The sequence below is a fragment of the Streptomyces sp. NPDC104202 genome (assembly GCF_055584185.1).
In genome coordinates this window covers 1-51,808 of the sequence record NZ_JBVJMN010000064.1, presented here as the reverse complement: position 1 = coordinate 51,808, position 51,808 = coordinate 1, and the positions used below count along the sequence as shown (strand labels likewise).

The following is a 51,808-nucleotide window of genomic DNA, read 5'->3' as shown; positions in this document are numbered from 1 at the left end:
TTTCTCAGAACAAAAAAAACGGAACCCCGTCGGGGGGGGGGGGGGGGGGGGGGGGGGGGGGGGGGGGGGCCCCCCCCCCCCCCCCCCCCCCACCCCTCCTTCGTGTCCTTCCTCCCGGTGAACACGCTCCCGAGCCCGCGTGCGCCCTGCCCGGCGACGTCCCGGAACGCACCCCCTAGGATGTCGACCGCGCTGCGATGGCGCACACAGCGGACGCCGTACGAGGTCGTCGGCGTCGCGCGGTCCCCGGGTCCGTGAGCCGCCCGGCCGGATGCGTCCGGGGTGGCTGTTCTACGGGGGCGGGGGAGTTCTACGGTGTTCGGAATCATCAGGCCGTGCCGGCATCGGCTGGGCGAGGGGCTGCGGACCGAGTGGATGGCCCACCTGTGCGGGCTGTGCCTCACGCTGCGCGGGGAGTACGGGCAGTTCGCCAGGGTGGCCACCAACTACGACGGCCTGATCGTGTCGGTCCTGACCGAGGCGCAGTCCGAGCGGACCGGCGACTGGCGGCGCGGCGCCGGGCCCTGCCCGCTGCGCGGCATGCGGTCGGCGGACGTGGCACAGGGCGAGGGCGCCCGCCTGGCGGCGACCGTGTCGCTGGTCCTGGCCGCGGCGAAGATCCGCGACCATGTGGCCGACGGCGACGGCCTGCTGGCGCGTCGCCCGGTGGCGCTCGCCGCGCGCAGGATCGCCCGGGGCTGGGACCGCGCGGGCGCCGTGGGCGGCGAGCGGCTCGGGTTCGACACCTCGGTGCTGATCGAGGCGGTCGAGCGTCAGCCGGAGATCGAGCGGGCCACCGGCCGGGGCGGCTCGCTGCTGACCGTCACGGAGCCCACGGAGACCGCGACCGCCGCCGCGTTCGCCTACACCGCCGTCCTCACGGACCGCCCGGGCAACGCGGAACCGCTGGCGGAGGCCGGCCGTCTCTTCGGCCGTCTGGCGCATCTGCTGGACGCGGTGGAGGACCTGGACGCGGACGATGCGTCGGGGGCGTGGAACCCGGTCGCCGTGACCGGCGCGGACCGCGCCGAGGTGCGCAGGCTCTGCGACGACGCCGTCCACGGCATCCGGCTCTCCCTGTCCGACGCCGAGTTCGTCGACGGACGGCTCGTGCAGGCCCTGCTGGGCGGCGAGTTGGAGCGCGCCGTCGACCGGGTCTTCGACGCTCGGCACCGCCACCACCGGCACGGCCGCCAGGCGCGCGGCCTGCAGACGCTGCCGTGGCTGGGCCGCCGTACGGCCACGGAAGAGCCCCCGGTGTCCGGCACGGGCGCGGCCTGTGGCGTCGGTGCGCTCACCGGCACGGTCCCGGCGGGCGCGGCGACGGCGTCGGGGCGGCCGCCGGAGGGGGAGTGCCGGCGGTGCCGGGCGGTGGGACGCCTGTGCGGCGACTGCCGGCTCTGCTACCACTGCTGCCGCTGTGACGACGACGCGGACCCGGGCGAGGGGGAGTGGCAGTTCGGCGACGGCAACGGCGGTGGCAACGGCGGCTCGGGCCGTGATTCCTCCGGGCGTGACGGTTCCGGCCGGGAGGGCTCCGGCCGGGACGGTTCCGGGGGCGACGGCTGGTTCGGCGGGCACGGCGGGGGCAACTCGGGCGGGTCGTTCGGTGGTTCGGGAGGAGGCCGCTCCGGTGGCGGCTCCGGCTCCGGTGGTTCCGGCGGGGGCTCATGCGACGGAGGTGGCGGGGGCTGCTGCAACCCCTGCAAGTGCTGCTGCGACTGCTGTGACTGACGGGCTGACGGGCTGACGGGCTGACGGGCTGACGGGCTGACGGACTGACGGGCTGAGGGGCTGACGGACTGACGGGCTGACGGACTGACGGGCTGAGGGGCTGACGGACTGGTGGGCCGACGGACGGACTGGCTGACGGGCTGACGGACGGACTGGGCCGCGGGTGTCCATGCCGCCGTTCGCGTCAACATGCGGCTGATTCCATTCGAAAACCTTGGTGGGGCACGGTCGTTGCGGAATGCTGTCCACTTGGGCGCATTACTCTTCTTTGACTCGCCCTTGGCCTTGCTTTGGCGAAGTCCGATCATGACGCGACCGGAGGGAGGGACGCCGAGATGTCGTCCGTCCGCGTGACCGCCGTACTGCGCGCGGCCTTCCTCCTCGCCCTCGCCCTCGTCTGCGCCGGCCTCCACCTCACCCCCGCCGGGGCCGCGACCCAGCTGCACCGCCCCTGCGCGCAGAGCGTCGTGGCGACGGCCGAGTCCGAGTCCGGGCAGACGCGCGGCGAAGCCGACGCCCCCGGCGGGAACGTCCTCCACCGCGACCGGAGGCGACCCCTCACCTCCACCTCGGTCCCTCCCCGCGCGCCCCTGGTCACGCACGCCGCCCCGCTCCCGGAGCCGCCGCTCGGCCGTCCCGGCGGCGCGGACGCCCGGCCGAGACCGCTCGCCTCCCACGACTCCTCCACACTGCAGGTGTTCCGCTGCTGACGGACGGTGCCCACCCGCGCCGACCTGTCAGTCCGACGCGCCCCCCACGGCGCGCCAGGAGGAATCATTCATGCAGCCCCTCATCGACCATGCCCGCCGTTTCGGACGGCACCCTGAGGAGTTCGCCGCGCACGCCGCGGGCCAGACCCCGGGCGTCCTGTTCGTCACCTGCTCCGACTCCAGGGTCGTACCGGCCCTGATCACCGGCGCCCGGCCCGGCCAGCTCTTCGAGCTGCGCACGGCGGGCGGCATCGTGCCCCCGTACGGCACGGGCAACCCCAGCGGCGAGGCCGCCACCGTCGAGTACGCCGTGGAGGTCCTCGGCGTCGAGGACGTCGTCGTCTGCGGCCACTCCCACTGCGGCGCCGTGGGCTCCCTCGTCCGCGGCGACGACCTCAGCGCCGTGCCGGCCGTCCGGGACTGGCTCGCCCACGCCGCCCCCGACGGCGCACCGGGCCGCGCCGACGACCCGGCCGTCACCGACGCCGTCCACGGACACGTCCTCGCCCAGCTGCTCCGCCTGCGCTCCTACCCGTGCGTGGAACGCCGGCTGGCGGACGGCCGGCTGCGGCTGCGCGGCTGGTTCTACGAGGTCCACACCGGTTCCGTCCTGGAGTACCGCTCCGGGACCGACTCCTTCGAGGCGCTGTGAGGAAGGACGTCCGGATGCCCCGCTCCTTCCCCTTCCTGCGCCAGGACGTCGCCGCCTCGCTCGTCGTCTTCCTCGTCGCCCTCCCGCTCTGCATCGGCGTCGCCGTCGCCTCGGGCGTGCCGGCCGAACTCGGCCTCGTCACCGGCATCGTCGGCGGCCTCGTCACCGGCCTGATGCGGGGCAGCAGCCTCCAGGTCTCGGGTCCCGCCGCCGGGCTCACCGTCCTGGTCCTGGAGGCGGTCCGGGCCTTCGGACTCGCCGCGCTCGGCGTCATCGTGCTGGCGGCCGGCGTGCTGCAGATCGCCATGGGTCTCCTCCGCTGGGGCCGTTGGTTCCGCGCGATCTCGCTGTCCGTCGTCGAGGGCATGCTCGCGGGCATCGGCCTGGTCATCATCGCCGGGCAGCTCTACTCCGCGGCGGGCGTTCCCGCCCCGGACTCCGGCCTCGACAAGCTCACCGGCCTGCCGGGAGCCCTCGTCGAGGCCCTGGGGAGCCGCACGGCCCTCGTGTCCCTCGCCGTGGGCGCCGGCACCGTCCTCGTCGTCGTCGGCTGGCGACGGATGCCGCGCCGTGCCCGGGCCGTGCCCGGCGCGCTGGTGGCGGTTCTCCTCGCCTCCCTCGCGACGGCCGCGTTCGGCCTCCCGGTGGAGACCGTGCGGGTCAGCGGCTTCCTGGAGGCCGTACACCTGCCCGGCTCGGAGGCACTCTCGTCGCTCGCGGACCCGGCCCTCCTCGGCACGGTCCTCGCCTTCGCGCTGATCGCCTCCGCCGAATCGCTCTTCAGCGCGGCAGCGGTCGACCGGCTCCACTCCGGTCCGCGCACCGACTACGACCGGGAACTGGTGGCCCAGGGCGCCGGCAACACGCTGTGCGGACTCCTCGGTGCCCTGCCGCTCACCGCGGTCATCGTCCGCAGCTCGGCCAACGTCGAGGCGGGCGCCCGCACGAAGGCGTCCCGCGTCCTGCACGGCGGCTGGCTGCTGCTCTTCGTCGCCCTGCTGCCCGCCGTCCTCGCGTACGTCCCGCTCGCCGCCCTGGCCGGGATCCTCGTGCACGCCGGCTGGAAGCTCATCCCCTTCAGGAACGTCCTGGCCCTCTGGCGGCGTCACCGCGGCGAGGCCCTCGTCCTCGTCGTCACCGCGGCCGCGATCGTCTCCGTCGGCATGTTCGAAGGCGTTCTGATCGGGCTGGTCCTGTCGGTGGCGAAGGCCGCCTGGGAGTCCTCGCAGCTGCGGATCGAGCACACCGACGACGGCCGCGACACCGTCCGCGTACGCCTCCAGGGAACCGTCACCTTCCTCCGTCTGCCCCAGATACTCGACAGCCTGGAAGCCCTCCCGCACGACCGCCGGGTCACCCTCGACCTCTCAGGCGTCCACCACCTGGACCATGCCTGCCGCGCCGCGCTGGAGACCTGGGCGGAACGGCACGGCGGTGCCGACGCCGCCGCCGTCCGCGCCGCCACGGCCCCGCAAGGCCGCGCGGACGCCACCGCGTCCTCGGCGCCAGGCCCGGCCTGACACCGGCCCCCAGACGGGGGCGACGCCGACCGAGTCGCCCCCGTCGGGGTGCCCCGTGCGCATCGTGGCGTCGGCCCAGCCGCCGGGGACCCGGGGGTCGGTCATGAACGGGCTGCCGGCCTGCGGGCCGAGTTCGTCGTCCGGCTCGTTCAGCGGGGCCGCCGCGTGCAGGACGTTTATGTACTTCTGGAGGGAGCGGGTGGCGCTGTCCACCTGGCCCATCCAGTCGTCGGCGCCCTTCCCGACGTACGGCCGGCCGCCACGGACGCGTGCGGTACGGGACCGGGGGCGGCGATGCCGAGGGTGAGCACGGCCGCGGCGAGCAGGGCGTCGCGGCCGGCGGGGAGCGTGCGGCGTCTCATCGCAGGTCCCACTTCATGTTCTCGCCACCCCAGCAGTCCCACAGGATGACGGGGGTCCCGTTGGCCGGGTTGCCGTCGACGACGTCGAGGCAGCGCTTGCTCTGGCGTCCGACGAGGGTGCGCGATCCGGAGGATCCGCCGTCGGCGGTGAAGGAGAAGTCGTCGACGGCGAGGCCGGCGCCGCCGACCCACGGCTCGAAGCCCGCCTGGACGCTGGTCATGTACCAGGAGGACTGGATCTGGCCGCGCGAGACCGCGTCGTCGATGAAGGAACGGAGGGCGAAGTCCAGGGAGCCGGTGCCGCTGGTGCGGACGTAGGAGATGACGTTCCAGCCGATGTTCCCGGTCCACACGTCCCAGGTGGCGCCCTCGACGGTGGCGGTGGCGACGCGGGAGCCGATGGGCTGCGGGCGGCCGCGGTGGTCGAGCCAGATCATCAGTTCGGCGCCGGTGTTCTGCCCGTCGGTGCGGGGCGTCGGGTCGAACCAGATGTCGTACGAGGCGTTCCACTCGCCGGAAGCGGGGCGGGTCATGGTCACGGAGCTCCGGGCGGCACCGGACTCGGAGACCCGGCGGGGCAGCCCGCTGCCGGTGGTGCAGTTGCCGTAGTGGCAGCCCGCGTAGAGGGAGGGGTATCCGGCCGGCACGTTGTTCGTGGGGTTGTCGTGCTCCGCGACCGTCACGGCGAAGCCCCGCTCACGGACGTCGACGCACTGGCGGGTGGCGGCACCCCACCGGTTGTTCTGGACGACGTACCGGCCTCCCTGGATCGTCGTGGAGGCGTACGGGTCGCAGAGGACGGGGGCGGCCCCGGCGGGCGGCGCGGCCGTCACGAGCGAGCCGAGGAGCGCGGCGAGGAGCGCGAACACGGCCGCCCACAGGGGCGTGCGGCGGTCGGAGGGTGTCGGTGTCCGGGGCATGGGTCGCCTTTCGTGGGGGTGGAGAGGAAGGGGAGGGGCGGGGGAGCGCGGGGGCGTGGGGCCCTTCGCGCCGGGGGAAGGGTCCGGAGGTGAGAGGTGCTGGAGGATCCAGAGCTGGGGCTGGAGGCCGTTGCAGGTCCACTGGCGCACGTCCGCGCCGGACTGCCGCGCGCCCTGGGCCACGTCGAGGCACTGGCCGCTCGCGCGCGACACGAGCCGGTAGGCGCCGCGCCCGGCGTTGACCAGCCGCCAGTCCTGGGACGCCTGGGCGTTGCAGTACCACGGGCGGACGTTCGCGCCCGGGACGGCGGAGCCGTTCTCCAGGTCGAGGCAGTGGCCGCTGTTGTGGGCCGTGAGGACGTACTGCCCGCCGCCTCGTGTGCGCAGGGTCCAAGCCTGCGGACCGAGGCCGTTGCAGGTCCACTGCCGGACGTCGACGCCCGCCTCGCGCCCGTCTCCCGCCACGTCGAGGCAGTGGCCGCTGTTGGCGTTGAGCAGGCGGTACGCGGCGCCGTCGGTCACCCCGGCCGCGTCGCCCGTCCCGGCGGCCGAGCCGGTGGCGACGTACGGTCGGCAGTCCGGGCCGGACCAGTCGGTCGCGATCTCCAGGAACCGGCGGCCGTCGGCGGAGGGAACCAGGGGCGAGCTGTAGTTCCGGCAGTGGTCGGCCTCGGGCGTGTCGACCCGGACCGGCGCCTCGACCTCGTACCAGGGGCCGGTGCCGTTCTCGGTGTTGGCCAGGACGGTACGGCCGCTGTCGGCGGCGGGGCTCCCGTCGCGGTTCAGCAGCCGCTGGGCGACGAGGAGCAGCCGGCCGTTCGGGGCGCCGTCGGGGGAGGGCGCCCGGGCGAGGGTGGGCGCGGCGCGGAGACGACGGCCGTCGACCGTCTCGGGGCGGGTGCCGAGGGCCGGGGCGTCGCCCCAGTTCCAGCCGTCGGCCGAGGCGCGCAGGTGCACGGCGCACTGGTACGGGCCGCCGGGGCCGCAGATCTCGTACGCCATGAGGAACGAGCCGTCGGGCAGCCGGCGCACCACCGGCATGCCGGGACGGTCCTCGAACCGGGCGGAGGCGACGGTGGGGTGGTGGTCCCGCCACGTCACGCCGTCGTGACTGCGGGCGGCGGACAGCCGCTGGCTGTGCGCGGGATCGGTCTCGTCGGCGTAGTGGCAGACCAGGGCGCCGTCCGCGGCGACCGAGAACTCCGGCTCCCACAGACCGCCCGTGCCGCCGGCGACGGCGCAGGAGGAGAGGTACGACCAGCTGCGGCCGGTGTCGCCGCTGCGCCAGATCCGCAGCGCCATGCGCCGGTCGGGCTCGCCCTGTCCCGCGGAGGCCGCCCAGAGCAGCGTACCCGCCGGCAACGCGCCGATCTGCCGCGGCAGTGAGAGGACGGCGACGGCGAGGGCGGAGCGGACGGCGGGGACGGGTCCCGTGAGCCGACCGGGACGAGTGGCGGGTGACGTCGGGGCGCTGGTGGGGACGGGGGAGAGCGGGCCGGGGACGGTGGCGGGGGAGTGGTGCGTCCGAGGCAAGGGGAGCTTCCTCTCCGGGAGTTGGGGGAAGGGAGGCATGCATCGCAGGATGCGGGTGAGACGGGAGGGAGGCCCGGGCGGCGGCCGTCGGCGGAGGGGAGCGGCCCCGCCCGGGCCCGGGGCGGAAGCGTCAGCTGCCGTAGACGCGGAGTTCGTACAGCGAGATCCCGTACGGGGTGGCCCGGCTCTGGCCCAGGACGCGGACGTAGCGCCCGCTGCCGTTCACGGTCAGCGTGTCGGTGCCCCCGTCACCGGTCGCGGTCGCGTACAGATCGGTCCAGGTGGCGAAGTCCGGGTCGTCGGAGACCTGCACGCGGTAGCCCCGGGCGTACGCCGCCTCCCAGTCGAGGACGACGCGGCTGACGTTCCGTCGCGCGCCGAGGTCGACGTTGATCCACTGGTTGTCCTGGAAGGCGCTCCCCCAGCGGGTGGAGGCGTTGCCGTCCACCGCCCTGTCGGGGTTGTTGCCCGCCTCGGTGGAGGACGCCCAGGCGTTCTTCCCCTGGGAGAGCGGCGTGCCGCCGCCGGTTTCGTCCGCGGTGGAGACCTGGAGCGGGACGGAGGGGGCGGAGGTGTTGCCCGCGGCGTCGCGCGCTCTGACGGTGTACGTGTAGGCCGTGGACGGGGTCAGGCCGGAGTCGGCGTGGCCGGTCCCGGTGACGGAGGCGACCTGGGCGCCGTTGCGGAACACCAGATAGGAGGTGACCCCGGTGTCGTCGGTGGAGGCGTCCCAGGCGAGGGTGATGCCGGTGGTGGTCCGGCCGCCGCCGCGGAGGTTGCCGGGCACGGACGGGGCGGTGGTGTCGCCGCCGCCGCTCGTCGAGGTGGTGACGGTCAGCGGGGCCGAGGCGGCCGAGGTGTTGCCCGCGGCGTCGCGGGCGCGCACGGTGTAGGTGTACGCCGTGCCTGCGGTGAGCCCCGAGTCGGTGTAGGACGCGCCGGTGGAGGTCCCGATCCTGGCGGTGCCCCGGTAGACGTCGTACCCGGTCACGCCGGTGTCGTCGGTCGAGGCGGTCCAGGACAGGCTCACGCTCGTGCTCGTCCTCGCCGGTGAGGTCAGGGCGGCGGGGACGCTGGGGGCCTGGGTGTCACCGCCCGGGGTGCCGCCGCCGTACAGGTCGGCGAGGCTGATGCCGGTCGTGCTGCCGGCACCGCCCAGCTTCACCTGGTGGTCGAGGCCCACGAACTTGCCGCCGCTCTGCCACAGCGCGGGCTTGAGCAGTGCGTACTTGGCCTCGTCCCAGGTGGCCCAGTCGTTGAGCAACAGGCCGCCGGTGTCACCGGAGTTGGGGTTGAGGCACCAGAACGTCTGGTGGATGCGGTGCTCGGTGACGAGATCGCGCAGGGCGACCATCCACTTCTGGTTGGGGCCGTTGTCGAGGAGGCCGCCCCACTCACCGATGAGCAGCGGAGCGGTGTTCTCCTTGTGCAGGTAGAGCCAGTTGGGGTCCCAGACGTCGCGCTCCAGCGTGGTGCGGTTCCAGTCGCCTTTGAACCACGGCTGCTGGAAGACCAGCGGCCCGTAGTCGTGCGGGGAGTAGACGAGCTGGGAGTTGCCCGCGCCGAGGTCGACCGGGTGGTCGCGGACCCCGCGCAGGTTTCCGCCCCACCAGTTGAAGTGGTAGTCGGTCTCCGCCTGGGAGGTCCAGGACTTTCCGGCGCGGGGGTAGATCTCGATGCCCTCGCACAGCACCAGGACCTTGGGGTTGACCGCCAGGATGCGCTTGCCGGCGGTCTCGCACGCGTACTTGAAGTTGTCCTGGTCGGTGGAGCCGTCCCACTTGGCGCGGGGACTCTCCGTCTGTTTGCCGTGCGGTTCGTTCTTGACGTCCATCGCGACGATGGTGTCGTTGTTCCGGTACCGGGCCGTCACCCATTCCCAGGCCGCGTAGAACTGCTCGGTCGTGACGGCGCCCTTCCACCACACCGGATGGATGTGGCCGGAGTTGTCGGCCTCCGCGCTGTGGACGTCCAGCAGGACCTTGATGCCGTACCGCTCGCACAGCGCCAGCCAGTAGTCGAAGACCTGGAGCGTGGTGAGGTCCTTGAGCTCCGGGTTGGCGTAGGTGTTGACGCCGCTGGGGACGGCGGCCTGCCCGTTCTTCCACTCCAGCAGCAGCTGGGTGGAGACGGGGACGCGGACGATGTTGATGCCGCGGTCGGCCATCGACTTGGTGATGCCGGTGATGTTCCCGGACCACAGGCCGTGGAAGACCCGCTCGGTGGCGTTGAAGCCGAACCAGTTGGTGCCGGTCAGCCAGACCTTGTCGCCGTTCTCGTCGACGATCTGGTTCCCCTGGGTGTGCAGCCAGTCCCCGCCGGCGGCGGCGGTCGCGACGGCCGGGGCGGGCACCTCCGCCGCGGCGGAAGCGCGTACGGGGGACGGTGGTCCGGCGGCGTGGGCGGCGAGCCCGCCGGAGGCGACGGCCACGGCCATCACGCTCGCCACGCCCGCGGCGCGGATCGCGAGGCTCCGGCGTCTGGTGAACAGGTTCACGCGTGTTCCCTTTCGTGCGGTGGTCGGGGGATGCGGGCGCGCGTCCGTCCAGGGAGGAGAAGGGGACGGAAGTCGAGATGGGAGCGCTCCCATGCGTGACAGTTGCATGCCAAGCAACGCACTGGGAAGCCGCGCGCACGGATGCGCGGGTTTTCGACGCTTCTACCGGTAGAGGGGCGCCGCGTTTTCGAGCCACGCACGCGGGGCGCCGAAGGCGGGGGCCGTCCCCGCGCCGTGGGGCCGGAGGGTCGACGGGGCGGGCGCGGCGGCGCCCACCGGCGGGAAGGTCCCGCCCGAGGCGACGGGCGACCGGGAGGGGCTGGTCGCGGCGGCACGGTGCCCTGGCCGCGCAACGGTGACCCGTACGGGCCGGTGCCTGTGCACGACGGAGCCCCGAACGCCCCGAAGCCCGTACGTTCCGGAGCCCCGTACGCCCCGGAGTCGTGGGTGGCCACGCGACCGGTGCGTGAGGTCCGGGCAGGCCGTCCTGTCCCGCCGTCCCGCTGTCCCGCTGTCCGGTCAGGCGGGTGGCGCGGTGGTGTCCCGGATGACGAGCCGGGTGGCGAGTTCCAGGCGGTGTGGGGCGACGGACTCGCCGTCGATGATCCGGAGCAGGGTGCGGGCCGCGAGGGCGGCCATGTCGAACAACGGCTGCCGCACGGTGGTGAGCGGCGGGTGGGTCCGGCGGGCGACGGGCAGGTCGTCGAAGCCGACGACGCTCACGTCCTCGGGGATCCGCCGGCCACGGGCCCGCAGGGCCTCGATGGCGCCGAACGCCTGGAGGTCACTGGCGGCGAAGACGGCGGTGGGCGGCTTCTCGCCCGCCGCCGCGAGGGCGTCGAACAACCGGGCCGTGTCACGCCGCCCCGAGGCGTCGTCGAACGCCCCGTGCGGCGCGAACCCCTCCGGGACGGGGAGCCCGGCCCGTTCCATGGCGGCCCGGTAGCCGTCGGCGCGCGCCCGGCTGCACGACAGCTGCCGGGGTCCGGCCAGATGGGCGATGCGGGTGTGCCCGAGCCCCGTCAGATGCTCGGTGGCGCCGACCGCGCCCTCCCAGTTCGTGGCGCCGAAGGTGGGGACGGGCGCGTCGACGCGCCCGACGTGCCCGACGCGTACGCACGGGATGTCCATCGCGGTCAGCATCCGGTGCTGCGTCGCGGTCAGCTCCGGCACGACGAGGACGGCCCCGCTGCTGCGGCGCGCGGCGAGCCGGTCGATCCACCCGTGGGGGCCGAGGTCGCGGCCGTGGACGGCGGACAGTGCCATCCGGACGCCTGCCTCGTGCAGGGTCGTCTCCACGCCCCGGATGATCTCGACGGACCACAGGCCGTCCAGATCGTCGAGCACGAGGTCCACGACACCACCCCCACGGCGGGCGGCCCGGCGCCGGTAGCCGAGGGAGTCCACGACGGCCTCGACCCGTCTCTTCGTCCCGGCCGCCACGTCGGCGCGCCCGTTGAGGACCTTGGACACCGTCGAGACGGAGACGCCGGCCCCCGAGGCGACCGTGTGCAGCGTGACCCTGCCGCCCGGACTGCCGGTGCGCTCCTCGGTCATGGGATGCCTTCCGCTCGCGGTGCCCGGCGATCGGATGCGGGTCCGCGGGGGCGGACCCGGCCGGTGTCCTTCCTGAGGCCCGGGACCGGTGCCGGCTTCCACGAGGGCCGGTGGCGGATCCCGGGTACGGCGGCAGGGCCCGGACGGTGCCTGGCCGTCCGGGCCCTGTCCCGTGGGTGCCGCCCTGGGGGCGGCGGTGCGTCAGCTGTCGGCGGCGTCGTCGCCCGCCGGCTCGGCGGCGCCGCCGGTGCCGTGCACCTTCTCGCGCATCTTGCGCACCAGGTCCGCCTTCTGGTCGGCCGCGCCCTTGCGGTCGAGGTTGCGGTGCGGGCCGTTGTTCTGCCGCTCGGCGCGGGACTGCCTCTTGCGCTGCCCGCCCCCCTGGCCCACGGGGTTGTTGATGTTCTTGCTGTCGGTCACGGGGTTCTCCCGGTGGTGAGGGGACGTGCTCTGCGGACGCGTCGGGTGGGGGACAGGCACGGCGACGTCGAGGGCCGTCAGCGGGAGTCCGTCACGCTCTCACTCGTCGGTCGGTGCCTGGAAGGACATGACGAAGACGGTACCCGGTCCCGTCGGCCCCGCGCGCCCGCGTCTTCGCCGCTCGGGGGCGCGGTCCGTGCCTCGGTGCGCTGCCTCCCCGTCGGGGTTCCGGAAGGCCCGGAGCCGGTCGTGTTGCGATTCCGCCAAGTCCGCCCGTCACTCAGGTGCTCTGTGTCACGGTGCATGCCTTCGGGACAGAAGGAGTGGTTTTGCCGGGTATCTCGTACGGAAAGAGGTCCGCCGCGGCACCGCGCGGACGGGGTGGGGCGACGGCGTCCCGCAGACTGCTGGCGCTCGGTCTGCTCATGGCCCTCGCGGCCTGCTCGTCCGGCAACGGCGCGGACGGCGGCACCAGGGCGTCGGACGGCAAGCACCCGTCCGCGTCCGCCTCGGCCCCGCCGTCCGCCGCGTCCGGGACCGTCACGGCGGAAGGGCTGACGCTGAAGGGGCCGCGCGGCCTCGGACTGCGCGTGGCGGGAGGGGCCCTGCCGGTCGGCATGCGCGTGGCCGTCGCCGAGCAAAAGGACGCGCCCGTCGAGCAGTTGGGCGCCCTCGCCCGCTCGGCGCCGGTGTGGGACGTGCACGCGGACGTGCCGCCGTCGGGGGAGGTGACGCTGACGATGCCGTACGACCCGGCGGCCGTGCCCGAGGGGGCGACGGCACGGATCGTCACCTACGACCCGGAGACGAAGAGGTGGTACCCGGTCGCGACCGAGGCCGACCCGGACGCCCGGGTCCTGACGGGGACGCTCGCGGGCTTCTCCCTGAAGACGTGGATCGTCGACCGCGCCGATGACGTGGCGGGCGCCGCCTCCTGGGCCGAGTACCAGGCGGGACGGCTGCTCGGCACCCGCGCCGCCCGGCCGGACTGCTCGGGCCGGCCGAAGGTCCCCGAGTGGGTCAAGGACGTCACGACCGTGGCCGACGACAACGCGCAGATCTTCGCCTGCGGTCACGGCGAGGGCGACCGGCTGGTCCTGGAGATCGTCAACAACCGCGGCTATCCGGTGTCGGTCGTCTTCGACCGGCCGTACGCCGCGGTCCGTTCCACGACGTGGCCGGACGGGGTCTCCGGCCTGGTCCAGCAGGTCGGCGCGGTACGGGCGAGCAACCGCGTCCCGCTGATCGGCGGCGGCTCGGCCACCGTCGTCTTCGACCGGCCCGCCCGGCAGGCCGGCGTCATCCAGGGATGGGCCCGGCGCGACACCGCGGCCCTCGCCCTGTGGCTGAGCGCCGAGGTCTTCCTCGCCGCGGGCGGCGACGTTCCGGTGGGCGGCGGCAGGAGCCTCGGCCTCGCCGGCGCGGACTGCCTCGGCCGGACCTCCTCGTCCGTGTGGGGGGCCGCCGACCGCACGGCGAACGCCGACGCGGCGGGCGTCGCGGCCGAACTCTCCGGACTGCGCGACTGCCTGGCGCAGTCGCTGGAGGCGGGCGTCAGGGCCTGGGGCGTGGACCCGGCACGGGCCGTCCACCAGTCCGCCGACAGCCTGCGGCTGCCCCGGGAGCAGCTGGGAGCGGTGAAGGCGCTCCGCTACCTGTACTTCATCGGCGTGGCCGAGTGGTCCCTCCAGGCCGGCGACCTCCTGGTGAACGACAGCACCCGCGAGGCCGATCTCGTCGACCTCTCCGTGCGGTGGCGCCACGACACCGTGGCCGACTCCCTGCCGCTCTTCGACCTCACGCCCACCGACCGGGAGGGCGGCTCCTCCGGGCAGCACGTCGACGCCGTCCTGGCGGGCGACGGCTTCCCGCGGTCCACCGGGGCCTGGGTCGGCTGCGAGGGCGAACCGGCGAGCGTGACCTACGCGTTGAACGGACGGTTCAAGGCGCTCGTCGCGAAGGCCGGACTCCAGCCGCACACACCGGACGACATCGTCGCCGAGATGGCGGTCGTGACGGACGGGAAGCCCCGGACCGCGGTCCGCGTCACCCGCGCGACCACGGCGGACATCGAGATCGACCTGACCGGCGTGGACACCCTGCGGCTGACCGCCGAGAAGGTGGAGGGCGCGTGCGGGATGTCGGGCACCCCGTACGGCGCCTGGGGCGACGCGGTGCTGCTCCGGGCCCGTTGAGCCCACCGACCGGGTCGGATGCCGCGCGGGAAAGGACTCCGCGCGGCACACCCGTCCGACGGGCGCGGGGCCGGCGGCGCGAGGTGCGTGGCCCCACTCACCCCGGGGGCGGAGGGTCGACCGCGAGCGCGGCGGCGACGGTGAAGAGGCGGGCGCAGCGCCGGGTCATGGCCTCCGGCGTCTCCTCGGGATGCTTGACCCACCAGCGGACGAGGGTGCCGACCAGGTCCGTCCAGACGTGGCGGAGCGCGTCGGCGTCCAGGGGGTCGGTGGACCCTGCGGCGCGCAGCAGCTCGGCGGTGCCGTCTGCCGCGAGGCCGTCGACGGCCGCCCGGTAGGCGGCCGCCGTCCGGGCGGCCTCGCCGCCGGGCGGCAGCGAACGGTCGTACAGGACGAACCACGCCTCCCGGCGTCCCTCCAGCGCCACGAAGATGCCGCGGAGCACCCGCAGGGGCGTGTGGGGGGTCGCCCCCTCCTCGCCGACGGCCGTGCGGATCGTGTCGAGCAGCCCGTCCCCGACGGGCACCAGGCAGGCGACGTACAGGTCTTCCTTGGTGCCGACGTACTGGTGCAGCAGCGTCTTGGTGACTCCGACGCGTTCCGCGACGGCGGCCAGGGAGGCGGCGGCGTAGCCCCGGCTGCCGAATTCCTCCGTGGCGGCCTCCAGCATCTGCCGGAGCCGTACGTGACGGGGGACGCCCTTGGTGCCGGCCTTCGAACGGGGGGTTGCCATGCGCGGATATTATCAGTAAGTAATTTACCTCTTGGTAAATTCCCTCGCGGCCTCTGGAGCGCTCATGCCCGGCACGACGACGCAGCCGATCCCGTCCGCCCCCCTCCGGTCCTGGTGGGGCTGGGGGTGGGAGAGCGCCCACCCCGACGACGCCGAGTGCGTGGCGATGGGCGCGCTGCTGCCCGGCACCCTGGCCCGCCCGCTCCCGGTACCCCGCATCGCCGACCTGGGCATCGGGGCGCCCGCCGTCCGGCCCCCCGCCGGCCTGGCGCGGCTGATCAGCGCCGAACCGGCCGACCGGGCGGCGCACGCGATGGGCAAGGCGTACCGGGACATCGCGCGCGCCCTGCGCGGTCGCCCCCGCCGGATACCCGACCTGGTCGCGTTCCCGACGCGGGAGCGTGAGGTCGCCGACCTCCTGGAGTGGGCCGGCGAACACCGCGTCGCCGTCGTGCCCTTCGGCGGCGGATCATCCGTCGTGGGCGGGGTCGAGTACCGGGGCGACCGCCATCGCGCGGTGCTCTCCCTCGACCTGACGAGGATGGACCGGGTGCTGGAGGTCGACCCGGAGGGCAGGGCCGCGCGCATCCAGGCCGGAACGCTCGGACCCGGCCTGGAGAACCAGCTGCGTCCGCACGGCCTGACCCTCCGGCACTTCCCGCAGAGCTTCGAGTTCTCCACCCTCGGCGGCTGGCTCGCGACCCGGGCGGGCGGCCACTACGCCACCGGCCGGACGCACATCGACGACTTCGTCCAGTCCCTGCGGGTGGTCACCCCCGCCGGCACCGCCGCGTCCTGGCGACTGCCCGCCTCGGGCGCCGGTCCCTCGCCGGACCGGATGTTCCTCGGCTCCGAAGGCGCGCTCGGCGTCATCACCGAGGCGTGGGTCCGGCTCCAGGCCCGCCCGGTCCACAAGGCGTCCGCCTCGCTCGCCTTCGACGCCTTCCCCGCCGCGCTCGCGGCGGTCCGCGCCCTCGCGCAGTCCGACCTCGCCCCCGCCAACTGCCGGCTGCTCGACTCCGGCGAGGCCGCGCTGGCCGGTGCCGCCCGGGACGGCTCCGCCGTCCTCGTCCTGGGGTTCGAGTCCGCCGACGCCCCGGTCGACGCCCGGCTCGCCCAGGCCGTCGACCTGGCCCGCTCCCACGGCGGCCGCTCCGCACCCTCCGAGGCCGGGGCCCCCGCCGACGAGGCGGTGACCGCGTGGCGCTCGGCGTTCCTGCGGATGCCCTACCTCCGGGACGGCCTCGCCCGGATGGGCGCCGTCGCGGAGACCTTCGAGACCGCGGCGACCTGGGACCGCGTCCCCGCCCTCGTCGAGGACGTCCGCAGGTCGGTCACCGAGGCCGCCCTCAAGATCTCGGGCCATCCGGCCACCGTCAACTGCCGCCTCACCCACGTCTACCCGGACGGCGCGGCCCCCTATTTCACCGTGCTCGCCGCCGGCCGCCCCGGGGACGAGGTCGCCTTCTGGGACGAGCTGAAGGCGGTGGCGGGCGAGGTCCTCCTCCGTCACCGCGCCACCATCACCCACCACCACGCCGTCGGCCGCGACCACCGCCCGTTCTACGACCTCCAGCGCCCCGAGCCCTTCGCCCTCGCCCTCCGCGCCGCCAAGGGCGCCCTCGACCCGCACGGCATCCTCAACCCGGGCGTCCTGGTGGACTGAGCCCCCAGCGAGCGCGAGGGAGTCCGTCACCGGACCGCTGCCGCCCACGTCCCTCCACCCGCCCGGCGGACCCACCGACCGTCGGGCGGGCCGCGCCTGTCCCGGCCTCGGCCCCGTCGACCGCCGGGCGGGCCGGGCGCCTGCCCTCGGCCCGGCCCGCCGGTCACGGCCGCCGCGGATGACACCCTCACCGGCCCCCCCCGCCGACCGCCACCGGCACCCGCACCGCCGCCGCGGTGAGGCGCGCTCGGCCGGACCGGGGGACAATGGCCTCGATGATGACCGTGCTGATCGCAGGACTGCCCGAGGGCGCCGAGCTGGAAGCGGTGCGCGCCCGCGTCCACTCCAGCCCGCACTTCCGCATCGTCGCCCACGCCTACGAGCCCCGGATCGCCCTGGCCCAGGCCCGCGTCCTCCAGCCCGACATCGCCGTCATCACCCGCCACCTCCCCCACCCCGAGGCGGACCTCGCCCGCTACCACCTCGTCCGCGCCCTCCGCGCCATGGATCCCCCCACCGGCATCGTCCTCCGCAGGGACCCCGGCGAGTCCGGCCGTCCCCTCGGCCCCGGCGCCGAACCCCTCACCGGCGCGATCCACGAGATCCGCCGCGGCGAGGCCGACGCCCTCTGGGACGCCCTCGTCACCATCGGCCGCCGCCGCGCCAGCTGCGACACCGACCCGACGGGACTCTGACCCGGGCGGCCCGTCCGGCATCCGGAGGTCCCCCGGACGCAAGGGCCACCGATCCACGCCGGGGCCCGTCATCCCGCGTCGTTCCCGGCCGTCAGTGAGGCGCGGAGCAGGGCCGCCTCCTCGTCGAGGTGGTGCAGGAGGGCCTCCAGAGCCGGGGTGCGGGTGCGGTGGGCGGCCTCGGTCACGCCCACCGTGCGGCCGACGGAGGGGAGTTCGACGGGCAGGGCGGTGAGGTGCTCGTCGTCGCGGAGGACGAGTTCGGGCAGGAGCGCCACCATGTCGGTCTGGAGCAGCAGCGCGCGCATGGTCAGGATCGACGTGCACTCGACCCGGTCGGCGGGGAGTGACAGGCCGTGGTCGACGACGAGGGCGGCCAGTTCCTGTCGCAGGGCGGTCTGCTCGACAGGCAGGATCCACGGATGGGCGAGGGCGTCCGCGAGCGTGACGCCCGGGGCGTCCCCGCCGCCGCGGGCCGCCTCCAGGAGGGGGTGACCGGTCCGGACCGCGAGCCGGATGGGTTCGCGGTAGAGCATGCGCTGGCGGACCCGCTCGCCCCCCTCGCCGTCGCCGGACACCGCCCCCACCCGTCCGACGATGACGTCGATCTCGCCGCCGAGCAGCGCGGGATGAAGGACGTCCGGAGTGCCCTCCCGGACGACCACGGTGAGCCGGGGGCGTTCGCGCTTCAGACGGGCCACCGCCCGGGGGAGCAGGACGTTCGCCCCGGCGAGCAGGGTCCCGACGGTCACCGTTCCGTCCAGGCCCTGTCGCAGCCCGGTGAGGTGCTCCTCGGCACGCCGCACCTCGGCCACCACGGCGCGCGCGTGTCCGACGAGCGCCTCGCCGTAGACGGTGGGGAGCATGCCGCGCGGGACGCGGGTGAAGAGCGGCAGCTCCGCGACCGTCTCCAGTTCCCGCAGGGTGCGGGTCGCGGCGGGCTGGGTGAGGTGCAGCGACTCGGCGGCCCGGACGACGCTTCCGTGTTCGTACACCGCGATCAGCAGGGTCAGGTGCCGGAACTTCAGCCGGCCGTCCAGGAGGTCCACCGCCAGGGCTCCTTCCGAGGAGGCGGGGACGGGCCCGGGCCGCCGTTCGGTCGGCCGATCCCCGCCCCGGCATACCAGTTTTGCTATACCGCTCTCGTCGATCGGCATTGGATCGGCATAGCTGGGTGGGCGCACTATACCGACACGCCCCGGGGGCGACTTTCGGTCAGTCCCCGGCTCAGCAACGGAGGTCTGCAAGGTGAGTTCACCCGTGCGGCATTACGTAGGAGGCGAGTTCGACGCGTCCGGCGTGCCGTTCCCGCTGGTCGACCCGGTCACCGGGAGCGTCGTCGGAGAGGTGCCGGAGGCGTCCCGCCGGCTGGTCGACCGCGCGGTGGCCGCGGCCCGCACGGCGCTGCGCGGACCGTGGGCCGGCTGGAGCCCGGCGGAGCGGGCGCGGCTCCTCCACCGGATCGCGGACGGCATCGAGCGCCGCGCCGAGGAGTTCACCGCCGCCGAGTGCGCCGACACCGGCAAGCCCCACGCACTGGCCTCGTCCGTCGACATCCCGCGAGCCGCCGCCAACTTCCGTGCCTACGCCGACCTCCTGGCCGGGCGTCACGAGCGGGCGTGGAACACCCCGACCCCCGACGGGCGCGGCGCGCTCAACTACACGGTGCACAAGCCGCTCGGCGTCGTCGCGGTCATCTCGCCGTGGAACCTGCCGCTCCTCCTCCTCACCTGGAAGGTCGCACCGGCTCTGGCCACCGGCAACACCGTCGTCGCCAAGCCCTCCGAACTCACCCCCGGCACGGCCTGCCTGCTCGCCGAGGTGATCGCCGAGGCGGGTGTCCCGGCGGGCGTCTTCAACCTCGTGCACGGCCGGGGTGCCGACGCGGCGGGCCAGTGGCTGACCGAGCATCCCGACGTGGACGCCGTCGCCTTCACCGGTGAGTCCCGGACGGGGACGACGATCATGCGGGCGGCGGCGGGCCGTCTGGCGCCGGTCTCCTTCGAACTGGGCGGCAAGAACGCCGGACTCGTCTTCGCCGACGCCGACCTCGACGAGGCCGTGGCGGGCACCCTCCGTTCCGCCTTCACCCACAGTGGCCAGGTCTGTCTCTGCACCGAGCGGGTCTACGTGGAGCGGCCCGTCTTCGACGCGTTCGCGGCCGCCCTCGCCGCCGGTGCCAAGGAGCTCGCCGGCTACGGCCCGATGATCTCGGCCGCCCACCGCGACAAGGTCCGCGGCCACCTCGCCCGCGCCGCCGCCGACGGGCAGGTCCTCGCCGGCGGGGGAGTGCCGCACTTCGGCGACGCCCGCGACGGCGGCTTCTGGGTCGAGCCGACCGTGCTCACCGGCCTGCCCGAGGACCACCCGGCGGTACGCGACGAGATCTTCGGCCCGGTCGTGCACCTGGCCCCCTTCGACACCGAGGAGGAGGCGCTGGCCCTCGCCAACGCCGGCCCGTACGGGCTCGCCGCCACCGTCTGGACCCGGGACGTGAGCCGGGCCCACCGCGTCGCCCCCGCCCTCGACGTCGGCATCGCCTGGGTCAACACCTGGAACCTGCGCGACCTGCGGACGCCGTTCGGCGGCGTGAAGGCTTCCGGCATCGGACGCGAGGGCGGCGACCACTCACTGGACTTCTTCTCCGAACCCATGAATGTGTGCGTGAAGCTGTGACGACGCGCCCCGGGCCCACCCCGCCCGCGACCGAGGCGGTGACGGCCGCCGCCGACCGCCTCGACCAGGCTCGCCGCACCGGGGTCCCCTGCGACCCGGTACGCGACCTCCTGCCGCCCGGTGACCTGGACGCGGCCTACGCCGTCCAGGAACTCCTCACCCGGCGCGGGCTCGCGCAGGGCCGCCGGATCACCGGCTGGAAGACAGGTCTCACCTCCGCCGTCGTGCAGCGGCAACTCGGCGTCACGACGCCCGACTTCGGCGCCCTGCTCGACGACACCGCCGTCCTCGACGGCGACGAACTGCCCTGGGGCACGGTCCTCCAGCCGAAGGCGGAGGCCGAGGTCGCCCTGGTCCTGGAACACGACCTCGGCCACGAGCGGCACACCGTGGCCGACGTGATCCGGGCGACCGCCTTCGCGCTGCCCGCCCTGGAGATCGTCGGCAGCCGCGTGCGCGACTGGGACATCACCGCCGTCGACACCGTCGCCGACAACGCCTCGAGCGGCGCGTACGTGCTCGGTACCCGCCCCGTCCTCCTGCGCGATGTCGACCTGCGGACCGCCGGAGCGGTCCTGGAGCGCGCCGGTGAGCCCCTCTCGACCGGCGCGGGCGTGGCCTGTCTCGGTCAGCCGCTGCACGCCGCCGTGTGGCTGGCCGACACCCTCGTCCGCCTCGGCCGGCCGCTGCGCGCCGGCGACACGGTCCTCACCGGCGCCCTCGGGCCCATGGCCGATGTGGCACCCGGCGACGTCCTGGAGGCCCGCATCGACGGGCTCGGCTCGGTGCGTGCCGCCTTCGGTCCCGCCGTCCCGGAAGGAGCTCACCGATGAACCCGACGGACATCGCCCAGCGGCTCGACGCGGCGGCCCGCGACGCCCGTCCGCTGCCCGGCGGAGCCACCGGCCTCACCGACACCGCCGACGCCTACGCCGTCCAGGAGGCGCTCGTCGCCCTGCGTCTCGCCCGCGGCGAACGCGCCACCGGCGTCAAGCTCGGCTTCACCAGCGTCGCCAAGATGCGTCAGATGGGCGTCGGCGACCTCATCCACGGACGCCTCACCGACCGGATGGAGATCCCGGACGGCGGACGGTACGACGTCTCCGGTCTCATCCACCCCCGCGTCGAACCCGAGATCGCCTTCCTCCTCGGCACGGAACTCGCCGTCGGCGGCGACCCGGCCGCCGCGGTCGCGGGTGTCGCCCCCGCCCTGGAGATCATCGACTCCCGCTACGACGGCTTCCGTTTCTCGCTGGCCGAGGTCATCGCCGACAACACCTCCGCCGCCGCCTACGCCACCGGCCCCTGGACCCGGCCGGAGGCCCTCGGGGGAATCCGTACCCTCGCCAACCTCGGTGTCGTCCTCGAACTCGACGGCCGACCTGCCGAGACCGGCTCCACCGCCGCCATCCTCGGCGACCCGCTGCGCGCCCTCACCGCCGCGCTCCGGCTCGCGGGCCCGCTCCCCGCCGGAACGGTGGTCCTCGCCGGAGCCGCCACCGCCGCCGTACCGCTGCCGCCCGGCACCCACGTGCGGGCCACCGTCGCCCGGCTCGGAGCCGTCCGGTTCACCACCGAGGAGGCGGCGTGATCGTCCCCGGCGCGGCGCCCCCGCGCGGCCGCTTCCCGCACCTGCGCCGCGCCGGCGACCTGGTCTTCGTCTCCGGCACGAGCTCCCGTCGCCCCGACGGCACCTTCGCCGGTGCGAGCGCCGACCCCATGGGCGTCACGGACCTCGACATCCGGGTGCAGACCCGGGCGGTCCTCGACACCATCGGCACCCTGCTCGCCGCCGCGGGCGGAAGCCTCCGCGACCTCGTGTCGGTCACCACCTACCTCGTCTGCATGAACGACTTCGGCGGCTACAACGAGGTCTACGGCGAGTACTTCGACGAGACCGGGCCCGCCCGGACCACCGTCGCCGTCCACCGACTGCCCCATCCCCACCTGCTGATCGAGATCAGCGCGGTGGCCCACCTCCCGCAGGACAAGGAACAGCACCGATGACCCTGAGACCGTTCAACCTCCAGGCGTGGATCGAGGAACACCGCCATCTGCTGAAGCCGCCCGTCGGCAACGTGCAGATCTGGCAGGACGCCGACCTGATGGTGACGGTCGTCGGCGGTCCCAACCGCCGCACCGACTTCCACGACGACCCCATCGAGGAGTTCTTCTACCAGCTCAAGGGCGACATGGTGCTGCGCGTCATGGAGGAGGAGGGCAGGCCGCCCCGCGACCTCCACATCCGCGAGGGCGACGTCTTCCTCGCCCCCGCCCACCTGCGGCACTCGCCGCAGCGTCCCGAAGAGGACAGCATCGGGCTCGTCGTCGAGTTCGCCCGCCCCCAGGGCCACCGCGACGCCTTCGAGTGGTACTGCGTCGCGTGCCACCACCTCGTGCACCGCAGCGAGGTCCAGCTCACCTCCATCGTCGACGACCTGCCGCCCGTCTTCGGCGCCTTCTACGCCGACGAGGCCGCCCGCACCTGCGGCCGCTGCGGTGCCCTCCACCCCGGCCGGGACTGGCCCGAGGAACTGCGCCCCCGTACCCGCCGCGACGGGGCGGACGGCGCATGACCGTCGTCGACATCCACGCCCACGTCTTCCCGGAGATCGGCCGTGCCGAGGCCCGCCGCATCACCGGCAGGGACGACGCGCCGTGGCTGCGCACCACCGACGGCCCCGACGCCGGGATGATGATGGCCGGCACCGTCGAGTACCGCCCGGTGCGCCGCACCCTGTGGGACCCCGCCGAACGCGTCGCCGACCTCGACCGGCTCGGCGTCGACGCCCAGGTGCTCTCCAGCACCCCGCTGCTCTTCGGCTACGGCCTCGCACCCGCCCGGGCCGCCGACTGGTGCCGCACCGTCAACGCCCGCCTCCTCGCGTACGCCGCCCATGCCCCCGGCCGGCTCGCCCCGCTCTGCCAGGTACCCCTCCAGGACACCGAGGCCGCCTGCGAGGCCGTCACCGAGGCGATGCGGCAGGGCTTCCACGGCGTCCACATCGGCAACCACCTCGGCGACCGGGACCTCGACGACGGCGCACTCGTGGAGTTCCTGACCCACTGCGCGCACGAGGACGCGGCCGTCCTCGTCCACCCGTGGGACCTGCCCTCCGGGCCCCGGTACTCCCGCTACATGCTGGCCTGGCTCGCCGGAATGGCCGGCGAGACCCACCTGACGATCCTGTCGCTGATCCTCTCCGGGGCCTTCGAGCGGCTGCCGGACTCGCTGCGCCTGCTCTTCGCACACGGCGGCGGCAGCTTCCCGTACCTGCTGGGCCGGGCCGACAACGCCTGGCACCGGCGGGACCTCGTCCGCGCCGACAGCCCTCGCCCGCCCTCCGCCTATACCGACCGCTTCTCCGTCGACTCGGCCGTCTTCGACCCGGGCGCCCTGCGGCTGCTGGTCGACGTGATGGGCGCGGAGCGGGTGCTCCTCGGCTCGGACCACCCCTTCCCGCTCGGCGAGGAGTCCATCGGCCGGCTGGTCCGCGCCGGCGACCTCACCCCCGAGGAACGGTCCGCCGTCCTCGGCGGCAACGCCGTCCGCTTCTTCGGACTGACCCCCCGGCTGAAGGAGGCCGCACGGTGAAGGCAGCCGTCATCGGATCGGGCAACATCGGCACCGATCTCCTTATCAAGATCATCCGTGGCGCGGGTCACGTCACCGCCGCCGCCATGGCCGGCATCGACCCCGACTCGCAAGGACTCGCCCGGGCCCGCAGACTCGGCGTCCCGACGACCTCCGAGGGCGTCGCGGGACTCCTCGCGATGGAGGGCTTCGACGAGATCGACATCGTCTTCGACGCCACCTCGGCCGCCGCGCACCACCACAACGCCGCCGCGCTCGCCCCCCACGGCAAGACGCTCGTGGACCTCACGCCGGCCGCGATCGGCCCGTACGTCGTCCCGCCCGTCAACCTCGACCGGCACCTCGGCGAGACCAACCTCAACATGGTCACCTGCGGCGGCCAGGCCACCGTCCCGATCGTCGCCGCGGTCTCCGCCGTCACCCCCGTCCACTACGCGGAGATCGTCGCCTCCCTCGCCTCCCGCTCCGCCGGACCCGGCACCCGCGCCAACATCGACGAGTTCACCGAGACCACCTCCCGGGCCCTCGAAGAGGTCGGAGGCGCCGCCCGCGGCAAGGCGATCATCGTCCTCAACCCGGCCGACCCCCCACTGCTCATGCGGGACACCGTCCACTGCCTCGTCGACGAGGCCGACACCGACCGCGTCACCGCCTCCGTGCACGCCATGGCCTCCGCCGTCGCCCGCTACGTCCCCGGGTACCGCCTCAAGCAGGAGCCCCAGTTCCGCACCCTGCCCGCCGACGATCCGCTCGTCCGGCTCGGTGCCGGAGCCCGGCTCCTGGTCTCCGTCTACCTGGAGGTCGAGGGTGCCGCCCACCATCTCCCCGCCTACGCCGGAAACCTCGACATCATGACCGCCGCCGCGCTGCGCACCGCCGAGCGCCTGGCCGAACGGAGCCGGAACCGATGAACCGGGTCTACGTCCAGGACGTCACCCTCCGGGACGGCATGCACGCCGTCTCCCACCGCTACACCCTCGCACAGGTCACGGCCATCGCCGCCGCCCTGGAGGCGGCCGGCGTCGACGCCGTCGAGGTCGCCCACGGCGACGGCCTCTCCGGATCCTCGGTCACCTACGGACCCGGCGCCCACACCGACTGGGAGTGGCTGGAGGCCGCCGCCGGAGTCCTCGACCGGGCCCGCCTCACCACCCTGCTGCTGCCCGGCATCGGCACCGCCCACGACCTGCGCCGCGCCCACGCCCTCGGCGTCACCTCCGTGCGCGTCGCCACCCACTGCACCGAGGCCGACATCGCCGCCCAGCACATCGCGCTCGCCCGCGAGCTCGGCATGGACGTCTCCGGCTTCCTGATGATGTCCCACCTCGCCCCACCTGCCGAACTCGCCGCCCAGGCACAGCTGATGGAGTCGTACGGCGCCCACTGCGTGTACGTCACCGACTCCGGGGGCCGGCTCACCATGGACGGCGTGCGCGACCGCGTCCGCGCCTACCGCGACGTCCTCGACCCGGACACCGAGATCGGCATCCACGCGCACCACAACCTCGGCCTCGGCGTGGCCAACAGCATCGTCGCCGTCGAGGCCGGCGCCCACCGCGTCGACGCCTCCCTCGCCGGACAGGGCGCCGGCGCCGGCAACGCGCCCCTCGAACCCGTCGTCGCCGTCCTGGACCTCATGGGCATCGGGCACGGCTGCGACCTCTTCCCCCTCATGGACGCCGCCGAGGAACTCGTCCGCCCCACCCAGGACCGGCCCGTGCGCGTCGACCGGGAGACCCTCACCCTCGGCTACGCCGGCGTGTACTCCAGCTTCCTGCGGCACGCCGAGACCACCGCCGCCCGCCACGGCCTCGACACCCGGGACCTGCTCGTCGAAGCGGGCCGCCGCCGCCTGGTCGGCGGCCAGGAGGACCTCCTGACGGACATCGCCCTCGATCTCGCCCGACACCCCGACACCCCCGTCCCCTCCGCCCCCGGAGCCCTCGCATGACGCCGCCCGACCTCACCGCACGTGCCGTCGCCCTGGACGCCGCCGACCCGCTCGCCGACGTCCGTGACCGCTTCCTCCTCCCCGAGGACGTCGTCTACCTCGACGGCAACTCCCTCGGCGCCCTGCCCGCCGCCGTCCCCGCCGCCGTCGACGACGCCGTCCACCGGCAGTGGGGCACCGACCTCATCCGCTCCTGGAACGCCAACGGCTGGTGGGACGCCCCCGTCCGCACCGGCGACGCCATCGGCCGCCTGGTCGGCGCCGCCCCCGGCCAGATCGTCGCCGGCGACTCCACCAGCGTCCAGCTCTTCGACACGCTGACGGCCGCCGCCCGCGCGCGCCCCGGCCGGCGCCTGCTGCTCACCGACCCCGACCACTTCCCGACCGACCAGTACATCGCCGACTCGGTCGGCCGCCTGCTCGGCCTCGAAGTACGCAGGGTCCCCGCCCGGGACGCCGCCGACGTGCTCGCCGCCGAGGCCGGGGACGTCGCCGTCGCCGCGTACGCCCCCGTCGACTACCGGACCGGCGAACTCCACGACATGGCAGCCCTCACCGCCGCCGCCCACCAGGCCGGCGCGCTCGCGCACTGGGACCTGTGTCACGCGGCCGGCGCCCTCCCCGTCGAACTCGACGCGGCCGAAGCCGACTTCGCCGTCGGCTGCGGCTACAAGTACCTCTCGGGGGGACCCGGCGCCCCCGCCTTCGCCTACGTCGCCCACCGCCACCAGGCCACCTTCGACCATCCGCTCACCGGCTGGCACGGACACGCCCGACCGTTCGCCATGTCCGGCACCTACACCCCGGCCGACTCCATCACCCGCGCCCGGATCGGCACGCCCGCCCTGCTCTCCCTGCTCGCCCTGGAGGCCGCGCTCACCGCCTTCGACGGTGTCGAGATGAAGACCGTCCGGGAGAAGAGCCTCTCGCTCACCGGCTTCTTCCAGGAATGCGCCGACACCCTCCTCGCCGGGCTCGGCTTCACCTCCGTCACCCCGCGCGATCCCCACCGGCGCGGCAGCCAGGTCGCGCTCCGCCACCCCGACGCGTACCCGCTGATCGCCGCGCTGACCGCCCGCGGCGTCATCGGCGACATGCGCGCCCCCGACCTGCTGCGCTTCGGCTTCAACGCCCTGTACGTCAGCCACGAGGACGTCCTGCGCGCGGTGGCCGAGCTCCGCGACATCGCGCTCACCGGCGCCCACCGGGCCGACGCGTTCCAGGCCCGTCCGACGGTCACCTGACCACCCCGGCCGCCCCGGCCCCCGCCACCCTCCTCCCGCGCAGCCCCCGAAAGGACCGTCCATGCGCCTCACCCGCGGCACCACGGTGCTCGCCGCCCTCGTCGCGGCCGCCGCCACGGCCACGCTGCTCGCCCCCGGCACCTCCGCCACGCCGGCCGTCGCCGCCGACCCCCACGTGCGGGACGTCTGCGGTGACCGCCGCCCCGGCCCGGCCGACCCCGGCGCCTACGGGATGCAGCTCGACGGCACGTTCCGCCACCCCTCCCTGACGCCGGTCGACGAGGAGTCCGACCACCCCTTCCCCGGCCGCGCCGACCAGTACGACACCCGCGCGTACATCAAGAACATGAAGGTCGAGGCCGCCTACGAGGGAGCCGACTTCACCCCCGACTACTTCCACACCTGGCAGAACGTCGTCGACTTCCACGGCCGCCGCTACCTCTTCCAGTACGACCGCTCCGAGGGCCGCGTCTACGACATCACCGATGTCAGGAAGGTGAGGGTCGTCGAGAAGCTGAGCCGCGAGGACGTCGGCGGCGACGAGACCCGCGCGAACGGCGACTGGGCCGCCCACGACTACTGGGGCGCCTCCACGGTCCAGTGGAACCGCAAGCTCGGCGCGTACGTCATGGTGCAGAGCTTCGAGAGCAAGCGACAGATCTCGGAACTCTCCGACCACCCGCCGCTCGACAAGTACGGCAACCCCGACGGCGTCCGGAAACTGCGCGCCAAGCCCGGACTCAAGGGCTTCAAGGTCTACCGCCTCGACGGTCCGCGCAAGAAGGACTGGAAGCTGCTCGCGACCGTCTCCACCGACGCCACCCAGCGGGACCCGCTGCGCAGCGACCCCGCCACCCCCCAGCAGGGCTCCGGCTCCATCGACGTCCCCTACTGGACGGGCGGCCGGTACATGTTCCTCGCCACCGCCCCCGACGACAGCTACTCCGGGACCGAGTACCCGACCAACCTGCACTCGGCCGGCTACCAGTCGTGGGACATGTCCGACCCGGCGCACCCGAAGCTCCTCGACACCTGGCACCTGCCGGGCCAGCGCACCGGCGAGGACGCCGCCTACCGGAAGAACCCGCGCTGCGGCAACCGCACCAGCTGGATGGGCGCCCGGATGCCGCTCTTCCTCCCCAAGCCCGTGGAGAAGGGCGGGCGGTACGCCTTCGCCGCGATGGGCGGGTACGGCCTCACCGTCCTCGACGTCTCCGACCCCGCGCACCTGCGGACCGTCGGCCACCTCGACCTGCCGGCCTCGGTCGCGGGCACCGAGGGCGACAACATCGACGTCTCCCAGTACGAGAAGACCGGAATGATCTACTACTCCGGCTACCCGCTGACCGAGGACTGTTACGAGCCCTACAAGGACGTCTACCAGATCGACGTCCGCGACCCCGCCCGCCCGCGCGTCGTCGGCACCCTGCCCCGCCCCGTCCCGCCGAAGACCTCCGGCCTCACCGACTACTGCCAGCGGCGCGGCAGCTTCGGCCCCAAGCGCACCGGCTACTACACCAACCCGGGCAAGCACCACGCCGGAGTCCTCGGATACGGCTTCTACAACGCGGGCGTCCAGCTCTTCGACGTCTCCGACCCGTCCGCCCCGGAGATCTCGGCGTACTTCGTTCCCAAGGCGTACGGCCGGGACACCGCCGACTACGCCTACGGCAACCAGACCCACGGGATCTACGTCGAGTGGGACCGCAACATCGCCTGGGCCCTGACCAACCACGGCATCTACGCCCTCTCGTCGAAGGTCCTCGGCAAGCCCGACCTCGACGCCCCCGCGAAGCCGTTCCGCACCAGCGAGTTCTGACCCCCGGCCGGCCGGGCACCACCCCTCCCCGCCCCCCCCGCATCCCACCCTCCCCGCGCAGAAGGGTCACACCGCCATGACCGCATCCCCCGAATCAGCGCCCCCCGCCCCGACCGCCGACGGCGCCGACGGCGGAGCCGACGCCGACGGGAGCCGCAGACCGGCTCCCGGAGCCGAGGGCGGCCTGGTCCGCTCCCTCACCCACCGCCAGACCACCATGATCGGGCTGGGCTCCGCGCTCGGCACCGGCCTCTTCCTCGGCTCCGGCTCCGCGATATCGGTCGCGGGCCCCGCCGTGATCGTCTCGTACGTCATCGGCGCGGTGCTCGTCGCGATCATCGCCGTGCTGCTCGGCGAGATGTCCGCCGCCCACCCCGTCCAGGGTTCGTTCGGCACCGTCGCCCACCGCTATCTCGGACCCTGGGCGGGCTTCCTCAGCCGCTGGCTGTACTGGTTCAGCGCCGTCGTCGTCATCGGCACCGAGGTCGTCGCCTCCGCCCTCTACATCGGCTGGTGGTGGCCCGAGGTGCCGATGTCGGCGGCCATCCTGGTCATCGCCGCGGTGGTCCTCGCCGTCAACGTGATCTCGGTCCGGTCCTTCGGCACCACCGAGTTCTGGCTCTCCACCGTGAAGGTCGTCGCCCTCTGCGCCTTCGTCCTCTGCGCCGCCCTGCTGGCCCTCTTCGGCCTGCCGGACACGCCGGCCACCGGATTCGCGCACCTGACCGACGACGGAGGCTTCCTGCCCCACGGGGCCGGCTCGATCTGGCTGGCCATGTCCGTGGTGATGTTCGCCTACGCCGGCTTCGAGGTCGTCGCCATCGCCTCCGCCGAGGCGGCCGACCCGCAGCGCACCATCCGCACCGCGATGCGCCAGCTGGCAGGGCGCCTCGCCTTCTTCTACCTGCTGTCCATCCTGCTCGTCCTCGCCCTGATCCCGTGGCGCACCCTGGCGGGCGGCGACGGCAGTGTCGAGTCCAGCCCGTTCGTCCGCGTCTTCACCGAGGTCGGCGTGCCCGCCGCGGCGACCGTCACCAACGCGGTCGTCCTCATCGCCGCCATGTCCGCCGCCAACGCGCACCTGTACGGTGCCTCCCGGCTGCTGCACTCCCTCGGGGCCGACGGCCTCGCCCCCGCCCCGCTGGCCCGGCTCAGCCGGCGCGGCGTGCCCGCGTCCGCCCTCGCCGCCTCCACCCTGGGCATCGCCGCGGCGGCCCTGCTCGCCTTCTACGACGTCAGCGGTCTGTTCGGCATCCTGATGTCGATCGCGATCTTCGCGGTGCTGCTCGTGTGGCTGCTGATCCTGGCCTCGTACGTCGCCTTCCGCCGCCACCGGAAGGCGCACCCGGCGGAGTTCACCGGCTTCAGCGTCCGCGGCGGCGACAAGCTCGCGGCCGTCGCCGTCCTGGGGGTCCTGGCCGTGGCGGCGACGGCGGTGGAGGTACCCGACATGCGGCAGGCCGCCGGCATCGGCCTCGCCTTCACCGTCGTCCTCCTCGCCTGCCACACCCTGACGGCGCGGCTCCGCCGCCGGTGACCCACCCGTCGCCCGAGGGGCCCGGCCACCAGGCCGGGCCCCTCGTCGGCGTCAGGACGGGAGCCAGGCCCGCCAGGTGGACTCGTTCGCCTTCACCCACCGGCCGGCCGCCTCCTGCGGGGACAGCTTCTCCTCGGCGATCATCAGGGCGACGTCGTTCTGCATGTCGGTCGTCCAGCGGAACTTCTTCAGGAAGGCGGCGGCGTCACCACCGCCCTCGGCGAAGCGGGCGTTGAGGAACTTCTGCAGAGGCGTGTGCGGGTAGGCGCACGCCACCTTGTCCGGGTCGGCGTCGCAGCCCTCCGTGTGGGCCGGCAGCCTCACCTCCGTCATGGGGACCTTCTCGAACAGCCACTGGGGCTTGTACCAGTAGGTCAGGAACGGCTTCCTGTCCTTGGCGAACTGCCGGATCTGCGTGATCTGCGCCGCTTCCGAGCCCGCGAAGACGACCTGGTAGTCGAGGCCCAGGTTCTTCACGAGCGCCTTGTCGTTCGTGACGTAGGACGGGGACCCGTCCATCAGCTGGCCCTTGCCGCCGCTCTCCGCGGTGCGGAACGCGTCGGCGTACCGGTCGAGGTTCCTCCAGTCGGTGACGTCCGGGTGCTGCTCGGCGAAGTACGTCGGCACGTACCAGCCGATGTGACCGGTCACCCCGAGGTCGCCGCCCCGCTCGATGGTTCCCTTGTCGTCGATGTACCGCTTCTCCTGGTCCGGGTGGCCCCAGTCCTCCAGGATGGCGTCCACCCGGCCCTGGCTGAGCGCGTCCCAGGCGGGCACCTCGTCGATCTGGACGGTGTCCACCCGGTAGCCGAGCTCGTGCTCCAGCAGATACCCGGCGACGGCGACGTTCGCCTGGGCACCCACCCAGGACTGCACGGACAGCGTCACCGTGCGGGAGCCCTTCGCGTCGGCGTACGGCGACGCCTGGCGGGTCATGTCGGCGGCGCCGCAGCCGGTGAGACCGGCCGCCAGGGCGGCCGCGGTCACGAGCGCGGCGAGACGAGTGCGAGCCATCTCAGGCCCCCTTTCCGGCAGGTGCGCGGCGTTCCGTGGGCTGGGTGACGCGGTCGAGCGTCAGCCCCAGGCAGACGATCGCCGCGCCGGCGACCAGACCGGTGGCCAGATCGCCCTGGGCGAGACCGAAGACCGTGTCGTACCCGAGCGCTCCCCCGCCCACCAGGCCGCCGATGACGACCACGGCGAGCACGAGCACCACGCCCTGGTTGACCGCGAGCAGCAACGCCGGTCGGGCCAGGGGGAGCTGGACTTGGAACAGCTGCTGCCGGCCGGTCGCGCCCAGGGAGCGCGCGGACTCCATCGCGGCCGGGTCCACCCCTCGCACGCCCTGCGCCGTGATCCGGACGACGGCGGGCAGTGCGTAGATCACGGCGGCCGCCACCGCCGGGGCGCGGCCCACGCCGAACAGGGCGACGACGGGGATCAGGTAGACGAACTGAGGCATGGTCTGGAAGACGTCGAGCACCGGTCGCAGGGCCCGCCCCAGACGTGTGCCGCGCGCGGCGGCGATCCCCAGCGTGACGCCCAGCAGCAGCGTCACGGCGACGGCGGCCAGCACCTGCGAGAGCGTGTCGAGGGCCGGGTCCCAGACGCCGAGCACTCCGATCGCCGCCATCGCGAGGACGGCCGTCGCGGCCGTGCGCCACGTCCCGATGAGCAGGGCGAGCGCGCCGACCGCCAGCAGGACCGCCCACCACGGCAGCCACTGCAGGCCGTCCCGCAGGGGGTTGAGGACCCAGCCGGTGAAGCGTGCCGCCCAGTCGGCGGTGCCGCCGACGACCGGTACGCCGGAGTAGAGGTGCGCGGTCATCCAGTCGACCCCCGCGTTCACGGGCCCGGCGATGTCGGCCGTCCACGCGTCGGGCCAGGAGAGCCGGTCCGACAGGCGACCCGCCACGGCGACGACCGCGGTCGTCCCGAGGGCGACGGCCCGTCCGAGCCCTCTCCGTCGTGCGGGAACCGCCCCGACGCGCTCTCCCGCCGCGGCGGTGACGCGGTCCAGGACGACGGCGAGCAGCACGACCGGTACACCGGCGGCGAGCGCGGCACCGACGTCGACGGTGGCGAGTGCCTGGTACACGCGGTCGCCGAGGCCGCCCGCTCCGATGACGGACGCGATCACGGCCATGCCGAGCGCCATCATGATCGACTGGTTGACGCCGAGCAGGAGTTCCCTGCGGGCCAGCGGAAGCCGGGCCGTGAGCAACCGCTGCCTTCCCGTCGCGCCGAGGGACGCGGCCGCCTCCATGACGCCGGCGTCCGCGCCGCGCAGCCCGAGCGCGGTGAGACGGGCCATCGGCGGGGCCGCGTACACCACGGTGGCGAGCACGGCCGCGGGTACGCCGATGCCGAACACCAGGACCACGGGCAGCAGATAGGCGAAGGCAGGCAGCACCTGCATCGTGTCGAGGACCGGTCGCAGCACGCGGTGCATACGGTCCGACAGGCCGGCGGCCAGCCCGAGCAGGCCGCCGAGCAGCACCGAAGCGGCGACGGCGACCACCATCAGGGCGAGGGTCTGCATGGTGGGCACCCACATGCCGAGCACTCCGCACACGGCGAGGGCGGCGGCGGAGGCCGACGCGAGCCTGACGCCCGCGACCCGCCAGGCCACCAGTCCCACGGCGGCGATGACGCCCGCCCAGCCGAGGGCGAGCAGCACCAGGTAGACCGCGCGGACCGCGAGGACGACCGCGTTGCTCACATGTCCGAGAAAATAGAGGAACAGGGGGTGGCTGTCGCGGTTGTCGACGATCCAGTCACTGCCACGCTCCAGCGGAGCCGAGACGTCGACCGCGAGGGCTCCCGGCCAGCCGCCGCCGCCCAGGAGGACGGCGCCGAGCAGAACCGCGAGAAGCGTGCCCGCGGCGATGAGCGGGCCGCGGTACCGGGTGAGCGCGTGCGGCGCGGTGGCCCGGGCGGCGCCGGTTCCGTTCCCGCCGGTGGCCACGCGGCCGGGAGGGGTGGTCACGGTCATCGCGTCCACCGTCCCTCGCCGGGCGTCCGGACGGTGGACGACAGGGGGCCGTGTCCGGCCCCCCGTCGGGTGGGGTCCGGTGCGGCGGCCGTGGGACCGGGGCGTCGGGTGTCGCGGCGCTCTCCCCGGGCGCCGGCACCGGGCCCGCCGCACGGCGGCGGCCAGGTCGTATGGCTGTACATCAGGCCACCGCCCTGCCCGGCGCGGCCGGGACGCCGGCGACGACGGCGAGGAGCGCGGCGTGGTCCACCACGCCGAGGCAGCGGCCGTTCTCGACGACGCGAGCGCTCTCGCCCGTGCGGGCGACGGCCTCGATGGCCTCCTGGACGGTGGCACCCGGGGCGAGCGCGGGACCTGAGCCGCTCTCCTCGGGCGGCGCGGGCCGCATCGCCGAGCGGACGGTCAGCACCTGTTCGCGCGGCACGTCCCGGACGAAGTCCCTGACGTAGTCGTCGGCGGGGGAGCCCACGATCTCCTCCGGCGTGCCGATCTGCACGATCCGGCCGTCGCGCATCAGCGCGACGCGGTCGCCGAGCTTCAGCGCCTCGCCGAGGTCGTGCGTGATGAAGACCATCGTGCGCCCCTCCTCGCGGTGCAGGCGGACGACCTCCTCCTGCATGTCCCGGCGGATCAGCGGGTCCAGCGCGCTGAACGGCTCGTCGAACAGCAGGACCTCCGGGTCCACGGCCAGGGCGCGGGCCAGACCGACGCGCTGCTGCTGACCGCCGGACAACTGGGCCGGACGGCGCTGTTCCATGCCCTCCAGGCCGACCTTGGCGACGAACTCCGCCGCCCGGTCACGTCGTTCGCTCCGGCTCACGCCCTGGATCTCCAGCCCGTAGGCGACGTTGTCGAGCACGGTGCGGTGCGGCAGGAGACCGAAGTGCTGGAAGACCATGGCGGCCCGGTGCCTGCGCAGCTCGCGCAGACGGCCGGAGTCCATGGACAGGATGTCCTCGCCGTCGATCGAGATCGTGCCGGACGTCGGCTCGACGAGCCTGGTCAGGCAGCGTACGAGGGTCGACTTGCCCGAGCCCGAGAGGCCCATGACGACGAAGACCTCGCCCTTGGCGACGTCGAAGGAGACATCGCGTACGGCGGCGGTGCAGCCGGAGCGCTCGCGCAGTTCCGTGGCGTCGAGCCGGGCGAGTTCCGGGTCGGCCGGAACGCGCTCGGCCTTCGGTCCGAAGACCTTCCAGAGCCCGCGCACGGAGAAGACGGACCCGTCGGCGGGTCCGGGCGCGGACGTGGTGTCCGCCGGAGTGGTCGCGGTGATCATCGGGTGGTACCTCCCAGCAGGTCGGCGCACTTCTCGCCGACCATCAGCACGCCGATCATGGGGTTGACCGCGGTCATGGTCGGGAAGACGGACGCGTCGGCGACGCGGATGCCGTCCAGGCCGCGGATCCGCAGGTCCGGGGCGACGACGGCGAGTTCGTCGTCCGCACCTCCCATCCGGCAGGTGCCGGCCGGGTGGTAGACGGTGTGCGCGACGTGCCGGGCGTAGGCGCTGAGCTCCTCGTCGGAGGTCACCTCGGGTCCCGGGCAGACCTCGCGCTTCAGCCATCCGGCCAGCGGCTCGCTCGCCGCGATCTGCCGGGCGATGCGGATCCCGTCGACGAGCGTCCTGCCGTCGTAGTCGTCCTCGTCGGTGAAGTACCGGAAGTCGAGTGCCGGCTTGTCCTCGGGGTCGGCGCTCGTCAGGTAGAGCCGGCCGCGGCTGCGCGGCTTGGGGATGTTGGGCGTCATCGACACGCCGTGCGCGGGCCGTTCGTAACCCAGTCGCTCGGGGTTGTCGGTGAAGGGGATCTGGTAGAAGTGGAACATCAGGTCCGGCCCCTCGACCGCCGGGTCCCGGCGGACGAACAGACCGGCGTCCGAGTCCATCGCCGAGTTCTCGGGGATCGGGCCGTGGGTCTCCCACACGATCACCGACTCGGGATGGTCGAGCAGGTTCTCTCCCACGCCCGGCAGGTCGTGCACGACGGGGATGCCGAGCTTCTCCAGGTCGGCCCGCGGCCCGACGCCGGAGTGCAGCAGCAGGCGCGGGGTGTCCACGGCGCCCGCGCACACGAGGATCTCCCGCCGGGCCCGTACGACGTGCTCCGTGCCCTCCTTCGTGCGGACGTGCACGCCGGTCGCGCGGACGCCCTCGAACTCCAGGCGGAACGCCCAGGTCTCCAGGGCGATGTGCAGGTTCGGCCGATCCAGGAAGGGGTGCAGATAGGCGACCGAGGCGGAGGACCGCTTGTTGGTCTCCGGGTGGTACGCGAGGTCGAAGAAGCCGGCGCCCTCGTCGAAGGGCGCACGGTTGAAGCCCTCCACCCGCGGTACGCCCAGGGTCGTGTGCGCGGCCTCGACGAAGTCCTTCGCGATCGCGTTCCGGTCGGCTTCGCCGACGGGAACGATGTTGTTGCGCAGCCGGGCGAAGTACGGGTCCATGGCGGCGGCGTCCCACCCCTCGGCACCCGCCTCGGCCCATTCGTCCCAGTCGGAGGGGAGGGGCTTGAACGCGATGAGGGTGTTGTGCGAGGAGCAGCCGCCCAGCACCCGGGCGCGGCTGTGGCGGATGGACGAGTTGCCCCGGGGCTGCTCGGTCGTGGGGTAGTCGTAGTCCAGCTCGCCGCCGAGCAGGCCCATCCAGCGGCGCAGGGTGAGGACGTCGTCGCGGCCGACGTCACTGGGGCCGCCCTCGATGACGGCGACGGAGAGGTCGGGGTCCTCGGTCAGCCGGGAGGCGATCACCGAACCGGCGGTACCGCCGCCGACGACGACGTAGTCGTACACGTGCTGGTCGTTCATGCCCTGTCCTTCTGCGTCCCGCCCGCGAACCAGCGCACGGGGCGCGGGGCGAGGTTCTGGTAGATGTGCTTGGCCTCTCGGTACTCGGCGAGACCGCCGGGGCCCAGCTCGCGGCCGATGCCCGACTTTCCGAAGCCGCCCCATTCCGCCTGCGGCAGGTAGGGGTGGAAGTCGTTGATCCAGACGGTGCCGTGCCGCAGGCGGGCCGCGACCCGCCGGGCGCGGTCCTGGTCCGACGTCCACACCGCTCCGGCGAGACCGAACTCCGTGTCGTTGGCGAGGGCCACGGCCTCCGCCTCCGTCCGGAAGGTCTCGACGGTGAGGACGGGGCCGAAGACCTCCTCGCGGACGACCCGCATGCCTCGGTCGCAGCGGTCGAGGACCGTGGGCCGGAAGAAGTAGCCGGGACCGGCCGGCCTCTCGCCGCCCGCCCGCAGCACGGCGCCCTCGGCGAGGGCCGAGGCGACGTACTCCTCGGTCCTCGCGAGCTGGGCAGCGGAGACCAGCGGACCGCACTCAACCCCCTCCTCGGACCCGCGCCCCAGCCTGATGTGCGCGGCCCGGCGGGAGAGTTCGGCGACGAAACGCTCGCGCAGCGATTCCTCGACGATCAGGCGAGAACCGGCGGAGCAGACCTGGCCGCTGTGGATGAACGCGGCGTTGAGCGCCTGGTCGACGGCGGTGTCGAAGTCCTCGGGCGTCGCGCAGGAGTCGGCGAAGACGACGTTGGGGTTCTTCCCGCCGAGTTCGAGCGCCACCTTCTTCACGCTGTCGGCGGCGGCCTTCGCGACCTTCGTTCCGCTGACCAGCCCTCCCGTGAAGGAGACGAGGTCGACGTCGGGATGCTCGGCGAGCCGTGCGCCGACGGTGGCACCGGGGCCGGTGACGATGTTGGCCGCTCCAAGGGGGAGTCCGGCCTCCAGAAGGAGTTCGACCAGGAGGACGGTGCTCAGCGGGGTGATCTCGCTGGGCTTGATGACGAACGTGTTGCCGGCCGCGAGAGCGGGCGCGATCTTCCAGCTGGCCTGCAGCAGCGGATAGTTCCACGGTGTGATCAGGGCGCAGACCCCGACGGGCTCGTGCACGACGACGCTGCGGATGTCCTCGGACCCGGCGTCGACGATCCGCCCCCCGGCGTCCTCGTCCGCGACGAGGCCGGCGAAGTAGAGGAAGGCGTCGCGGACGCAGTCGACGTCGACGCGGCCCTCCTCCAGCGTCTTTCCCGCGTCCTGGCTCTCCAGGGCGCCGATCCGCTCGCGGTCGCGCTGCAGCAGGTCGGCGACCCGCCGCAGCAGCGCGGCGCGCTCGGCGACCGGCGTCCGGGGCCAGGAACCGTCGTCGAAGGCGGCCCGCGCCGCGGCCACGGCGTCGTCCACGTCCTGGGCACCGCCCTCGGCCACGACCGCGAACGCGGTCGCGTCGGCGGGATCGATGATCTCGCGCGTCGCTCCGGACAGGGCCGCGCGCCACTCTCCGCCCACATGAATGGTCTGTTGTGCTGCCGTCACCTTGTGCCTGGCCTTCCGTTCTCCGAATCCCCCTACCGGTCGCCCGGTGAATCGGCCGCCTGCCCGGGAGCCTCCGGTCCATGCGGAAAGGCTTACGCAGGGTGACGTGCTTCACGTCCGATGGGGGACGAATCGGATATAATGGAAGGGCTCGGTCCGCCGAAAGGCAGGTCCGTCCCGCCCTCGTGTTCGCGGTGACGATGCGCAACGCCGTCGGCCCGCGCCCCTCCGGAGCGGAGGGGCGCGGGCCGAGGGTCGGGTGGTGGCGGTTCGTGTGCCGGTCCGCCACCTGCCGCAGGGGCGCTGAGCAGCGGCAGCGGTCACCATGCCGCCGGGCGCCGGGGTCTCAGGCGTGCTCGCGCGCGGTCACGTGCACGGAGAAGACCTTCGCGCCGGTCTGGTGTCCGGTGACCTCGGTGCGGACGACTCCGCTCTTGCTGCGGCGCAGCGGGGTCGCCTCGACCCAGCAGGGCGAGTCCAGCTCGACGTAGCGGAGGAACCGGGCGTCGAACTCGGTGGGGACGGTCTGGGCGGCGTCGGACAGGGCCTGAGTGGCCTGGGCGGCGGCTTCGAGGAACACCAGCCCCGGTATGTGGTCGTGTGCGTGGTCGAAGAAGGAGCGGTTGGCGGTGTTCACGCGCAGCTGCCAGCGGTGCGACTCTCCGAGCGGGCTCAGGACGGCGTCGTCGAGCGAGGTCTGCCGGCCCCGGGTGGTGTCGTCGAGGGCGGGCCCGAGGGGGAGGGCGCGCGCGGTGCTGGCCTGCGCGTCCGCGTAGGCCCCGCGCAGCCTGTCGTATATCGCGGGAGGGTGAGCGGTGTAGCGGACGCGGGCGATGCCGAGGGGTTCCCCGTCGCGCGCCGCGGTGATCTGCGTGGCCAGGCGGACGGATCCCAGGCGATGGTGGGTCACCTCGGTGTGGGAGACCGTCAGGTGCACGACGGCCGGCGCCGGTCGGATCCGCATGGCCGCCGGGACGACGGAGCAGTCGTAGGACTCCCAGGCGAGGCGGAAGTCGAGGGGTACGTCGTGGGCGACATGGGACAACAGGGAGAGCGACTGGCGGATCGTCTCGGACAGGAGGAGGGGGTGGTAGTGCCCGTCGTGGGAGGTGTAGAAGGGGTGACGCGCGGGCCAGTCGGCGATGACGGTGTGGGAGACGCCGTCACCGTGGCTGCGCCATCCCGACAGGAACGCCTGATCGGGCGCGGTCTTTCGGGTCAGAGTCTTGGGGGCGTGCTGGATGTCCTCGAGAGGCGTGATTAAGCCAGTTGTGATGTTCATCGGGTGTTCCCCCTGGAACGATGCGGGTTGGGTGCACGCGGCTGCTGCAGACAACAGTGCGATGGACCCTTGCGCGTAACATAGAGATGATTATGTTTATTTGTCGAGAGGCAGTGGAGGCGGATGCATGGCGCAGCAAGAGCGGAGTGTTCGGACACGTGCGGCCATCCTGAGAGCGGGCGCCGAGGTCTTCGCCGAACTCGGGTTCGCCGGGGCGAGCGTCAGCAAGATCACGAGACGGGCGAACCTGACGCTGGGGGCGCTGTACTTCCACTTCGAGTCGAAGGAGGAGCTCGCCCGTGAGATCGTCCGGAGCCAGCCCGAGCTGGTGACCCGGTCCACGTCCGCCGGCGTGCAGGGGGCCGTGGACATCACCATGGCGTGGGCGACGCAGTTGCGGGAGGACCCTTTACTGCTGGCGGGCGCCCGACTGGTGATGGACCAGGAGTACTTCGTCTCCGGGGAGCAGGACAACTCCTACCGGCAGTGGGCGGAGGTGCTCCTGCCGTTCCTGTACCAGGGCAGCGAGAACGGCGAGCTGCGGCCGGACGTGGAGGTGCGGTCGCTGGCGCAGCTCGTGGTGAACGCCTGTACCGGGGCGCAGATGAACGCCCAGCTCGACAGCGGGCGACGGGACCTGCCGGAGCGCATCCGGCAGATGTGGGTCCTGCTGCTGCCGCTCGTCGCCAGCGAGGAGTGTGCGAGCAGGGTCGTCGAGACGGTGCGCTTCGACGAGGACGGTTCACCTTCGGATGGCGTGAATCGCACTTGAACGCCCGCTGAGGAGTGCCGCGCCCGCCGTGCATGGCGTTCAATCTGGCTATGTCACACACAGGGGGAGCGTTACAGGATCGCACCGTCATGATCACCGGAGCGTCGAGCGGCATCGGGGCCGCCGCCGCGACGCTCTTCGCCAGGGAGGGCGCGGCCGTCGTGCTGGTGGCCCGGCGCGAGGAGAGACTGCGGGAACTGGCCGGGGCGATCCGCGCGGACGGGGGGAGGGCCCTGGCCGTCCCCGGAGACGTGCGGATACCCGAGGAGGTGGGGGAGGCCGTCTCCCGGGCGGTCGCGGAGTTCGGCTCGCTGGACGCGGCCTTCAACAACGCCGGCGAGGGGGCGTTCGGCCCCGTCCTGCACGAACTGCACGAGGACGTCTACGACACGGTCATGGACGTCAACGTACGGGGCGTCTGGAACTGCATGCGCCAGCAGATCCCCGTCATGCTGCGCCAGGAACACGGTGGCGCGATCGTCAACACGTCCAGCGTCGCCGGGCATTCGGCGACGGGCGCGTCGGCCCCGTACATCGCGGCCAAGCACGCGGTCATCGGCCTCACCCGAGCCGCCGCGGCGGAGTACGGGGCCGCGGGCATCCGGGTGAACGCGCTGACGGTGGGAGCCACCCGCACCGACCAGCTGGAGCCGTACCTGGACGGCACCGCCGAGGCGGTCTTGAGGCTGACCGGACGCGCGGTGCAGAAGCGGCTGGCGGATCCGGAGGAGATCGCGCAGGCCGCGCTGTGGCTGTGCAGTGCCCGGGCGTCGTTCGTCACCGGCGGAGCGGTGGCGGTGGACGGCGGGTGGAGCGCGGTGTGAACCGCCCGGCGCGGTAGTGCGCGCGCCGCGCCGGAGGAACCGCGGCGGCCCGCGCGGTGCTCGCGCGCCGGCCGGATCCGGGTCTGGGGGAGTGCGGGTGAACCCCCGTCCCGTGGCACGGAACGCGTGCCACGGGACCTGCGCCACCGGGCCCGCCGCGTGAGGCCGCGCGCGTCAGACCGTATGCGGGGGACCGCGCGTCAGGCCGCGCGCGTCAGATCGCATGCGTGAGGCGGCGCGCCTCAGACCGTATGCGTGAGACCGCGTGCGTCAGACCGGAAGCCGCTCCGGTCGCCGGGGCGACCTGATCAGCCGGGCGGGGGGAATGACGCCGGCGAGGCCGGCCGGGTCGACCTCCGACAGTTCCTGGAAACCGCAGGCCGCCGACACCAGCGTCACATGGCGGTGCCAGCCGGGATAGGACCTGCCCTCGAAGTCCTGGAGTCCGAAGCTGCCCTCCAGCCGGCGCATCGCGCGGGGGGTGGTGGCCGGCAGGGCCGCCAGTTCCAGAAGCTCCTCCATCGACAGGTGGACGAGGGTGGTGAGCCACAGTGCGGTGGACTGCTCGCCGTCGCGGGGGACTTCGTAGAACAGCCGGTAGAAGCGCTGGGGCTGCGGCCCGCGGGGGAGGCGTACCAAGCCGGTGACCACACGGGTCAGGCCGGAGGAGCGAAGGTGGCTCGCCCCCAGGACCGAGCGGAGCAGTTCGCCTTCCGTCTCCAGGAAACGGCGCGCGCTGATCGGCGCGGCGCAACCGTCGGCGGCCGGATCGGACGGACGGGCCGTGGCGGGAGGCTGGACGGCCAGGCTGCCGGGGACGGCGACGACGAAGTCGTGGGCGCGCTGCCGCAGCCCGAGGAGGAGTCGGTCGGACTCCTTGTACTCGCGCAGATCCGCCACGAGCGGGAGGGCCGGGGAATCGTCGGCGGCCAGCGTGTCGGCCAGGTCGAGCACCTGGGCCCAGGCGGGAAGGGGGTGGACGGCTTCCGGGATGCGCGTGCGGTGGCGCAGCTTCTCCTCACTCCACTCGCTCGGCAGGTGCAGGCGCCAGTCCACGGGAATCTGACCGCGGCTGGTGGCCAGGAACTGCCCGATGCCGACCTGGCAGTTGATGGTCCGGCCCAGCGTCGGCACGAACCTGCGGTGCACCCCGCAGGACTGGTCACCACGTTTGGGCGCCACGGCGACACCGATGGTCCACGCCTTCGGGCGCGTCCGCTGCTCGACCCAGCGCCTCAGCTCGCCCCGGACCGGCTTCCAGTCCCAGGGGCTGGCGTTGATGAAGCGGTGCAGCGACTGCGAGGCGGTGGGGGAGTCGGTGATGGCGGCAGCCAGGCTGCGCATGGACTTCCTGCCGGAGACCGACAGGAGTCCCGTCAGGTAGGCGGCGGCCCAGCGGCGCTGGTCCGCCCGCGGTAAGTGGGTGAAGAGCTGATCGGCGAAACCGGCGACGCGATGCCCTTCCTCCAGGGTGGACAGCCGGTCGGCACCGTACGCGAAGTTGATCATAAGGGGCTCCGTGGTGCGGCTCGGGGGGCGACGGCGAAAGAATAATAGCTTCTGCTATTTTTTTGTCGAAGTGAACCAGCCAACCCGCCGACAGCCCGCGCCGCCGGGGCCGGAAGCCTGAACCGGCCAACCGTGATCGACGGGGTTGTCGACGCTGACCTGCGACGTCACACTTGCCGCCACGACCGCTGGACAACGAGGCCGGCCCGTCGGCAGCGCCCGCAGACAGGCTCCGCAGGTACGTTCCGCTTCCGTGGAGGGCCGTCCGGCCCTCCAGCATCGGACCCGATCCGGCGACGGACAGGGCGGCGCACCCCGCCTTCGCGGCGCCTGCCGTACGCGTGGTGCGCTCGTCCGCCGTCCTCGCTGTCGGCGCCGGAAGGGGCCGTCTTGTTGCCCACCCACCAGCGCACCGGAGACATGCATGACGAGGCAGTTACGGGCGGTACGCACCCGGCAGGCTTTGGTGAACGCCGCAGCGACCGAGTTCGACCGGAGCGGCTACGCCGGCGCCGCACTGAACCGGGTCTGCCGGGCCGCCGGGATCACCATGGGTGCCCTGACGTTCCACTTCTCGACCAAGGGTGAACTGGCGGCCGCTGTGCAGGCGAAGGGCCAGGCCGTCACCCGGGCCGCCCTCGCCGCCCTGCCGTCGGGCCCGGCGCCCGCGCTGCACCGGGCCATCGACGTGACGCTCGAACTGGCGCGGCTGCTCGAGGAGGAGCCGGCCGTCCGCTCCGCGGCGCGGCTCAGCCGTGAGCGGCCGGACGGGGACCTCGCCTGGGCCACGTCCTGGGTCACCGCCGTCCAGGACCTCTTCAGTCAGGCGTATCGGGACGGGCAACTGCACGCCGCGGTCCGCCCGGAGGATCTGGCGGTGCTGTCGCGGTTCCTGATTCTCGGCGCCGAGGTGAGGGCGCGCGCCGAGAGCGAGCAGAGGGACGAGGAGCCGCGCGAGCCGGGCGCGGTGGAAGAGGTCAGACAGATGTGGGACATCATCCAGCGCGGCATCTGCGGTCCCTCGCGCCTCGCGCCGTCGTGACCAGGCCGGTCGGGTGACGCGGGGATCGCCGGCGAGGCCCTCTCCCTCCGGTCCCCGGTCTTCGAGCCGGGAGTGACATTCGCATCTTTGCCCGATTCGGGGTGCGATTTTCGCAAGTCGACATTGCCGCCCCCCGCTTCGGCGCGGATTGTGGATGCCGCGACCGACACTCGTACCGAAGACGGACCAGTGAGGGAGGCGGGACCGGCGTGTGTGATCAGCGCGTGGGTACCGTCGACTTCCACCGGCCCACGAGATTGTTCCCTCTGCGACCGAAAGCGTCCGCGCGGCGATCCGGAGCGGCGGCGCTTCCCCCCTAGTGACCCGAAGAGCCCCGAGAAACACGGCCGTCAGCAGGCCGGATCCCCTCTCCCCGGAGTGGCCCCGGGGTTCTTCCGACCGTGACTTCCCCGTGCGCTGCCGCACTCTTCGTCCTGCGGCAACCCTCTTGATTCGACCGGCTCGGAATTCCGGCTGCCCATTTCCGGGGCGGTCGATACGGCAATGCATTGAACGTGCTTCTGTGGAGGATTCCATGGCGACAGTTGAGCGTGTGGACGCAGTGGTGATCGGCGGCGGAATAGCCGGGTCCGCCCTGGCGGCGGCGCTGGCGGGCGACGGATACGAGGTCCTGCTCCTGGAACGGCAGACCGTCTACCGGGACAAGGTGCGCGGCGAGGTGATCAACTGCTGGGGCGTGGTCGAACTCCTCGCCCTCGGCCTGGAGAAGCGGCTGCTCGCCGCGGGCGGCACCTACATCGACCGCTTCGTCGGATACGACGAGATCACCGACCCGGAGACCGCCTGGGCCAACGCCCTCCACCTGGACCGGATGCTTCCCGGCATCCGCGGCGTGCTCGACGTCGGTCATCCCGAGGCGTGCGAGGCGCTCGCCACCGCCGCCGCCGACGCCGGGGCCACCGTCGTGCGGGGGATCGGCGACGTCACGGTGACCGGCGGCGCGAACCCGAGCGTGCGCTACGAACACGACGACGTCGAGTACGAGGTCCCCTGCCGGCTCGTCGTCGGAGCGGACGGCCGCACCTCGACCGTGCGGCGCCAGCTCGGCATCTCCCTGACCCAGACGCCGCCGAACTCACTGGGCGGCGGCATGCTCGTGGAGGACCTCCACGACTGGCCCGCCAACGTCACCTCGATCGGCACCGAGAAGGACCTGCTCTACTTCGTCTTCCCCCGCTCGGGCGCCAAGGCCCGGCTGTACCTGCTGCACGACGTCGCCCAGAAGGGCCGCTTCTCCGGCCCCACCCGGCAGGCCGACTTCCTCAAGGCGTTCCAGCTCGACTGCATCCCCGACAGCGACATGTTCGCCGCCGTCACCCCCTCGGAGTCCTGCGCCTTCTACCCGATGAACGACGCCTGGACGGACGGCCCCGCCGTCCCCGGCGCGGTGCTGATCGGCGACGCGGCCGGCTGGACCGACCCGGTGGTCGGCCAGGGCCTCTCGATCGCGCTCCGGGACGCCCGCCTGGTCTGGGAGGCGCTGCGGTCCAGCACCACGTGGTCGACGGCGACCCTCAAGCCGTACGTCGACGAACGCGAGGAGCGGATGCGCCGCCTGCGCATCTCGGGCTCCGTACGGACCGCGATGAACCTGACCTTCACCCCCGAAGGCGTCGCCCGCCGCAAGGCGTACGCCAAGGCGTGGCCCACCGACCCGGTGCTGGCCGGCTCGCGGCTCGCCACCTTCAAGGGGGCCTACGGCGTTGCTGACGAATCGTTTCACCCCGACACCATCCGGCGCGTGCTCGCCCTCGGCTAGGCCGTCCTTCCCGGATCTCGCCTGGCCCGTGCCGGGCGGCACGGGCCAGGCGAGATCCGAAGGACACCCCCTGGCCCGGCCGGCTCCTACGCACCCATCGAAGGGACCTTCCTCATGCACGTGAAGACCGACGCCCACGACGCCCGGATCCGGAAGAACGGCTGCGACATCCGCGAGCTCTACCCCTGGGACGGCGTCGTCGTCCCGCCGTGGAACAGCACGCTGTGCTCCATCCGGCCGACCGAGTCCAGCACGCCCCACGGCCACGCCACCGACGAGACCTTCATCTTCATCAGCGGCGAGGGCCACCTGCGGGTCGGCGACGAGGAGCGCGGGATCACCCCGGGCGACGTCGTCTACATCCCGCACGGCACCGACCACAAGGTCACGAACACCAGCGCGTCCGACCCGCTGACCTTCGTCAGCATCTACTGGCTCCAGCCCGCCGACCACGGCAAGGACGCGTGATGACCGACTCCACCGGTGACGACGTCCCCGCCCCGCGCCGCGTCAACGTCACCTTCTCCCCGCCCACGCCCAACGGCGACCTGCACCTGGGCCACCTCGCCGGCCCCGTCCTCAACAGTGACGTGTGCGCCCGGTCCCAGAAGGTCCTCGGGCACGACGTCGCCTTCGCCACCAGCACCGACGACAACCAGACCTATGTCGTCACCACCGCCGAACGGCTCGGGACCACGCCGGAGGAGCTCATCCAGCACGCGCTGGAGAGCGTGACGAAGTCCCTGGAACTGGCCGGCGTCGACGTCGACCTCTTCGAACGGCCGGACGAGGACTACACCACGTTCGTCCGCTCCTTCTTCACCCGGCTCTGGGAGCACGGCGCGTTCGACCTCCGCGAGGTCGAGCTCCCGTTCGACGCCACCACCGGCGAGTACAAGGCGGAGGCGTTCGTCACGGGCCGCTGCCCCACCTGCCTCGCCCACGCCAGGGCCGGCGTCTGCGAGGCCTGCGGCCTCTACAACCTGCCCGGCGCCCTGCTGCCCGTGACCGACACGGCGTCCGCCCTGCCGCGGCGCACCGTCTCGATCTGGGTCCTCGACCTCGAACGCCACCGGTCCCTGATCACCAACTGGTACCGGACCACCGACGTGCAGCTGCGCCCGGACCTGGCCAAGGTCGTCGCCGACTCGCTCGCCGGACGGCTGCCCTACATCCCCCTCACCTACCCCACGGCCTGGGGCATCACCGTCGAGTGGGACGGTCCCGACATCCAGCCGCAGGCCATCAACGCCTGGCCGGAGATCTACGTCGGCCACCTGTACTGGCTGCAGCAGGCACGCCTCGACACCCAGGCCGCATGCGACGAACTCGTCCAGTTCATCGGCATCGACAACGGCTTCTACAACGCCTTCGTCTACGTGACGCTGGCCCTGCTCGCGGCCCGCCACGGCATGCCGGTGCCCCTCCCGAAGACGCGCACGCTCACCAACCAGTACTACATGCTGGAGGGCCGCAAGTTCTCCACCAGCAAGGGCGACGTGCGCTGGGCGCGCGACTACCTGGAGTCCGTCGGCCGTGACCGGGCGCGGTTCGTCCTCGCCCTGACCAGCCCCGAACTGCAGCAGGCGGAGTTCAGCGAGCCCATCGCGGCCGACACCATCGCCGCACGCTACGACGCCCCCCTCACGGCCATCGCCGACCAGCTCGGAGCCCTGACCGGCCGTCACATCGACGCGACGCCCTCGCCCTGGTGGGATGCGGCCCTGGGGGCCTCCCGGCGACGCTTCGAGGACGCCTACCGGCTGGAGAACTTCAGCGTCCGCAAGGCCGCCGAGGCGGTCGCCCTCCACCTGGAGGTGCTGGCGCTCCGCTCCGCCCGGATCCAGGCCGACGACGCCGGCGAGGTCTCCGGCGCGCTGCGGTTCCTGTGGGCCCTGCGCACCCTGGCCTGGCCGATCACCCCCGACCTCGCCGAGAACATCTCCACCGCCTTCGCGGGCCCCACCACCGTCGGCAAGGCGCCCCTGCTCGCCGACCTCTCCAGCACGCCGGAGAACCCCTTCCGCGGCCTGGTCATCCCGGCCGCCCCGCCCGCCCCGACCACCTGACCCGCGGGGCGATCCGCCCCGCACACCACACCCGCACGGACGACACCCCTCAAGGAGATCCCTCATGCTGCGCACCTTCATGAACGCGAAGATCCACCGCGCCACCGTCACCGACAGTAACCTGAACTACGTCGGTTCCATCACCATCTCGCCGGAGCTGCTCGACGCCGCCGACATCGGCGTCCACGAGCTCGTGCACGTCGTCAACGTCAACAACGGCGCGCGCTTCGAGACGTACACGATCCTCGGCGAGCCGGCGGCCAACCAGGTCATCGTGAACGGCGCCGCCGCCCGTCTCGTGGAGACCGGCGACAAGGTCATCATCATCAGCTACGCGCAGCTCACCCCCGACGAGGTCGCCGACCACAAGTCCCGGGTGGTCCACGTCGACGACACCAACACGATCACCGAGACGGCGCTCCTCGGCGCGTGACCTCCTGAATTGTCCGTCCCGCAACGACGTTCCTGCATGCACGACGAGTCGAGGATGCGTGAACCGTGACAACCCATGAGATCCACCCGGTGCTGGGAGTGGGGTTCGGACCCGCGAACCTCTCCCTGGCGGTCGCGCTCGAAGAGCGCGGCCGCGCCGGCCTCGCCCACTTCATCGAGCGGGCCCCCCGGTTCCAATGGCAGCAAGAACAGCTCCTCCCGGGCGCGGACATCCAGAACAACCCCTTCCGCGACCTGGCCATGCAACGCAACCCGGACAGCCCGCACACCTTCGTCAAGTACCTCGCCGCGCGCGGTGACCTGACGGACTACCTCCACCTGAACGCCAAGTTCCCGCTGCGCAGGGAGTACTCGGGCTACCTCGCGTGGGTCGCCGAGACCTTCCGCGACCAGGTGGACTACGGCCGGTCGGCCGTGAACCTCTCGCTCGTCGAGGGCGACGACGGCGGCGAGCTGTTCTGCGTCGACACCGACGACGGCGGCCGCTACCTCGGCCGCAGCGTCTCCGTGGGCACCGGGCGCTCGCCACGGATCCCCTACGCGTTCCAGAAGGGCCTCGGGGAGAGCGCCTTCCACTCCACCCGGTACCTCTCGGCCATGGAGCGCTTCAAGGACCAGGCGATCCGGGTCGCCGTCGTCGGGGCCAGCCAGAGTGCGATCGAGATCATCCTCGACCTGCTGGGCCGCCCCAACGTGCGGCAGGTGACCGCGGTCCACCGCAGCATCGGGTTCCGGCTCAAGGACACCAGCCCGTACAGCAGGCAGGTGTTCCTCCCCGAGTTCGTGGACTACTTCCACCCGCTCTCCAGCGCCAAGAAGCGCCGCCTGCGCGACGAACTGCGGTCCATCAACTACGCGGCCTGCGACCAGGACGTGATCGACCGCCTCGTCGGCGTGCAGCGCGAGTACGGCCTCACGGGCTCCGACCGCCTCGTGATGAAGCCCTTCCGGGAGGCCGTCATCAGCCGGCCGCACGGCCAGGGGCACCGGATGGTCCTGCGCGACATCAACCACCTCACCGAGGAGACCCTCGACGCCGACGTCGTCATCCTGGCGACCGGCTTCCGGGACTTCGGCGGCGAACCGGGCGACGAGCCGTACCACCCGCTCCTGGAAGGCATCGCCCACCGTCTCCCCCTCGACGAGGAAGGCACCCCCGTCGTCGCACGGGACTACTCGATCGAACTCAAGACGGAGGCCGGCACCCCGAGGCCCCTCAAGGTCTACCTCAACGGGCTCTGCGAGGCGAGCCACGGCATGGGCGACGCCGGCGCGCTGGCCATGCTCTCGGTACGGGCGACCGACATCGTCGACTCGATCCTGAGTCACGACCACGAGGAGCTGCTGGCCACCGGGATCGCACCGTGACCCGGTCCGCCCTCACCGCCGACGTCGCCGTCGTCGGCGGCGGGATCATCGGGCTCGCCACGGCCGAGAGGCTGAGCTCCCGGGGTCTCTCCGTCGCCGTCATCGACGCGGCAGGCATCGCCGGAGGCGCCACGGGCGCCTCCGGCGGGCTCGTCCGCGCCTTCGACCTGTCCGCCTCCCGGCGTCGGTCGGCCGCCGCCGGCCTGGACCTCTACCTGCGCCGGGGCCACCGCGGCACCTGGCCCGCGATACGCCGGCAGGGGAGCCTGAGCCTCGTGCCGCGCGGCGACCTCCCGCAGGCCGCGGCGGCGGTCGCGGAGCTCGGCGCCGCCGGCCACGAGGCGGAGATCCTCACCGCCCACGACCTCGCCACCCGCTTCCCGGCCCTCGACCTGCCCGACGACCTGGTCGCGGTCCACGAACCGAACGCCGGCTGGCTCCCCGTCGGACGAGTGGCCCACGCCATGGCACGCGACGCGGGCACCCGGCTCCGCCTGGTCCCGGCCCGCGCCACCCGTCTGCTCACGTCCGGCTCGCGCGCCACCGGGGTCCACACCACCGGGGGACCGGTGCACGCCCGCGCCGTCCTGCTGGCGGCCGGCACTGGCAGCACCTCCCTGGCCGCGAGCGTCGGCGTCCACCTGCCGCTGCGCACCAGGGCCGTCGGCTACTGCCTGTTCCGGGTCGGCGAACCGGAGGCGGATCTCACCACGCTCCCCACCGTCGTGGACACCACCACGGGCGCCTGGCTGCGCCCGTGGGGAGCGGACTCACTGGTCCTCGCGGGCGTCTCCTCACCGGAGACCGACGTCCCCGCGACCGTCCGACCGGGCGTGTCGGCGCAGGAGGAGGAGCGCGTCCGCGCGATCGTCCGCCACCGCTACCCGCACCTGGCCACGGCCCCGCTCACGGGCGGCGTCACCGCCTACGACGCGATGGCACCCACGGGAAGCGGCGAGGTCGCGCGGACCGGACTGGACGGTCTCGTCACCGCGACCGGCTGGAACGGCAGCGGATTCAAACTGGCGCCGGCGGCCGGCGAACGCGCGGCCGCCCTGCTCCAGGAGGTGGCCGCCCGATGACGGCCGCCGTCCGCCTCAACCCCACCGACGAGATGCTCCACCGCGCCGCCGACACCCTCGGCTCCAGCCGGATCGTGCAGGTGCTGTGGACCTTCCGGGACCCGGTGTCCGACGCCGCGCTGAAAGCCGCCTGGGACGCCCTCGACCAGGGCCGGCTGAGCCGTCGCGCCCGGAGCTCGCCCGTCCCCGGGGCACGCCGCAGCTGGGTGCCCGCCAGGAACGAGGAAGCCCTCGACACCACGTCGGCACCGCTGACCGACGCCACCCTGACCGACTGGATCGACACCCAGGTCAAGGCGCCGCTCCTCCCCGGAAGCTCCGCCCTCTGGCGACTCGCCGCCGCCCCCTACGGTGACGGCACGCTCGTCTCCCTGACCGTGCCCCACTTCCGCTGCGACGGGCTCGGCATCTTCCGGGCCATCGGCTCGGGCGGTGGCGACACCCACCGCGCGTCCACCGGCCCCGGGCCGTGGGACGACCTCGCCGACCTGGCACGGCAGACGTTCCTCGGCGGCCTGGCCGCCGCGCGCTGGCTCCCGGCGACCCTGGCGGACGCGGACCGGCTCGCCGGGATCAGGACCGCACTGCGGCCCCCGGAACCGGCCCGTCCCGAACCCCCGGCCGAACCGCGCTTCTTCACCTCGGCGATCTTCGAGACGGACGCCGCCGGGTGGGAGCGCCGAGCGGACGCGCACGGCGGGACGACCAACAGTCTCTTCGTCGAGATCGCGGCCAACCTCGTCCGGACGACGGGGGCGGGCGACGCGTCGGAACCCTTCGACGTCGGCATCCCCGTGAGCCTGCGGCGGTCCGACCAGGACGCGCGGGCCAACGCACTGGTGGTGATGCCGCTCACCGTGCCCGGCGGCCCTGCCCGGCACCGGAGCCTCCGGCAGACCCGGCAGGCGACGAAGGAGCTCCTCCGGACCGCGGACGAGCACAGCGGCACCCTCGTCCCGGAGCCCCTGTGGCACCTCCTCCCGGAGCGCCACGCCCACCGCCTCAAGAACCCCGGGGCCCAGCAGACCGCCGTCGTCGCCTCCAACTTCGGCCGGACCCCCGAGGCGATCGGCCGGTTCACCGGCCAGGAGGCCGCGGGCATCGCCGTCCGCACCATGAACGTGCCGGGTGTGCTCCCGGACCGGGCCCGCCTGCGTGCCTCGCTCTGCCTGCTCCGGACCGGCGACCGGCTGACCGTGACCGTGACCGGCATCCCCGACCGCTTCGGCGACGCCACGTCCTTGCGACGCCTCGTCCAGGAGGAGCTGGAGTCCTGGGGACTCACCGTCCAGCGATGGTGGGGCGCTCCCACGCCGCACCCTGTGAAGGAGTCTTGACGCGATGTCCCCTGTTCCCGCAGCGGCGCTGCCGGACCGCTGGTTCCGCACCACACCCGATTCCGCCCAGCTGGCGGGCCCGCGTCTGCTGGCCCGCTCCCTCATCCCCGTCTCGCTCCTCGACGAACGCATCCGCGCCTACGAACGGCTATCCGGAACCCCCGCCGACCTGAGGATGCCGATCCCCGACTTCGGCGGCCTGGAGCTCGCCGCGGTCGGCAACATGCTCCTGATCGCCAGCGCGCGGCCGTTCACCGACATGCAGCGCCGGACCGCCTACTCCGTGATCGTGCCCTCGCTCGACGGCGCGCTGAGCCGGCTGGACCGGGTCGGCACCACCCTGCTGGAACCCCCCGAGCGGATCCTGCCGGGCGCCCGCGCCCGCGTCCGCTTCCCCGACGGCGCGATCGCCGAGCTAGTGGAGCACCGCCCGAACCCGGGCGAACGGCCCCGCCCCCCGGAGCTCCGGGGATCAGGGCGCCCCGGCGCGCGGCTGCTCCTCCGCAAGGCGGTGAGCCGGAGCATGTTCGCCTCCCTCGTCCGCCTCTACGAGACGGCCCTCGGCCTCGATCGCGACACCCACCTCCGGGTCGACGCCCCCGACGTCATCGAACTTGCCACCGTCGGGAACCTGCTCGTCGTCGGCACGGACGGCCCGGAGTTCACCCGCGCGTGGGACGTCCGTCTCGCCCTGGTGTCCTCGGCCCCGCAGGGCATCCCGGGTGTCCGGCCGCTGGGAGCCCCCGCCGGCGAACGGCTCGTCCAGCTGGAGGACGGCTCCGTGGCCGAGGTCTGGGACAGCGCCCTCGGCTTCCACGAGACGCCCGCGGCGCCCGCGCGGGGCGCAGCCGGGACCGATGCCGCATGACCGTCAAGCAGAAGGAAGTGCGCCGTCTCGATCGGGTGATCATCCGTTTCGCGGGTGATTCGGGTGACGGTATGCAGCTCACGGGTGACCGGTTCACCTCGGAG

The 51,808-nt window shown here is 73.3% G+C and carries 42 protein-coding genes; 29 read left to right on the top strand and 13 right to left on the bottom strand.

Translation table 11 applies throughout. The features are described from left to right. The first annotated feature begins 315 nt into the window (after positions 1-315). The 4 genes from ACZ60W_RS31025 to ACZ60W_RS31010 all read left to right on the top strand — a co-directional run bounded on the left by ACZ60W_RS31025 (position 316) and on the right by ACZ60W_RS31010 (position 4,616). A complete protein-coding gene (locus ACZ60W_RS31025) occupies positions 316-1,734 on the top strand; it encodes a DUF5685 family protein (protein ID WP_469758725.1) in 1,419 nt (472 codons plus the stop codon). A gap of 335 nt (positions 1,735-2,069) precedes the next feature. Next, positions 2,070-2,444 (top strand): hypothetical protein, encoded by a 375-nt coding sequence (locus ACZ60W_RS31020; RefSeq protein WP_469758724.1) that lies wholly within the window; start codon positions 2,070-2,072, stop codon positions 2,442-2,444. Between the two features lie 70 nt (positions 2,445-2,514). Then, the gene (locus ACZ60W_RS31015; protein WP_469758723.1) at positions 2,515-3,096 is read left to right on the top strand and encodes a carbonic anhydrase; all 582 of its coding nucleotides are present in this window, start codon (positions 2,515-2,517) and stop codon (positions 3,094-3,096) included. Between the two features lie 14 nt (positions 3,097-3,110). Beyond that, positions 3,111-4,616: a SulP family inorganic anion transporter gene (locus tag ACZ60W_RS31010; protein ID WP_469758722.1), complete on the top strand. Its 1,506-nt coding sequence runs from the start codon at positions 3,111-3,113 to the stop codon at positions 4,614-4,616. Between the two features lie 358 nt (positions 4,617-4,974). Here the strand turns inward: ACZ60W_RS31010 and ACZ60W_RS31005 are convergent, their stop codons facing one another. From ACZ60W_RS31005 to ACZ60W_RS30990, 4 genes are all read right to left on the bottom strand, one after another. Then, a complete protein-coding gene (locus ACZ60W_RS31005; RefSeq protein ID WP_469758721.1) occupies positions 4,975-7,431 on the bottom strand; it encodes an RICIN domain-containing protein in 2,457 nt (818 codons plus the stop codon). A gap of 130 nt (positions 7,432-7,561) precedes the next feature. Then, entirely contained in the window at positions 7,562-9,928 is a 2,367-nt protein-coding gene (locus ACZ60W_RS31000; RefSeq protein WP_469758720.1) for a cellulase family glycosylhydrolase, read from the bottom strand. A gap of 519 nt (positions 9,929-10,447) precedes the next feature. After that, positions 10,448-11,485 (bottom strand): LacI family DNA-binding transcriptional regulator, encoded by a 1,038-nt coding sequence (locus ACZ60W_RS30995; protein WP_469758719.1) that lies wholly within the window; start codon positions 11,483-11,485, stop codon positions 10,448-10,450. 201 nt (positions 11,486-11,686) lie between these two features. Next, positions 11,687-11,905, bottom strand: a complete 219-nt coding sequence (locus ACZ60W_RS30990; RefSeq protein WP_469758718.1) for a DUF6243 family protein — start codon at positions 11,903-11,905, stop codon at positions 11,687-11,689. 329 nt (positions 11,906-12,234) lie between these two features. Here ACZ60W_RS30990 and ACZ60W_RS30985 point away from each other — a divergent pair, with 329 nt between their 5' ends. Next, positions 12,235-14,100 carry an NPCBM/NEW2 domain-containing protein gene (locus tag ACZ60W_RS30985; RefSeq protein ID WP_469758717.1) on the top strand — a complete coding sequence of 622 codons (1,866 nt, stop codon included), beginning with the start codon at positions 12,235-12,237 and terminating at the stop codon, positions 14,098-14,100. A 97-nt stretch (positions 14,101-14,197) separates the two neighbouring features. Here ACZ60W_RS30985 and ACZ60W_RS30980 read toward each other — a convergent pair whose 3' ends face one another. Beyond that, on the bottom strand, positions 14,198-14,833 hold the full coding sequence (locus tag ACZ60W_RS30980; RefSeq protein WP_469758716.1) for a TetR/AcrR family transcriptional regulator: 636 nt from the start codon (positions 14,831-14,833) through the stop codon (positions 14,198-14,200). 64 nt (positions 14,834-14,897) lie between these two features. Here ACZ60W_RS30980 and ACZ60W_RS30975 point away from each other — a divergent pair, with 64 nt between their 5' ends. Next, a complete protein-coding gene (locus ACZ60W_RS30975) occupies positions 14,898-16,499 on the top strand; it encodes an FAD-binding oxidoreductase (RefSeq protein WP_469758715.1) in 1,602 nt (533 codons plus the stop codon). A 275-nt stretch (positions 16,500-16,774) separates the two neighbouring features. After that, positions 16,775-17,194, top strand: coding sequence for a response regulator (locus tag ACZ60W_RS30970; RefSeq protein ID WP_469758714.1), 420 nt, complete (start codon positions 16,775-16,777; stop codon positions 17,192-17,194). Positions 17,195-17,262: 68 nt separating this feature from the next. Here ACZ60W_RS30970 and ACZ60W_RS30965 read toward each other — a convergent pair whose 3' ends face one another. After that, entirely contained in the window at positions 17,263-18,240 is a 978-nt protein-coding gene (locus tag ACZ60W_RS30965) for a LysR substrate-binding domain-containing protein (RefSeq protein WP_469758713.1), read from the bottom strand. A gap of 211 nt (positions 18,241-18,451) precedes the next feature. Here ACZ60W_RS30965 and ACZ60W_RS30960 point away from each other — a divergent pair, with 211 nt between their 5' ends. The 11 genes from ACZ60W_RS30960 to ACZ60W_RS30910 all read left to right on the top strand — a co-directional run bounded on the left by ACZ60W_RS30960 (position 18,452) and on the right by ACZ60W_RS30910 (position 30,013). Further along, on the top strand, positions 18,452-19,867 hold the full coding sequence (locus ACZ60W_RS30960) for a 2-hydroxymuconic semialdehyde dehydrogenase (RefSeq protein WP_469758712.1): 1,416 nt from the start codon (positions 18,452-18,454) through the stop codon (positions 19,865-19,867). Next, entirely contained in the window at positions 19,864-20,700 is an 837-nt protein-coding gene (locus tag ACZ60W_RS30955; RefSeq protein ID WP_469758711.1) for a 2-keto-4-pentenoate hydratase, read from the top strand. Before ACZ60W_RS30960 ends, ACZ60W_RS30955 begins: the two co-directional genes overlap by 4 nt. After that, a complete protein-coding gene (locus tag ACZ60W_RS30950) occupies positions 20,697-21,458 on the top strand; it encodes a 2-keto-4-pentenoate hydratase (RefSeq protein ID WP_469758710.1) in 762 nt (253 codons plus the stop codon). Before ACZ60W_RS30955 ends, ACZ60W_RS30950 begins: the two co-directional genes overlap by 4 nt. Next, a complete protein-coding gene (locus tag ACZ60W_RS30945; RefSeq protein ID WP_469758709.1) occupies positions 21,455-21,874 on the top strand; it encodes a RidA family protein in 420 nt (139 codons plus the stop codon). The genes ACZ60W_RS30950 and ACZ60W_RS30945 overlap by 4 nt, the downstream gene beginning before the upstream one ends. Next, positions 21,871-22,443 (top strand): 3-hydroxyanthranilate 3,4-dioxygenase, encoded by a 573-nt coding sequence (locus ACZ60W_RS30940; RefSeq protein ID WP_469758708.1) that lies wholly within the window; start codon positions 21,871-21,873, stop codon positions 22,441-22,443. Before ACZ60W_RS30945 ends, ACZ60W_RS30940 begins: the two co-directional genes overlap by 4 nt. Then, entirely contained in the window at positions 22,440-23,462 is a 1,023-nt protein-coding gene (locus ACZ60W_RS30935) for an amidohydrolase family protein (protein ID WP_469758707.1), read from the top strand. Before ACZ60W_RS30940 ends, ACZ60W_RS30935 begins: the two co-directional genes overlap by 4 nt. Continuing rightward, the gene (locus ACZ60W_RS30930) at positions 23,459-24,373 is read left to right on the top strand and encodes an acetaldehyde dehydrogenase (acetylating) (protein ID WP_469758706.1); all 915 of its coding nucleotides are present in this window, start codon (positions 23,459-23,461) and stop codon (positions 24,371-24,373) included. Before ACZ60W_RS30935 ends, ACZ60W_RS30930 begins: the two co-directional genes overlap by 4 nt. Then, entirely contained in the window at positions 24,370-25,413 is a 1,044-nt protein-coding gene (dmpG, locus tag ACZ60W_RS30925) for a 4-hydroxy-2-oxovalerate aldolase (protein ID WP_469758705.1), read from the top strand. The genes ACZ60W_RS30930 and dmpG overlap by 4 nt, the downstream gene beginning before the upstream one ends. Then, positions 25,410-26,657, top strand: coding sequence for a kynureninase (kynU, locus tag ACZ60W_RS30920; RefSeq protein WP_469758704.1), 1,248 nt, complete (start codon positions 25,410-25,412; stop codon positions 26,655-26,657). Before dmpG ends, kynU begins: the two co-directional genes overlap by 4 nt. Positions 26,658-26,718: 61 nt before the next feature. Continuing rightward, positions 26,719-28,476, top strand: coding sequence for an LVIVD repeat-containing protein (locus tag ACZ60W_RS30915; protein ID WP_469758703.1), 1,758 nt, complete (start codon positions 26,719-26,721; stop codon positions 28,474-28,476). A gap of 76 nt (positions 28,477-28,552) precedes the next feature. Beyond that, positions 28,553-30,013 carry an amino acid permease gene (locus ACZ60W_RS30910; protein WP_469758702.1) on the top strand — a complete coding sequence of 487 codons (1,461 nt, stop codon included), beginning with the start codon at positions 28,553-28,555 and terminating at the stop codon, positions 30,011-30,013. Between the two features lie 51 nt (positions 30,014-30,064). Here ACZ60W_RS30910 and ACZ60W_RS30905 read toward each other — a convergent pair whose 3' ends face one another. The 6 genes from ACZ60W_RS30905 to ACZ60W_RS30880 all read right to left on the bottom strand — a co-directional run bounded on the left by ACZ60W_RS30905 (position 30,065) and on the right by ACZ60W_RS30880 (position 38,600). Then, a complete protein-coding gene (locus ACZ60W_RS30905) occupies positions 30,065-31,027 on the bottom strand; it encodes an ABC transporter substrate-binding protein (RefSeq protein ID WP_469758701.1) in 963 nt (320 codons plus the stop codon). Between the two features lies 1 nt (position 31,028). Next, on the bottom strand, positions 31,029-33,008 hold the full coding sequence (locus tag ACZ60W_RS30900) for an ABC transporter permease (RefSeq protein ID WP_469758700.1): 1,980 nt from the start codon (positions 33,006-33,008) through the stop codon (positions 31,029-31,031). 181 nt (positions 33,009-33,189) lie between these two features. Further along, positions 33,190-34,287 (bottom strand): quaternary amine ABC transporter ATP-binding protein, encoded by a 1,098-nt coding sequence (locus ACZ60W_RS30895; protein ID WP_469758699.1) that lies wholly within the window; start codon positions 34,285-34,287, stop codon positions 33,190-33,192. Next, on the bottom strand, positions 34,284-35,810 hold the full coding sequence (locus tag ACZ60W_RS30890) for a GMC family oxidoreductase (RefSeq protein ID WP_469758698.1): 1,527 nt from the start codon (positions 35,808-35,810) through the stop codon (positions 34,284-34,286). The genes ACZ60W_RS30895 and ACZ60W_RS30890 overlap by 4 nt, the downstream gene beginning before the upstream one ends. Further along, positions 35,807-37,318: an aldehyde dehydrogenase family protein gene (locus ACZ60W_RS30885; RefSeq protein ID WP_469758697.1), complete on the bottom strand. Its 1,512-nt coding sequence runs from the start codon at positions 37,316-37,318 to the stop codon at positions 35,807-35,809. The genes ACZ60W_RS30890 and ACZ60W_RS30885 overlap by 4 nt, the downstream gene beginning before the upstream one ends. Before the next feature lie 346 nt (positions 37,319-37,664). After that, the gene (locus ACZ60W_RS30880) at positions 37,665-38,600 is read right to left on the bottom strand and encodes a ScbA/BarX family gamma-butyrolactone biosynthesis protein (RefSeq protein WP_469758696.1); all 936 of its coding nucleotides are present in this window, start codon (positions 38,598-38,600) and stop codon (positions 37,665-37,667) included. Positions 38,601-38,727: 127 nt separating this feature from the next. Here ACZ60W_RS30880 and ACZ60W_RS30875 point away from each other — a divergent pair, with 127 nt between their 5' ends. Next, positions 38,728-39,372 (top strand): ScbR family autoregulator-binding transcription factor, encoded by a 645-nt coding sequence (locus ACZ60W_RS30875; protein ID WP_469758695.1) that lies wholly within the window; start codon positions 38,728-38,730, stop codon positions 39,370-39,372. Between the two features lie 89 nt (positions 39,373-39,461). After that, positions 39,462-40,196 carry an SDR family oxidoreductase gene (locus tag ACZ60W_RS30870; RefSeq protein WP_469758694.1) on the top strand — a complete coding sequence of 245 codons (735 nt, stop codon included), beginning with the start codon at positions 39,462-39,464 and terminating at the stop codon, positions 40,194-40,196. A gap of 270 nt (positions 40,197-40,466) precedes the next feature. Here ACZ60W_RS30870 and ACZ60W_RS30865 read toward each other — a convergent pair whose 3' ends face one another. Then, the gene (locus ACZ60W_RS30865) at positions 40,467-41,705 is read right to left on the bottom strand and encodes an IS701 family transposase (protein WP_469758693.1); all 1,239 of its coding nucleotides are present in this window, start codon (positions 41,703-41,705) and stop codon (positions 40,467-40,469) included. A gap of 424 nt (positions 41,706-42,129) precedes the next feature. On the opposite strand from ACZ60W_RS30865, the gene ACZ60W_RS30860 reads away from it, so the two are divergent. From ACZ60W_RS30860 to ACZ60W_RS30820, 9 genes are all read left to right on the top strand, one after another. Beyond that, positions 42,130-42,747 (top strand): TetR family transcriptional regulator, encoded by a 618-nt coding sequence (locus tag ACZ60W_RS30860; protein ID WP_469758692.1) that lies wholly within the window; start codon positions 42,130-42,132, stop codon positions 42,745-42,747. Positions 42,748-43,300: 553 nt separating this feature from the next. After that, positions 43,301-44,527, top strand: coding sequence for an FAD-dependent oxidoreductase (locus ACZ60W_RS30855; protein ID WP_469758691.1), 1,227 nt, complete (start codon positions 43,301-43,303; stop codon positions 44,525-44,527). A gap of 114 nt (positions 44,528-44,641) precedes the next feature. After that, positions 44,642-44,995, top strand: a complete 354-nt coding sequence (locus tag ACZ60W_RS30850; RefSeq protein ID WP_469758690.1) for a cupin domain-containing protein — start codon at positions 44,642-44,644, stop codon at positions 44,993-44,995. Then, positions 44,995-46,596 (top strand): class I tRNA ligase family protein, encoded by a 1,602-nt coding sequence (locus tag ACZ60W_RS30845; protein ID WP_469758689.1) that lies wholly within the window; start codon positions 44,995-44,997, stop codon positions 46,594-46,596. The genes ACZ60W_RS30850 and ACZ60W_RS30845 overlap by 1 nt, the downstream gene beginning before the upstream one ends. A gap of 64 nt (positions 46,597-46,660) precedes the next feature. Next, entirely contained in the window at positions 46,661-47,029 is a 369-nt protein-coding gene (panD, locus tag ACZ60W_RS30840) for an aspartate 1-decarboxylase (protein ID WP_469758688.1), read from the top strand. Between the two features lie 65 nt (positions 47,030-47,094). Further along, entirely contained in the window at positions 47,095-48,417 is a 1,323-nt protein-coding gene (locus ACZ60W_RS30835) for a SidA/IucD/PvdA family monooxygenase (RefSeq protein WP_469758687.1), read from the top strand. Further along, complete coding sequence (locus ACZ60W_RS30830) at positions 48,414-49,499, top strand: NAD(P)/FAD-dependent oxidoreductase (protein ID WP_469758686.1); 1,086 nt, start codon at positions 48,414-48,416, stop codon at positions 49,497-49,499. The genes ACZ60W_RS30835 and ACZ60W_RS30830 overlap by 4 nt, the downstream gene beginning before the upstream one ends. Continuing rightward, the gene (locus tag ACZ60W_RS30825) at positions 49,496-50,836 is read left to right on the top strand and encodes a hypothetical protein (RefSeq protein ID WP_469758685.1); all 1,341 of its coding nucleotides are present in this window, start codon (positions 49,496-49,498) and stop codon (positions 50,834-50,836) included. Before ACZ60W_RS30830 ends, ACZ60W_RS30825 begins: the two co-directional genes overlap by 4 nt. A gap of 4 nt (positions 50,837-50,840) precedes the next feature. After that, positions 50,841-51,704 (top strand): VOC family protein, encoded by an 864-nt coding sequence (locus ACZ60W_RS30820; RefSeq protein WP_469758684.1) that lies wholly within the window; start codon positions 50,841-50,843, stop codon positions 51,702-51,704. Positions 51,705-51,808 lie beyond the last annotated feature (104 nt).

What these genes read in the sequence shown, in the direction of transcription:
- ACZ60W_RS31020 (WP_469758724.1), top strand. Translation starts at nt 2,070, where the DNA reads ATGTCGTCCGTCCGCGTGACCGCCGTACTGCGCGCGGCCTTCCTCCTC.
- ACZ60W_RS31015 (WP_469758723.1), top strand. Translation starts at nt 2,515, where the DNA reads ATGCAGCCCCTCATCGACCATGCCCGCCGTTTCGGACGGCACCCTGAG.
- ACZ60W_RS31010 (WP_469758722.1), top strand. Translation starts at nt 3,111, where the DNA reads ATGCCCCGCTCCTTCCCCTTCCTGCGCCAGGACGTCGCCGCCTCGCTC.
- ACZ60W_RS30995 (WP_469758719.1), bottom strand. Translation starts at nt 11,485, where the DNA reads ATGACCGAGGAGCGCACCGGCAGTCCGGGCGGCAGGGTCACGCTGCAC.
- ACZ60W_RS30980 (WP_469758716.1), bottom strand. Translation starts at nt 14,833, where the DNA reads ATGGCAACCCCCCGTTCGAAGGCCGGCACCAAGGGCGTCCCCCGTCAC.
- ACZ60W_RS30975 (WP_469758715.1), top strand. Translation starts at nt 14,898, where the DNA reads ATGCCCGGCACGACGACGCAGCCGATCCCGTCCGCCCCCCTCCGGTCC.
- ACZ60W_RS30970 (WP_469758714.1), top strand. Translation starts at nt 16,775, where the DNA reads ATGATGACCGTGCTGATCGCAGGACTGCCCGAGGGCGCCGAGCTGGAA.
- ACZ60W_RS30950 (WP_469758710.1), top strand. Translation starts at nt 20,697, where the DNA reads ATGAACCCGACGGACATCGCCCAGCGGCTCGACGCGGCGGCCCGCGAC.
- ACZ60W_RS30940 (WP_469758708.1), top strand. Translation starts at nt 21,871, where the DNA reads ATGACCCTGAGACCGTTCAACCTCCAGGCGTGGATCGAGGAACACCGC.
- ACZ60W_RS30935 (WP_469758707.1), top strand. Translation starts at nt 22,440, where the DNA reads ATGACCGTCGTCGACATCCACGCCCACGTCTTCCCGGAGATCGGCCGT.
- dmpG (WP_469758705.1), top strand. Translation starts at nt 24,370, where the DNA reads ATGAACCGGGTCTACGTCCAGGACGTCACCCTCCGGGACGGCATGCAC.
- kynU (WP_469758704.1), top strand. Translation starts at nt 25,410, where the DNA reads ATGACGCCGCCCGACCTCACCGCACGTGCCGTCGCCCTGGACGCCGCC.
- ACZ60W_RS30915 (WP_469758703.1), top strand. Translation starts at nt 26,719, where the DNA reads ATGCGCCTCACCCGCGGCACCACGGTGCTCGCCGCCCTCGTCGCGGCC.
- ACZ60W_RS30910 (WP_469758702.1), top strand. Translation starts at nt 28,553, where the DNA reads ATGACCGCATCCCCCGAATCAGCGCCCCCCGCCCCGACCGCCGACGGC.
- ACZ60W_RS30905 (WP_469758701.1), bottom strand. Translation starts at nt 31,027, where the DNA reads ATGGCTCGCACTCGTCTCGCCGCGCTCGTGACCGCGGCCGCCCTGGCG.
- ACZ60W_RS30900 (WP_469758700.1), bottom strand. Translation starts at nt 33,008, where the DNA reads ATGACCGTGACCACCCCTCCCGGCCGCGTGGCCACCGGCGGGAACGGA.
- ACZ60W_RS30895 (WP_469758699.1), bottom strand. Translation starts at nt 34,287, where the DNA reads ATGATCACCGCGACCACTCCGGCGGACACCACGTCCGCGCCCGGACCC.
- ACZ60W_RS30890 (WP_469758698.1), bottom strand. Translation starts at nt 35,810, where the DNA reads ATGAACGACCAGCACGTGTACGACTACGTCGTCGTCGGCGGCGGTACC.
- ACZ60W_RS30880 (WP_469758696.1), bottom strand. Translation starts at nt 38,600, where the DNA reads ATGAACATCACAACTGGCTTAATCACGCCTCTCGAGGACATCCAGCAC.
- ACZ60W_RS30875 (WP_469758695.1), top strand. Translation starts at nt 38,728, where the DNA reads ATGGCGCAGCAAGAGCGGAGTGTTCGGACACGTGCGGCCATCCTGAGA.
- ACZ60W_RS30870 (WP_469758694.1), top strand. Translation starts at nt 39,462, where the DNA reads ATGATCACCGGAGCGTCGAGCGGCATCGGGGCCGCCGCCGCGACGCTC.
- ACZ60W_RS30865 (WP_469758693.1), bottom strand. Translation starts at nt 41,705, where the DNA reads ATGATCAACTTCGCGTACGGTGCCGACCGGCTGTCCACCCTGGAGGAA.
- ACZ60W_RS30860 (WP_469758692.1), top strand. Translation starts at nt 42,130, where the DNA reads ATGACGAGGCAGTTACGGGCGGTACGCACCCGGCAGGCTTTGGTGAAC.
- ACZ60W_RS30850 (WP_469758690.1), top strand. Translation starts at nt 44,642, where the DNA reads ATGCACGTGAAGACCGACGCCCACGACGCCCGGATCCGGAAGAACGGC.
- ACZ60W_RS30845 (WP_469758689.1), top strand. Translation starts at nt 44,995, where the DNA reads ATGACCGACTCCACCGGTGACGACGTCCCCGCCCCGCGCCGCGTCAAC.
- panD (WP_469758688.1), top strand. Translation starts at nt 46,661, where the DNA reads ATGCTGCGCACCTTCATGAACGCGAAGATCCACCGCGCCACCGTCACC.
- ACZ60W_RS30825 (WP_469758685.1), top strand. Translation starts at nt 49,496, where the DNA reads ATGACGGCCGCCGTCCGCCTCAACCCCACCGACGAGATGCTCCACCGC.
- ACZ60W_RS30820 (WP_469758684.1), top strand. Translation starts at nt 50,841, where the DNA reads ATGTCCCCTGTTCCCGCAGCGGCGCTGCCGGACCGCTGGTTCCGCACC.